The following is a 55,791-nucleotide window of genomic DNA, read 5'->3' as shown; positions in this document are numbered from 1 at the left end:
TGCGCTTTTTCCTACCAAGCGTGAGGCGCGGCCGGAGGGCGGCAGCGTATCGACTATGCGCCGGCCGGCTCAGACCGGGCGTTTCAGCGCCACGGGGCAGCCCGCGGCCACCAGGGTGGCCGCGTCGCAGGCCTGGGCGACCCACTGGTTGAGGCGGCCCTGCTCGTCGGTGAACAGCCGGGTGGAGGCACCCATCGGCACGATGCCCCAGCCCACTTCGTTGGATACCAGCAGGATGCGCCCGGGCAGGGTCGGCAGCGCCGCCAGCAGGGCGTCCATCTGGCCGCGGAAGAGGGGGCAGTCCACCGCCTCGCCGGCCTCGGCCTGGGCGGCGGCCCGGCCGGTGAACAACAGGTTGGTCAGCCACAGGGTGAGGCAATCGACCACCAGGCAGACGTCCGGGGCGGCGTGGCGGGCCAGGGCCCCGGCCAGCTCCAGGGGTTCCTCCACCACCTGCCAGTCCGCCGGGCGGACGGCCCGGTGGCGGGCGATGCGCGCCCGCATCTCGTCGTCCCGGGCCTCGGCGGTGGCCACCACCACCACCCGGCGGCCGGGAGCCTGGCCCTGCCAGGCCAGCGCCTGGCCTTCGGCGTAGGCGCTCTTGCCGGAGCGGGCGCCGCCCACCACCAGCTCGTGCAGGCCGGCGGTCGCGGAAACGGGAGGGGCCGGGGGGGGAAAGGGGGGAGAAGGGGGGGCGGAAAGGCTCATGGGGCGTCAGGGTAGCATGGGGGTGGGGGAGTAGAATCCCGCCCTTTGCCGCATCCACCATTCCTCCGTTTCGAGTTCCCCATGCTGCCCACCGTCCACGCCCCCGACCGCATTCTGGTTCCCGCCCTGCGCGCCAAGATCGACCGCAAGACCAAGCCCCTCGGCGCCCTCGGCCAGCTGGAGGAGCTGGCCTTGCAGATCGGCCTGATCCAGCAGACCCTGACCCCCTCCCTGGGCGCGCCCCACGTGGCGGTGTTCGCCGGCGACCATGGCGCGGCCAAGGCCGGCGTGTCGGCCTATCCCCAGGACGTGACCTGGCAGATGGTGGAGAATTTCCTCGCCGGCGGTGCCGCCATCAATGTCTTCGCCAAGGCCAACGGCCTGGGGCTGACCGTGGTGGATGCCGGTGTAGCCCACGACTTCGGCGGCGAGCGGGGCGGCAACGGCGTGGCCTTCGTCTCGGCCAAGATCGCCCCGGGCACCGCCAATTACCTGGAAGGCCCGGCCATGACCCCGGCCCAGCGCGACGAGGCCCTGGGCGCCGGTGCCGCCCTGGTGGCCGACCTGGCGGCCAAGGGCTGCAACGTGGTCGGCTTTGGCGAGATGGGCATCGGCAACACCGCCAGCGCCTCCCTGATCACCCACTGCCTGACCGGCGCGCCCCTGGCGGATTGTGTCGGCCGCGGCACCGGCCTGGACGACGCCGGCCTGGCGCGCAAGCAGGCCCTGCTCGCCACCGCCCTGGAGCGCTACCGCCAGTCCGGCGGCGGCGACGATCCCCTGGACGTGCTGGCCGCCTTCGGCGGTTTCGAGGTGGTGCAGATGGCCGGCGCCATGCTGGCCGCCGCCGCCAAGCGCATGGTGGTGCTGGTGGACGGCTTCATCGTCGGCAGCGCCGCCCTGGCGGCGATCCGCCTGCAACCGGCCCTGCGCGACTACTGCGTGTTCTGCCACTGTTCCGCCGAACCGGGCCACGCCGCCCAGCTGGCGGCCCTCAACGCCCGTCCCCTGATCGACCTGGGCCTGCGCCTGGGCGAAGGCACCGGCGCCGCCCTGGCCTGGCCGATGGTGCGGGCCGCCGTGGCCTTCCTCAACGACATGGCGAGCTTCGAGTCCGCCGGCGTCAGCGACAAGGACGGTGCGCCGGACGGCGATACCGAGTAATCGAGCAATGGGGATTGCCCGCCCGCCGGGCGCGTGAAATCCCCCGTCGGCTCGTCACCTAATCGTCACCTATTTCGCACGCCCATCCTTTATGCGCCTGCTGGTCCGCGAACTCGCCTGCTTCTTTGCCGCCGTGCGCTTCTTCACCCGTCTGCCGGTGCCGGCCTGGGTGGGGCATTCGGCGGAGCTGCTCGACGCCGCGCCCCGCTACTTTCCCGCCGTGGGGCTGGTGGTGGGCGGCATCGGCGCCGCCGTGTTCTGGCTGGCCGCCCTGGTGTGGCCCCAGCCGGTGGCGGTGCTGTTGTCGATGGCGGCGACCCTCTACGCCACCGGCGCCTTCCACGAGGACGGCCTGTCGGACATGGCCGATGGCTTCGGCGGCGGCTGGACCCGGGAGCGCATCCTGGAAATCATGAAGGACTCCCGGGTCGGCAGCTACGGCGTCACCGCCCTGATCCTGGCCCTGGCCGGCAAGGCCACCCTGCTGTCGCTGCTGCCCGCCGCCTGGGTGCCGGCGGCCCTGGTGGCCGGCCACGCCGTGTCGCGCTTTTGCAGCGGCGCCCTGATGGCGCTGCTCGACTACGTGCGCGGCGATGGCGCGGCCGGGGGCAATGGCGCGAGCAAGGCCCGCCCCGTGGCCGCCCGCATGTCCCCCGCCGCCCTTGCGTTAGCCGGCCTGTTCGCCGCCGCGGGCCTGGGGCTGTGGTGCCTGCTGGCCCCGCCGCTGCCCCTGCTGCCAGCCCTGGCCTTGGCCCTGCTCGCCACCGCCTGGCTGGTGCGGCTGATGCGGCGCAACCTGGGGGGCTATACCGGCGACTGCCTGGGGGCGGTTCAGCAGGCGAGCGAACTGGCCTTCTACCTGGGGCTGCTGGCCCGTTGGCCGGCCGTCTGACGGAGGCGGCGCGCGCCCGGCGACGGTGCCGCACCGGCCTGGAGCATGATTCATGCATGAAACGCATGTGCTTTTAGCGCCAAAAAGACAAAGGTCCGCGCCGGATTTGGCGATTGACCCGCCGGCCGGCATCATTCATGACGAAATTCGATGAATCGTAGGCAGCACCCATGACCGCAGTTCCGGCCCCTTTGCGCCTCCACCTGATCCGCCACCCGGCGGTGGCTGCTCCGCCGGGCATTTGCTACGGCCAGAGCGACGTGCCCCTGGCCGCCTCGCCGGCCGATGCTGCCGCGCGGCTGCGCCCCCTGCTGCCGGCGGCGGCGTTGCCCGTGCCGGTCTATTCCAGCCCCCTTTCGCGCTGCCTGGCCCTGGCCCGGGCGCTGCATCCGGAGCCGGCGGTGGACCCCCGCCTGATGGAGATGGCCTTCGGCACCTGGGAAGGGCGCACCTGGGAGGACATCGGTGCAGAACCCCTGACCGCCTGGGCCGAGGACATCAGCGATTTCGCCCCGCCCGCCGGGGAATCGGCGCGCATGCTCCAGGGCCGGGTGCTGGAATGGCTCGACGACCTGGCCGCCGAGGCCCGGGACCACGACGCCGCCCAGGGAGCGGCCGCCGACCGGGTGGTGGTCACCCACGGCGGCGTGGTCCGCGCCCTGGTGGGGGCCGTGCTGGGCATCGCCCCCGCCGACTGGTTCCGCCTCCAGGTGGATTTCGCCGCCGTGACCCTGGTGGAATGGCCCCTGGTGGCGGGAGCGCCGCCCCGACTGCTGGCCTTGAACCGCTGACCGCCAGCACCGGCCCGGGGCGGCCCTCGCCGCAACCATGCCGGGGTTGGCGCCGGGGCCTACTTTTATGGCGTTTCCCGCCGTTCTCCGCCCCGTTTCCGGTCTTTTCCCCGGTGTTCCGGGGCGTGGCACGGTAGAATGCGCGGCCATGAGCGCGTCTCCCGTCACCTCCGCCACCCCCTTGTCCTTCACCGCCCGGGTCCCCGACCCGGTGCCTCTGCACGAGGTGCGGCGGGTGCTGGTGATCAAGCTGCGCCACCACGGCGACGTGCTGCTCTCGTCCCCGGTCTTCTCGGTGCTCAAGGCCGCCGCGCCCCGCGCCGAGATCGACGCCCTGGTCTACGCCGACACCCGGGAGATGCTCGCCGGCCACCCGGCCATCGCCCAACTGCACACCATCGACCGCGCCTGGAAGAAGCTCGGCCCCCTGGGCCAGCTGGGCGCCGAATGGGGCCTGCTGCGTACCCTGCGCGGGCGGCGCTACGACCTGGTGCTGCACCTCACCGAACACCGCCGTGGCGCCTGGATCACCCGCCTGTGCGGCGCCCGCTACGGGGTGGCGCCCAAGGTCAAGGGCCGGGGCGGCAGTTGGAAGCGCAGCTTCAGCCATTTCGTCGAGGCGCCGAGCAATGCCCTGCGCCACACCGTCGAGCGCAACCTGGATTTCCTGCGCCGCATCGGCGTCTATCCGGTGCCGGCGGAACGGGGCGTGGTGCTGGTGCCCGGCGCCGCGGCGGACGCCCGGGTGGCCGGGTTGCTGGCCGAAGCCGGCCTGGCGCCGGGGAACTTCGTGCAGATCCACCCGGCGTCGCGCTGGATGTTCAAGGGCTGGACCCTGGACGGCTGGATCGATCTGGCCGCCCGGCTGCTGGCCCGGGGCACCCACGTGGTGTTCACCGGCGCCCCGTCCCCCGCCGAACAGGGGCTGGTCCAGGCCATCCGCGCCGGCTTGCCGGCGGGCCTCGCCGACGCGCCGGGGCGGGTGCTCGACCTGTCGGGCCAGCTTTCCCTCAAGGAGCTGGCCGCCCTGACCGCCCAGGCCCGAGCCTTCGTCGGTGTCGATTCGGCGCCGATGCACATCGCCGCCGCCATGGGCACCCCGGCGGTGGCCCTGTTCGGCCCCTCCGGCGACAAGGAATGGGGCCCCTGGCCGATCAGCGGCGCCGGCCGCGCCGTGCCCCACCGGGTGGTGGCCAGCACCCGCCACCCCTGCCGGCCCTGCGGCATCGACGGCTGCGGCGGCGGCAAGGTGAGCGACTGCCTGGTGTCCCTGACCCCGGAAAACGTCTTCGCCGCCCTGGACGCCCTGCTTGCCGAAGCCGAGGGAAGCTGGCGCTAGCGCCTAAGTCCCGACGTCTACCGCTTACCTCATAACCTGCCGACCACGACCATCCGCCGCTTCTTGCCCATGGCCAATTCCTCCGACTCCAAGCCTTCCTTCAGCGCCAGCCGCGACGTCTATTTCCGCCTGCTGGGCTACGTCCGCCCCTACTGGCGGGCGATCGCCCTGGCCCTGCTGGCGACGGCCATCACCGCGGCCACCGAGCCTCTCTTCCCGGCTCTGCTCAAGCCCATGCTCGACCAGGGCTTTGCCGCAGCGTCCAAGGACAAGGCCGAGGCGTTCACGAACCCCCTGTGGATTCCCGCCGGCATCGTCGGCGTGTTCATCCTGCGCGGCATCTTCAACTATCTGTCGTCCTACGGTTTCGCCTGGGTGTCCCAGAAGGTGGTGACCGACATCCGCCAGGCGATGTACGCCAAGCTGGTACGCCTGCCGGTGGGCTACTTCCAGCAGAACTCGTCCAGCGTGCCGATGACCAAGATCGCCTACGACGTGTCTGGGGTGGCGGCGGCGGCCACCGACGCGGTGGTGACCATCGTCAAGGATTCCATGACCGTCATCGGGCTGCTGATCTGGCTGTTCTGGCTGAACTGGGAGCTGACCCTGGTGTGCTTCATCCTGATCCCCACCGTGGCGGTGGTGGTCAAGGCCTTCTCCGGGCGTCTGCGCCGCGCCGGCCGCGACTCCCAGCGCGGCATGGCGCACATGATCCAGATCCTCCAGGAAAGCGCCCTGTGCAACCGGGTGATCAAGATCTTCGGCGGCGAACCCCAGGAGCTGGAGCGCTTCACCGCCGCCAACCAGGCCCTGCGCCGCTACAACATGCGCGCCAACGTGGCCGCCGCGGCCACCACGCCGATCACCCAGCTGTTCGCCGCCATCGCCGTGTCGGTGGTGGTGTTCGTCGCCCTCAAGCAGTCGGACAGCGGCCACACCACGGTGGGCAGTTTCGTCTCCTTCATCACCGCCATGCTGATGCTGCTGGCGCCGCTCAAGCACCTGGCCGACGTCAATGCTCCCCTGCAGCGCGGCCTGGCTGCCGCCGAAAGCGTCTTCGCCCTGCTCGACGAGGCTGAGGAGCAGGACGAGGGCACGGCGGCGCCGGCCGCGGTGGACGGACGCATCGATTTCCGCCACGTCACCTTCCGCTATCCCGGCGCCGAGCGGGATGCTCTCCAGGACGTGACCCTGGCGGTGGAGCGAGGCCAGACCGTGGCCCTGGTGGGCCAGTCCGGCGGGGGCAAGTCGACCCTGGCCACCCTGCTGCCGCGCTTCTTTGCCCCGACCTCGGGCCAGATCCTGCTCGACGGCCTGGACCTGCAGAACTATTCGCTGACCGGGCTGCGCCGGCACATCGCCTACGTCAGCCAGGAAGTGCTGCTGTTCAACGACACCATCGCCGCCAACATCGCCTACGGCACCCTGCGTGGCGCCTCGCCGGAGGACATCCGCGCCGCCGCCCGGGCCGCCCATGCCCTGGAATTCATCGAGGCCCTGCCCGACGGTTTCGATACCCTGATCGGCGAGAACGGCGTGCGCCTATCCGGCGGCCAGCGCCAGCGCCTGGCGATCGCCCGGGCCCTGCTCAAGAACGCCCCGATCCTGATCCTGGACGAGGCCACCTCGGCCCTCGACAACGAATCCGAGCGCGCCGTCCAGGCCGCCCTGGATACCCTGATGGAAGGCCGCACCACCCTGGTGATCGCCCACCGCCTGTCCACCATCGAACGGGCCGACCAGATCGTGGTGCTCAACCGGGGCCGCATCGTCGAGCAGGGCAGCCATGCCGAGTTGCTGGCCAAGAACGGAGCCTACGCTGCGCTTTACCGCAACCAGTTGGTCATTGATGAAAGCGGTGCCGACGTCTTGCCGCTCTAAGCCGCGACGCGACTGCTCCTGATCTCTACCCACGCCGAGACAAAATTTTCGTGCATACCTTCCCCGATCAATCCCGCTCTGCCGTCAACGGCACCACCGTGATCTTCCGCGGCTGTTGGAACATGGCGCCCCTGGTCCAGGCCTTCGAAAAATTCGGCTACACGGTCCTGGAGGATCCGAGCGCGGAGCGGCTGGGGCAACTGGCGAAGGGCAGCGTGGTCGCGTGCATCACCAACGCCCACATTGACATCAAGCGCCCCCTGCGGGCGCTGGCGATCAAGAAGGCGATCAACCGGCTCGGTGCGCCGGTGATCTTCTGGGACCGGGATGGTCCCTCCCACATGGGGGACAAGGCCTGGCGTATCTGGCTGCTGAAGCATGTCTCTTTCATGGATGCCTACGCCACCCATACCTTGCAGGATGCGGGCAAGTTTGCCGAGGAAGTGCTGTACCTGCCGAATGCGGCCTGGGTGGAGCGCTATAACCTGGGCGAGGCGACTCTGGAGGGTCTGCGCGACCGGTCGCGCTACGACTACGACGTCTCCTTCTTCGGCCGTATCGATCCCAAGCGTTATCCGGAGACGAAGTTCCGTGCCGAGTTCGTCGAGCGCCTCAAGCCGGCGCTTGATGCGTTGAATCTGCGCTATTTCTTTGGCGACCAGGACACCCCAGTTGCCGCTCAGCGCGAACTTATCCAGAAATCAATCATCAACCTGAGCTTTTTTGCCGGCTGCGACGTCCGCTACCAGGGCGGGTACAACGGCCAGCCCTTCAGTTGGGGCTTGCCGGAGCGCTGCTACGGCATTCCGGCCTGCGGCGGCTTCCTGCTGAGCGACGAGCGGGCTCACGCCCTGGATGACTTCGTCGACGGCGAAGAGTGGGCCTGGTTTGCCAATCTCAGCGACTGCATCGAGAAGATCAAATTCCACGTCGCCAACTTCGATCAGACGCGGCAAGTTGCCGAAGCCGCCTATGCACGGGTGATGAAGCAGCACTGCTATACGCACCGGGCCGAGAAAATACTGCGCTTTACCCTGTACTGGAAGAGCAAGCAGGGCTTCATCGGCAACCCCAGCCTGGCGGCTCTGGCGGAAACGCCCCTCTAGCCCTTTAGCCTAGGCGGGCAGTGCGGCTCGTTCGTCTTCGCTGGCCAGTGTGCCGACGAGCAGCGCCAGGAACATGAACTGTTCGAGCATGTGGTCGCGGATGTTGCTGTCCACCACGCCACGGGCGCAATAGCCGGTCACAAGGAAAAGCAACAGCAGTCCCGCTGGATTCTGGTTCCTGAAAAAGGCCCGCCATCCCTTGGCCGCCAAGGCGCCGATGAACGCGAGCCAGAGGATCAGGCCGGGAAAGCCGACGCCGACGGTGAAGTCGAGAATGCCGCTGTGGGAATGTACGGTGGAGGTGTAATCCGGATGTTCCTGCTGCATTGCCTGGCCGAAGGCGCTCCGGCCGAATCCGACCCCCAGGGGGTTGTGTACGATGGCTTTGACGGCCTCCTTGCCCCAGGCCAGGCGCAAGTAGGCCGATTCTTCCGCCGTGGAGCCGTCGGGCAATTGGGGGAACGGCAGGTCCGGGTTTTTCCACGCATCCTGATGCTCGGTATCCAGGGCGATCGGGATGGTGGCGAGGAAGTTGTTCCAGCGGGCGTCGGACTTGAAGGTGATCCAGCCGAACCAGGAGATCGCACTGCCGGCCAGCAGCGCGATGCACGCGAGGCGAACCCAGTGGATTTCCCTACGCTTGCCGATCAGCAGCACGATGGCGCTGGAGATCAGCAAGCCGAGCACGCCGAGGGTTCCATTGCGGGTGCCCAGGGCATAGGTGGCGAAAAAGCAGGCCAGGAACAGCGCAGCCAGCCAGGGGCTGCGAATGGGCAGGTAGCGGTGGCGGTACAGTAGCCGCGCCATGGTTTCCGCGCACAGGAAGCCCAGCAACAGGTTGGTCACGAAGCTGAGGAAGCTGCGGTTGTGAACCAGCCGCGTTTGCTGGAAGGGGAATTGCCCCTCATGCCACCAGCGCCAGAGGGTGTCCGCATCGTGGATGAGCACCTGGGACGCGAGAACCAGGGCCATGGTCAGTGCCAGGATCGGGCCGCCGAGGTGAGGGCGGTTGCGCAGGATGTGCACGGCGAGAAGAAAGCCCGCCAGGCCGGTGAGTCCACTTCGGATCCATTGCCCCCAGATTTCCTTGAGCGCGATGTCGCGGTGTAAAGCGAACAGCAGGGCTTGGACGATGATCCAGCCGGTCAGCAGCAGATATAACCCCCACACCGTGCCGTTGGCCTGGAACGCACGGCGGATGTCCGGCCAGGCGGGGCCGCGGCTTTTCCACAGTCCCAGGCTGAGCAGCAGGACGGCCAGGCCGATGCGCAAGGCGATCATGTCCGGCAGCGACCAGACGAACATCAGCAGGCCGGCCAGCACGAGCATGGTGTAGTCCGAACGGTTGAAGCGGAGAGCGTTCATGGGGGCAAAGGTCAGGATTGCAGAACGTCCCGACAGGCCGTCTGCACCATGTCCACGGTCAGGGCCAGCATGCAGCGCGGCGAGGCGCATTGGGACGGGGGGCGGGCGCAGTGGCGCACCCAGGGGACGAAGGTGCGCTCGAACAGCATCTTGCCGTCGCGGCAGGGGAAGGGGTCGATGGTCACTGCCCGGTAGGGATGGCCGGCCCAGAACTGGCCGGGGCCGTAGATCAGGGCCGAGCCGGGGCCGAACAGGGTGACGCAGGGGGCGCCGGCGGCCTTGCCCAGGTGGGCAACGCCGGTGTCGGGGGAGACCAGCAGGGCGGCATGGGCCAGCAGGTGCCACAGTTGGGCCAAGTCGAGCTGGCCGGCGTAGGACGGGTAGCGGCCCTCCGGGTCGCACTGGCGCACCAGTTCCTCCTCGCCCTTGCCGCCGCTCCAGGCCACCTGGTAGCCCTGGCCGTGCAGCCAGTCGGCCACGGCCAGCCAGTTGGCCGGTGTCCAGTGGCGCAGGGGCGAACTGGCCCCGACGTGCAGGACGCAGTAGGGGGCCTGGGGCAGGTCGAAGGGGCGGCACGGCGGGGCCGGCCAGTCGGCGGCGCGGAACGGCGGCGGGGGCGGGCCGTCGACCAGGGAGGCGGCCATGTCCGGCCAGGCGGTGGGCTCGGCCGGGTAGGGGCGAAGGTCGTCCACCAGCCAGTTCTTCCAGGCCGGGCTGTCGCCTTCGAAGGCCACCACCCAGCGGGCCCCCAGGGCCCGGGCCAGGAGGGAATAACGATTCTCAGCAGGGATTACCACTAGGTCCGGGCGTGGCAGACGGATCAACGCCCACAGGGTGGCCACGGCCCGCGGGTTGAAGGGGTGGGCGTGCACGCCATAGGGGCGGCCGGTGAACAGGGGCACGGTGGCGGCCGGGGTGGCCAGGTCGATGACCGCGTCCGGGTAACGCTGGCGCAGCTTGGCCAGCAGGCCCGCCAGCATCACGGTGTCGCCGAGCAGCAGATGGTGTAGCACCAGTACCCGGCGGACCGTGGCGGGGCGACGGCGCGGCCACAGCAGGGCGGGGAGGCGCCACAGCAGCAACAGGGCGACGAGCAGGCGGCCGGGGACCCGGGAATTGCGGGAGTTGATGAGGGCCATCAGGCGGCCTTCCGCAGGGCGTCGAGCTGGCCCAGGCTCTCGTCCAGGATGTACAGCTGCAACAGCTGCTCGGCGAGGTGGCGGGCGCCACCGTAGTAGGCCAGGGCCAGGGACTGGACTGCGTCGGCGCGCAACTGCCCGTCGGTGCGGGCGGCCAGGCGCTCGCCCAGGCCGTCGAGGCGGGCGCGCAGGTCGTCCCGCAACCAGTCGGTCAGGGGCGGGTTGAAGCCTCGCTTCTTGCGCTCGAACAGGCGCAGCGGCGCCAGGGGTTCCATCACCCGGGCGAGCAAGCTCTTGGCCGGCCGGGTGAAGTGCTCGGCGGCGGCGACGCCGGCCAGCTTTTCCAGCCAGCGGTGGTCGAGCAGGGGCGCCCGCATTTCCAGGCCGTGGGCCATGGTGCACAGGTCGGCCTTGCGCAGGATGTACTCGGGCAGTGTGTTGGCGAAGTCGAGGGCGAGCAGCTGTTCGAGCGGTGCGGCGGGGGCGCTGTCGGCGGGTCGCCACCACACCTCCCGGGCCGGCGCGCGGGTTTCGAGATGGCGCCGCTGGGCCGGGGTGAAGCCGGAAAAGCGCAGGGTGTAGGCCGTGGCCCAGGGGAGCCGGGCCTCGTCGCTCAACTTGCCCCAGCTTTTGCCGGTGAGGGATGCGGCCGGAGGCAGCGGCAGGCGCAGGCCGGCGCGCCAATGGGTGCGCATGTGCTTGGCGTGGCGCTTGTAGCCGGCGAAGATTTCGTCGCCCCCGTCACCGCCCAGGACCACGGTGACGTGCTTGACCGTCTCCCGGGCGAGGAACCAGGTGGGGAAGCTGGAGGGGTCGGCGAAGGGTTCGTCCAGGTCGGCGACGATGCGGGCGAAGTGGTCGTCCAGCCGGGTGGGCACCGGGATGGCCAGGTTCTTCAGCCCCAGGGCGGCGGCGATCTCACCGGCGTCGCGGCTTTCGTCGAAGGACGAGCCGGGGAAGGCGGCGGTGTAGGTGCCCAGGTCGGCGTGGCCGCCGGTGGCGAGGATGCTGGCGATGGCGCTGGAGTCGATGCCGCCCGAGAGGAACACGCCCAGGGGGCGGTCGGCCACGGTGCGCAGGTCCACCGCCTGGCGCAGCTCGTCCAGGGCCTCGTCGGCGGCCACCGGGGCGGCGCCGGGCTGGGCGGAGGGCAGGGACCAGTAGCGCACCTTGTCGGCCCGGCCGGTGGCCAGGTCGTAGCTCAGGTAGTGGCCGTTTTCCAGGCGCTGCAGGTTGGCGAAGATGGTGTGGGGCGCCGGCACGTAGCGGTGGGCCAGGTAGGCGTCGATGGCCTCGGGGCTGAACTCCCGGGCCTCCGGGGGTAGCCAGGGCAGCACCGCCCGCACCGTGGAGCCGAAGGCCAGTCCGTCCGGGCGCAGGCCGTAGACCAGGGGCTTGAGGCCCATCCGGTCCCGGGCCAGGTAGAGGTGGCCGAGGCGACCGGCACGGCGGTCGTAGATGGCCAGGGCGAACATGCCACGCAGGTGGTCGAGCAGGGCGGGAAAGCCGAAGGCCCGGTAGGCGTGCAGGATGAACTCGGTGTCCGAGGTGGTGCGGAACACGGCGCCCTGGGCCTTGAGTTCCGCTGCTTCCGACTCCCAGCCGTAGACCTCGCCGTTGTAGCAGAGCCAGACGTCACCGTCGTCGCTGACCATGGGCTGGTCGGCCACCGGGCGCGGGTCGCGGATCGCCAGGCGGGCGTGGAGCAGGGCGGCGTCGGCGGGCTGCTCCGGGCTCACCGGCGCGCCGTCGCGCCATGCCGCTTCATGGGCGGCATCCGGCCCCCGGGTGGCCAGGGCGGCCAGCATGGCGCGCCGGGCGGCGGGGGCGATCGGCCGGGTGCCGACGAAGCCGGCGATGCCGCACATCAGCGGCCTCCTTGGCCCGGCGGCAGGGCCGGGGCGCGGGTAACGCGGTGGGAGGGGTTAGGCATGGGGGGCGGGCTCAGCGGCCCCGGGAATACCAGGCGGCCAGGCGCGGCTTGCGGTACAGCCACAGCCGGCTGTTCAGCCAGGCGGCGGGCTTGTCCTTGATCACCACCCGGTGGATGTGGCCCGGGTCGTCGCCGGGGCGGTTGGGGCCGGGGCGCACGGTGTACAGGTGGCGGAATCCGGCGGCATTGGCTACTGCCAGGTAGTCGTCGTCGAAATAGCCCTGGGGCCAGCACAGGTGGTCGCTGACGGCGCCCAATCGCTCGGCCAGGGTGGTCCGGGCGCGGGCCAGGTCGTCGGCCAAGCCGGCGCGCTTGGCGGCGGCGTCGGGGCTAGCTTTGTCCCAGCGGGTGTGGGTATGGGTGTGGCTGTGGAATTCGAAGGTGCCGGCGGCGCGCATGGCCTCGATTTCGCTCCAGCGCACGATCACCTCGTCGGCGCGGCCGGCGGCGATGGCCGCCTTGCAGGCGTTGTGCTCGGGGGTGGCGGGCAGGGCGTCGCCAGCGGCCGCGCCGGCGTGGGAACGCACCGGACCGTCCTTGATCCAGTCGGTGACGACGAACATCACCGCCTTCTGCCCCAGTTCCTCGAGCACCGGATGGGCGTAGACCCAGTTGTCCAGGTAGCCGTCGTCGAAGGTCAGCAGCACCGACTTGTCCGGCACCGGGGCGCCGGCCAGGTAGGCGGAGAACTCGGCGGCGGACAGGGTCCGGTAGCCGGCGGCGGCCAGGCCGCGCATTTGGTCGGCGAAGTGCTCCGGCGTGATGGTCACCAGCCCCGGCGAGGGGGAAACGTGGTGGTACATCAGCACAGGGACCGAGCGGGCGGGTTTCATCGGCCGTGCCTTTCCGCCAGGCTGCGCAGGTAGAAGGCTTCCATCTCGGCGGCCATGGTGGCCACGCTGAAGCGGGTGCGGGTGATTTCCAGGCCGGCGGCGCCGAAGCGGCGACGCAGTTCCGGGTCGTCCGCCAGGGTGTACAGGGCGCGGGTCAGGGCGGCCTCGTCCTTGGCCGGCACGAGCAGGCCGTTGACGCCGTCCTGGATCACTTCGGGCACCCCGTCCACCGCCGTGCCGATCACCGCCCGTCCGGCGGCCATGGCCTCGATATAGGAGGTGCCCAGGGCTTCCTGCCAGGTGGCCAGGGCGAAGAAGTCGATGCCGGCCAGGACGTTGGGGATGTCGCGGCGCAGGCCGAGCAGGTGCACCCGGTCGCTCAGCCCTTTTTCGCCGATGTAGGCCACCAGCCGGTCGTAGATCGGGCCGTCGCCGGCGAACACCAGGTGCACCTTGGGCCGTTCGGCGAGCAGGGGGATGGCGGCGTCGATCAGTTCCTTGTGGCCCTTCTCGAAGCGCAGGATGGCCACGGTGCCGATCAGGATGTCGTCCTCGGTCAGGCCCAGCTCGTCGCGCAGGGTGGAGCGCTCCACCGGGGGCGGCGGGACGATGCCGGTGTAGACCGTCACTGCGTCCTGTTCCGGCACCCCCACCGACACCAGGTAGCGGCGCACCCAGTCGCTCACCGCCACCACCTTGTGGGGCAGCCACTTGTAGGTGGCCAGGGAGGTCACCGCCAGGGCCAGGTGGCGGGTGCGCACGATCAGCGGCGTACCCGCCAGCCGGCCGGCCAGGCCGGCCACCAGGCTATCGTGGCCGCTGTGGGTGTTGACCACGTCGAAGCGGCCGCGGCGCAGCAGGCGGTGCAGCTTCCACACTGCCTTCAGGTCGGCGCCGCCGCGAATGCCGATGCGGTGCACCGTAAAGCCCGCCTCCTCGGCCCGGTCGCCCAGGCGGGCACCGGGTCGGCAGGCCACTTCCAGGGCGTGGCCGCGTTCGCGCAGGGACACCAGCTCCTTGAAGGTACGGTGTTCCTGGCCGCCCCAGCCGGTGGAGGATTCGGTGTGCAGGATCTTGAGGGTCATGTCGTCGGGCAAGGCGCCGCCGGCGGGCCGGGCGGCAGGGGAAAACGCGCCATTATAAAGGCTTTGCGTCCCCCGCCCCGGCCGGCAGCAGCGACCGGTACAGGTCGAGCAACCGGCCGGTCATGGCTTCGGCGCTCAGGGTCTTGGCCGCCGCCCGGGCCCGTTCGGCGCAGGTCCGGCGCACCTCCGGATCGAGCAGGCGGACCATGTTGGCGGCCAGGGCCGGCACGTCCCGGGCGTCGCAGAGGAAGCCGGCCTGGTGGGCCCGGACGATCTCCCCGGCGCCGCACTTGGTGCTGGTCAGCACCGGCAGGCCACAGGCCAGGGCCTCCAGCACGGCGTTGGACAGGGGGTCGTAGAGGGTGGGCAGGACGAAGGCGTCGGCGGCGCCGTAGAAGGGGCGCACGTCCACCTGGGGGCCGGCGAAGTGGATGCGCCGGCCGGCGGCGCCGAGGGCCCGGGCCTGCGCCTGGTAGCGGGCGGCGTGCTTGTCCTTGCCCACCACCAGCAGGTGGGCGTTGTCCGGCAGGCGGGCGACGGCCTCGATGGCCGGTCCCACCCCCTTGCGGGCGTAGCCCGAGCCGACCGACAGGTAGAGCATGGCGTCGCCGGGAATGCCGTAGCGGGCGCGGACCTCGTCCCGGTGCTCGGTCAGGGCAGGGGAGAAGCGTTCGGTGTCCACGGCGTTGTAGATGACGTGGAGCTTGTCCGGGGCGATGGAGAAGTGGGCGAGAATCTCCTCGCGCACCATCTCCGAGATGCAGATCACCGCCTTCAGCCGGGGGTTGGCGAACAGGCGCCGCTCCGCGGCGAGGCGGAAGTGGTGGGCCGGGTTGAGGGCGATCGACAGCCGCCCCAGCCAGGACTGGGTGCGCCGCCGCTCGTCGAGCCAGACCCGGTGCACCCCGTCGCCGGCGCGGAAGATGTCGCAGCAGGGGATGCGCTCGTGGGATTGCACCAGGGTGGGCCGGTCCCGTTCCAGGGCGGCGCACACCGCCTTGCCGAAGCTCCAGTCGCGCCACAGGCTGCCCAGGTAGAAGGGATTGCAGATCACCGGGGCGAACAGGCTCTCGCCGCCGGGCCACTGGCGGGTGTACAGGGACAGGGCGATGCCCTGGCCGGCCAGGGCGTCCAGGGCCTGGCTGACGAAGCGCTCGGCCCCGCCGTAGGGGGTGTAGCGCTGGCGAACGATGGCGAGCTTCATGGCGTATGAGAGAGCTGGGGAGCGGGCGCGGTAGTGCGCTGGACTGCGGCGATGAAAGTGGCGGCGATTTCCGCTGGGGGAATGTCGGCCATGGCGCCGGGGGTGTAGAGGGGGGTGAGCTGGTTGCCGGGCAGCAGGCGCCATTCCGGGCGTATCTCGGCGAACAGGGCGACGCCCGGTTTGTCCAGGGCCGCGGCGATGTGCATGAGGCCGCCGTCGGCACCGATGAACAGAGTGCAGCGTTGGATTTCCCGGGCCGCTTCGGCCAAGTCGGGCAGGTCGAGGCGCACCGTGCAATGGCGTTCCACGAACCCGGCGGAGATGGCGGCCAGATCGTCCCAGGCGCTGGGGCCGTTGCCGATCAGCACGAAGCGGGGTTCCGGGGAGGTCGGCGGCCAGTCCCGGACCAGGGCGTCCAGCAAGCCGGGCCAGTCCCGCCAGCGGCGCCGGCCGTCCCGGCCGCCCAGGGCGACGGCGATGTGTCCGGCCTGGGGGGCGATGCCGTCCGTCACCGCCGGGGAAATGCGCGGCGGCAGGGGGGGGTGGCGGGGGTGGCCCAGCAGGCGTTCCAGGCGCAGGGCGGCGAAGTCGATGCGGGCGTAGCGTTCGCCCTGCTGGTGGTCGAGCAGGGTGGCGAAGGGCTGGCGCGGGTAGTGGCGCAGCTTGAGCTTGATCGAGGTGGTGCTGATGCAGTGGAGCAGGATGAAGTCGTAGTCCCGTGGGCAGTCCTCGATGCGCCGGTAGATGTGGCGGAAGCGGCTGTCTCCGTCGAACAGTTCGGCCGGCCCCTTGGTGATGCACAGGTCTATGGCGATCTCGTCGGGGAAGGCGAAGCGCTGGGACAGGTCCATGATGCTGTCGCCCAAGGTGGTCCAGTCATACACCCACAGGATGCGCCGGGTGCCGGCGGGCAGGCGCTTCGTCTGGCGCCATTTTTGCCCGGTCAGGCGGAGCAGCAACTCCCGCTCGACGACGCGCTTGAGTTGCCTGGCCCTCTGTCCCGGCGAGAGGGCCCGGTATTCGCCCTCCAGGTCGTTCAGGTAGGCACCGACGCCCAGGGCGTCGTAGATGGGGTGGTGGGTCCAGAAAAGCATGGCGGCGTGGGGCGGCTCAGTGCGCACTTTCAGTGCGCTTCTTCCCAGTTCGCCCCCGCCCCCACTTCCACCACCAGGGGCACGCGCAGGTCGGCGACCTTGGCCATCAGGCCGGGGAGTTCGGCGCGGATGCGCGGTAGTTCGGCATCGGGCACTTCCAGCACCAGTTCGTCGTGGACCTGTAGCAGCAGGCGGCTCTGCAGGCCCTCGGCTGCGAGCCAGCGGTGCACGGCGACCATCGCCAGTTTGATCAGGTCGGCGGCGGTGCCCTGCATCGGCGCGTTGATCGCTGCCCGTTCGGCGCCCTGGCGGCGGCCGGCCTGGCTGGCGCGGATGTCGGGCAGTTGCAGGCGGCGGCCGAACACGGTCTCCACGTAGCCCTGGTCCCGGGCCCGGGCCCGGGTCTCCTCCATGTAGCGGGCCACGCCGGGATAGCGTGCGAAGTAGCGGTCGATGAAGGTCTGGGCGGCGCTGCGCTCGATGTCCAGGGAGCGGGCCAGGCCGTGGGCGCTCATGCCGTAGATCAGGCCGAAGTTGATGGTCTTGGCGTAGCGGCGCTGTTCGCTGGTCACTTCCAGAGGCGTGATGCCGAAGATCTCGGCGGCGGTGGCGCGGTGCACGTCCTCCCCGGCGGCGAAGGCCGCCAGCAGGCCGGCATCCTCCGACAGGTGGGCCATGATGCGCAGTTCGATCTGGGAATAGTCGGCGGATACCAGCACATGGCCGGCCGGGGCGACGAAGGCCTCGCGGATGCGTCGCCCTTCCGGGGTGCGCACCGGGATGTTCTGCAGGTTGGGGTCCGACGACGACAGCCGCCCGGTCACCGCGGTGGCCTGGGAGAAGTGGGTGTGGATGCGCCCGGTGACCGGGTTCACCATCTTCGGCAACTTGTCGGTGTAGGTGCCCTTGAGCTTGGCCAGGCTGCGGTATTCGAGCAGCAGCTTGGGCAGGGGGTAGTCCAGGGCCAGTTCCGAGAGCACTTCCTCGTCGGTGGAGGGGGTGCCGCCCGGGGTCTTCTTCTTCACCGGCAGTTCGAGCTTGACGAACAGAATCTCGGCCAGCTGCTTGGGCGAATTGAGGTTGAAGGGCTGGCCGGCCAGTACCTGGGCTTCCTGCTCCAGTTCCAGCAGGCGCTTGCCCAGGGCGTGGCTCTGGGCGTCGAGCCGGGCGCTGTCGATGAGGACGCCGGTGCGCTCCATGGCGAACAGCACCTCCCGGGAGGGCAGCTCGATATCCTGATAGATGCGCATCAGCCCCGCGTCGGCGGCGATGGCCGGATAGAGCCGTTCATGCACCCGCAGGGTGAAGTCGGTGTCCTCGGCGGCGTAAGCCGAGGCCTGGTCCACCGCCACCTGGTCGAAGCCGATCTGCTTGGCGCCCTTGCCGCACAGGTCGGTGTAGGCGATACCCACCAGACCCAGGTGGCGCTTGGCCAACTGCTCCAGGTCGTGGCCCTTGTCGGCCTCCACCACGTAGGACTCGAGCATGGTGTCGTGGGCTACCCCAGCCAGGGCGATGCCGTGGTTGGCAAAGACGTGCTGGTCGTACTTGGCGTTTTGCAGCACCTTGGTGCGGCCGGCCGATTCCAACCAGGGTTTGAGCCGGGCCAGGGCGGCGTCCCGGTCGAGCTGGGCGGGGGCGCCCGGGCCGCAATGGGCCAGGGGCAGGTAGGCGGCTTCGCCCGCGGCCAGGGCGAAGGACATGCCGACGATGCGTGCCGCGAACGGGTCCAGGCTGGTGGTTTCGGTGTCCAGGGCGACCAGCTCGGCGGCGTCGATGCGCGCCAGCCAGCGGTCGAATGCGGCCTCGTCGAGGATCGTCTCGTAGCTGTCGCGGTGGCGGCCGTCGGCCACCAGGGCGGTGGGGTCCTGGGCGGCCACTGCTTCGGCGGCGGCACGGGCCGTGCCGCCGGCGTCGCCCGCCTCGCTGCCGGTGGCTTCCTTCAGCCAGGTCTTGAAGCCGTAGTGGGCGTACAGCCCGGCCAGGGCGGCCATGTCGGGGGCCTGGGGGGCGAGGCTGTCCACCGCCGGCAGGCCGTCCACGTCGCATTTCACCGTCACCAGGCGGCGCCCCAGGGGGAGAAAGCCCAGGTGGTCGCGCAGGTTCTGCCCGGCCACCCCGCCGATCTCGCCGGCGTGGGCGATCACTCCGTCCAGATTGCCGTACTGGGTCAGCCACTTCACCGCGGTCTTGGGGCCCACCTTGGTCACGCCCGGCACGTTGTCCACCGTGTCGCCGATCAGGGCCAGGTAATCGACGATCAATCCCGGCGGTACGCCGAACTTGGCTTCCACGCCGGCCACGTCCAGGATCTCGTTGCTCATGGTGTTGACCAGGGTGACCCGGGGGCTGACCAGTTGGGCCAGGTCCTTGTCGCCGGTGGACACCACCACGTCGATGCCGGCGGCCTCGGCCCGGCGGGCCAGGGTGCCGATCACGTCGTCGGCCTCGACCCCGTCGATGGTCAGGATCGGCCAGCCGGCGGCGGCGATGGCTTCGTGGATGGCGGGAATCTGGGCGGCCAGATCCTCGGGCATGGGGGGGCGGTGGGCCTTGTAATCCGGGTACCAGTCGTCGCGGAAGGTCTTGCCCTTGGCATCGAAAATGCAGGCCCGGAAGTCGGCTGCCTCGCCGCTGCTCGCCTTGTGGTCGGCTTCCAGCCGACGTAGCATGGACAGCACCCCGTACAGCGCGCCCGTCGGCTCCCCGGCTGCATTGCGCAGGTCGGGGAGGGCATGGAAGGCCCGGTAGAGATACGACGAGCCGTCGACGAGCAGCAAGGAAGCCATAAGAGAACCTGAAGAATGAGCGAAAGAAGCAAACTGCCTGACCTCGCCGAACGCGAAGCCGCCCTGCAAAACCTGTCTGCGCGGGAATCCTGGCGGATTTTCGGCATTATGTCAGAGTTCGTCGAAGCCACTGACCGGCTGGCGCCGATCCGCCCCGCCGTGTCGATCTTCGGCAGCGCCCGGGTACCGCCGGGCTCCCCCTATTACGCCCTCACCGAAAGCATCGCCCGCAAATTGTCGGATGCCGGCTTCTCGGTCATCTCCGGTGGCGGGCCGGGCATCATGGAGGCCGCCAACAAGGGCGCCTTCGCCGGCAGGAGCCCCTCGGTGGGCCTCAACATCCAGCTGCCCCACGAACAAAAGTCCAACGCCTACCAGGACATTTCCCAGACCTTCCGCCACTTCTTCGCCCGCAAGTACATGTTCGTGCGCTTCGCCAACGCCTACGTGGTGATGCCCGGCGGTTTCGGCACCCTGGACGAAGTGATGGAGGCCCTGACCCTGATCCAGACCGGCAAGGGGCGCAAGATTCCCCTGGTGCTGGTCGGTACCGGCTTCTGGGGCGGGCTGGTGGACTGGTTCCGCGACCGGCTGGTGGGCGAGGGCATGATCTCCCCCGAGGACATGAACCTGATCCAGGTGATCGACGATCCGGACCAGGTGGTCAACGCCATCTTCAAGCACTACGAGACCCGGGGCTTCGAGCCCCTGCCCGAAGAGCGGGAGATGCTGCTCAACCTGTGACCACAGGCCAACGCGCAAGCCTCGGCCTTCAGGCCGAGGTCAAGCGAGGCAGCGTCCCTACGGCGCCGAAGGCACCCCCGTATTGTGGTTTCGATGCTCCGGCCCTTGGGCCGGAGTTCTTCACGGCGCCGCCATCGCCCGGCTGTGCCGAGGGGGCGACGGGGCCGGTGGCTTCCGGCCAACGGCCGCCCTGCGCGGGGCGCGGCCCGTCCCGTTCCGCCCCGTTCCACGGCGCCGGGCAGGCCGGTTTAGGGGAACCCGGGCTGGGCTGGTAAAATGACACATGACGCTTCGGCCCCGTGCCTCGTTCGGTCTCGTTGCCGCGATGCAGGCGGAATGGGATGCCGGCCGCCGGCCGCTGCGAACCTCCGCCGCTGCCGGCCGTCTCACCAATAACCAGATAACCACTCGGGGAAGCTCCCCCAGGATGCCCGCCATGAAGCGCACCCTCGCCGCCGCCCTCCTGGGCCTCGTCTTCGCCGCCCCGGCCTTCGCCCAGAACGCTGCCGGCCGCACCCCCCTGCCCAACGTGCCGCCCCCGCCCCCGGAGATGGCGCCCTTCGACGCCGCCATCGAGCCCGAGGTGACCATCAAGAAGCGGGACGAGGACACGGTGGAGGAATACCGCATCCGGGGCCGCCTCTACATGGTCAAGGTGACGCCCAAGGTCGGCCCCCCGTACTACCTGATCGACGACCGGGGCGACGGCAACTTCGCCCGGCGCGACGCCCTCGATTCCGGGGTGCGCCCGCCGATGTGGGTGATCGGCACCTTCTGATCCGGCCCCTCGTCCGCCGGCGCGGCCTGGCCGGTCGCGCCGCGGCCCGTTGACGTGCCACCCGTCCCCTCCTTTTATCGCTTCGCCTTTCGCGTCCCGCGCCTTCCTCTGCGAGTACCGCTGCCATGACGGCCCCCGATTTCCCCCTGTCCGCCCCGCCCTTTGAAGGCGAATCCCGGGTCGTGCCCGCCGGCCGCGCCATCGACTGGCTGCGCGAAGGCTGGGCCCTGTTCATCGCCCAGCCGGGCGTGTGGCTGGCCATGGGCGCCCTGTTCTTCGTCATCGTCGTCGGCGTGATGATCTTCCCCGTGGTCGGCGAACTGGCCGCCCACTGGTTCGTGCCGGTGCTGCTGGCCGGCCTGATGGCGGCGGCGCGGCGCATCGAGCGGGGCGAGGAAGCCCACGTGGCCGACATGTTCTCGGCCTTCTCGCCCAAGCACGCCCCGGTGCTGCGCGTCGGCGTGCTGTTCATGGTCGGCTGGCTGGCGATCATCGCCATCGGCATCCTGATCGGCTGGGCCGCCACCTTTGGCGGCTCGGTCCAGGCCGTCGCCGGCGGCGGCCTGCTCGGCACCGGCATCGCCGTGGCCGGGGTGCTGTTCGCCATCGTGGTGGTCCTGGTCAGCTCGGTGCCCCTGGTCATGGCCGTCTGGTACGCCCCGGCCCTGGCCTACTTCCACGACATGACCGCCCGCAACGCCATGCGCGCCAGTTTCGAGGCGGTGGCCCGCAACGGCGTGGCCTTCCTGGTCTACGGCCTGTTCATCATGCTCATCCTGTTCTTCGGTGCCCTGTCCCTGGGCCTGGGGCTGGTGGTGGCGGCGCCGGTGATCGCCTGCTCGATCTACGTCTCCTACCGGGACGTGTTCCTCGGCACCTGAGATGCTGATCGCCCGCATCGTTCCCGCCGCGCGCGGCTGGCGCTGGGTGAGCGAAGGCTTCGCCCTGTTCCGCCGCAACCCGGGAGTGCTGGCCCTGATGGTGGTCGGCTACTGGTTCATCCTCGGCGCGGTCAACCTGGTGCCGGTGCTCGGCGGCGTGGTCGCCACCCTGCTGGTGCCGGCCCTGTCGGTGGGGGTGCTGACCGCCTGCCGCACGATCGACACCCGCCACACCGCCCTGCCGCACCTGCTGTTCGCCGGGCTGCGCCAGCGGCCGGGGCCCCTGATCGCCCTGGGCGGGCTCAATTTCCTGGCCTCGCTGCTGGTGCTGTCCCTGGTGTCCCTGCTCGACGGCGGCACCCTGATGCGCTGGATGACCACCGGAGTGCGCCCCGACCCGGAAGAACTGGGCGGGCTGGCCGGCGCCGCCCAGGTCGGGCTGGCGATCTACGTGCCGGTGTTCATGGCCTTCTGGTACGCCCCCCAGCTGGTGGCCTGGCACGGCCATTCCCTGGGCAAGGCCCTGTTCTTCAGCTTCTTCGCCTGCCTGCGCAACTGGCGCGCCTTCCTGGTCTATGGCCTGAGCCTGATCCTGGTGGGCGGCGTACTGCCCGGCCTGGTGGTGAGCCTGCTGCCCGACCAGGCCGGACTGGCGGTGCTGTTCTCGGTGCCCTTCCTGATGGCCATGGCGCCGATCTTCTTCGCCAGCTTCTACCTGAGCTACCGGGACGTCTTCGTCGAGGCCGACGACGGGCAGGAAGCCGCGGAAGAACAGCCCCGGCCCGACGCCGAAGCGCCGCGCCAGGAGCCGGAGCCAGGCTCCGGTCAGGACGGCCCGAATGCCGCGCCCTGAGCCGACTTTGGCGATGCCCACGTCGAACGCCGCGCCAGTCGCGCCTTTTCAGCCCCTCGGCATTTTCGGCGGCACCTTCGATCCGGTGCACCTGGGCCACCTGCGCCTGGCCGAGGAGGCCCGGGAGCAGCTCGGCCTGCCCGAGGTGCGCTGGATTCCCGCCGGCCAGCCGCCCCACCGGACCGGCCCCCGGGTGGCCAGCCGCCACCGCCTGGCCATGGTGTGCGCCGCCACCGCCGACAACCCGGCGTTCTCGGTAGACAGCGCCGAGGTGGAATCCGACGCCCCGTCCTACACCGTCACCACCCTGGAGCGCCTGCGCGGCCTGGAAGGCGCCCGCCCCCTGGTGCTACTGCTCGGCGCCGACGCTTTCCTCGGCTTCACCCGCTGGCACCGCTGGCGCGACATCGTCGAACTGGCCCACCTGGCGGTGCTCACCCGCCCCGGCTTCCAGTTCGACCCGGCCAAGGTGGCCGCCGGTGAAGGCATGCCGGCGGACGCGGAACTGGCCGAGCTGATCGAGGGCCGCCGCCTAGCCCCGGGGGACAGCGCGTCCCTGCGCGAGGGCCCGGCCGGCAGCCTGGTCTTTCTGCCCATGGCGCCCCTGGCGATTTCCGCCACCGACATCCGCGCCCGCCTGGGCGAGGCCCGCAGCGTGCGTTATTTGCTGCCGTCGAGCGTGATCGACTATATTGCGGCGAATAGGCTTTATCGCCCCGAATAGCCCGCGGCACCGCCGTTCGCCGCCGTTGGCGGCGCGTTGCCCGATTTTTACAACCTGTTTCCCCCCAATAGAACTGATTTGATGGACGCTTCCCAACTGCAATCCGCCGTGGCCCTGGTGGTCGACGCCCTCGAAGACATCAAGGGCAAGGACATCGAGGTGATCGACACCAGCAAGCTCACCTCCCTGTTCGACCGCATCGTCATCGCCAGCGGCGACTCCAACCGCCAGGTCAACGCCCTGGCCCGCAACGTCGAGGAAAAGGCCAAGGAAGGCGGCCTCGAGGTGATTTCGGTGGAAGGCCAGGGCGGCGGCGAATGGGTGCTGGTAGACCTGGGCGACATCGTCGTCCACGTCATGCAGCCCGCCGTGCGCCAGTACTACGCCCTCGAAGAACTGTGGGCCGCCCGTCCGCCGCGGCGCACCGCCTCCCCCCTGGTCGAGCCGCCCGAGGCCGCCTGAGCCTGGGCGCGGCGATGAAGCTGCACATTCTCGCCGTCGGGCACAAGATGCCCGGCTGGGTCGAAACCGGCTGTCAGGAATACCTCAAGCGCATGCCTCGGGAACTGCCGGCGGCGGTGCTGGAAATCAAGCCCGAGCCCCGGGCCGGCGGCAAGACCCGGGAGCAGCTGATGGCCGCCGAGCGCACCCGCATCGAGGCCGCCCTGCCCAAGGACGCCCGCCTGATCGCCCTGGACGAGCGCGGCGACGACCTGACCACGGCCCGCTTCGCCGAGCGCATCGAACGCTGGATGGACGAAGGCCGCGACCTGGCCTTCGTCATCGGTGGCGCCGACGGGCTGGACCCGGCGATCAAGTCCCGGGCCGACAGCCTGCTGCGCCTGTCCAGCATGACCCTGCCCCACGCCATGGCCCGTCTGATCCTGGCCGAGCAGTTGTACCGCGCCGCCAGCCTGATCAAGGGCCATCCCTACCACCGGGAATGAGCGGGCATATGGCGACTCCGGGGCGAGCCCGGGGCCACGCCGTCCGGCCGCCGTCGCGGTGAGCGGCACCCCGCCCGCATGCTGACTCCGACCCTTATGAATTCCCCAAGCGCCGACGCCATGATCAACGCCCCGCAACGCCTCTACCTCGCCTCCCGCAGCCCGCGGCGGCGCGAGCTTTTGACCCAGATCGGCGTCCATTTCGACACCCTGCTGTTCCGCGCCGGCGCCCGGGCGGACGGCGAGGTGGACGAGACGCCGCACCCTGGCGAAGACCCGGTGGCCTACGTGCAGCGGGTGGCCCGGGCCAAGGCCGAGCACGGCCTGCGCATCCTCGGCTGGCGCAAGTTGCAGCCCCAGCCGGTGCTGTCGGCGGACACCACGGTGGAAATCGATGGCCAGATTCTGGGCAAGCCGTTTGACGGTGACGATGCCGCCCGCACCCTGCGCCTCTTGTCCGGCCGCGCCCACCGGGTGCTCACCGCGGTGGTGGTGGCCACCCCGGCGGGCCAGCGGGTGGAGGCCCTGTCCGAGAGCCGGGTGCGCTTCCGCGAGTTGAGCGACGCCGAAATCCGCCGCTACGTGACCACCGGCGAGCCCCTGGACAAGGCCGGCAGCTACGGCATCCAGGGCCGGGCGGCCCTGTTCGTCGCCCACATGGAAGGCAGCTACACCGGCATCATGGGCCTGCCCCTGTTCGAGACCGGCGAACTGCTGCGTCGCATCGGCTTCGAGGGCGTCTGAAGCATCTTGGGGGGCCGGGCCGCGGTCCGGCCGCTCGTGCCGAGTAGGGGCGATGTATTAATAAAATTCATGTTTCCGGTCGAACGAAAAACAAAGGTCCGCGCCAGTCGCTGAGTTTGGCGATACGCCTGCTGTAAAACATGAAGAAAATTAATATGTCCCAGGCGGTTTCCCGTCGTGCGGAGCCGGAATCGGAGCCGGCTTCATAGCGGCAACAGGCGATACGCCCCGGCGCCCGCCGGGATCATCAGAGGCGCATTGCACGCCTCGCACACTCCCGAATCACCCGCGCGTCAGCATCCCCGCCAGCAGTTCGGCTGCCTGATTGGCCCCCTCCGGGGCCGGCGGCTGCGGGGTCGGCTGGCGCCACAGGGCTTCCAGGTCGGCGATGACGTCGCCGTCGCGCAGTTGCGTCTCATCGATCTCCCGGCAGCGGCCGTGGGCGGCCAGCCAGGGGATCAGGGCGTCCTGTTCCATCCAGCCGGGGCGGCGCACGTAGAGCATGGGGATGCCGTTGCAGCCGGCCTCGGCGAAGGTGCCGTAGCCCGGCTTGCCCACCACCGCGTCCACCGACGCCAGCAGATCGGTGAAATCCCAGCCCAGCGGCTCGTAGGCCACCAGGTCGCATCGCTCGGCCCGCACGCCCTTCGGCAGGGCCGCCAGCCAGGCGGCATGGACCAGCCAGCGCCAGCCGGGGCGGCGGGGCCAGCGTTGCAAGGCAATCTGCCCGGCGGGCTGGGGAATGCCGCCCAGGGCGGCCAGCACCGCCGGCCCCCGGTGGCCGTCCGGCCCGGGGGGGAGCAGGTGCTCCAATTCGTCGCGGCGGCGCCGGCCCAGGCGGGCCACCGGGCCCACCACGACCCGGTTGTCCAGGTCGGCCATGGGCATGGCCGGCGTCAATTGCACGAAGGCCCGGGCACTGCGGTAGGCCGCCGCCATCTGGGCGTGGATGGGGGCGGCCCAGGCGGCATCCTGGGCATCGCAAAAGGTGTGGGCGAACAGGTCGGCCCAGTGGAGCGAACTCATGGCCACCGCTGGAATGCCGGCCCGGGCGGCGGCGGCCAGGGGCAGGTAGGCCACGTTGCTCAGGACCAGGTCCGGGGCGCCGCCGGGTAGCCCGGCTAGCCAGGCGGCCTCGGCCGCCACCCGGGCGTCCCAGTCGGCGTGGAGCGCCCGGTAGGCGGCGGCGCTGGCGGGCGCGTCGATGCGCAGCGGGTCGGCCATGACGAAGCCGAAGTCCAGGGCCCGGGGGATCAGGGTGAAGCCTTCCGGCAGGCGCTGGCGCAGCTTGGCTTCCGGTGCCCCGCTGACCACGGTCAGACGCAGGCCGGGCAGCCGCTCGGCCAGGGCCGCCAGCACCGGGCCGGTCTGGGCGATGTGGCCGAAGCCGTGGCCGGTGATGGCGGCGAGCAGGTGGGCCATGGCCGGTGCGCGCTCCGCCGCTTAAACGAAGCGGGCGAGGAAGGCGCCGGCCAGGTCCTCCGGCAGGGGCAGCCAGACCCGGTGGCCGCTGCCCGGGGCCACCTCGATGGCCTCGCCGGCGGCGTTCTCCAGCCGCTCCACGACGAATTCCCGGTTGCCGGCGGGGTGGATCGCTTCGATCCGGTCGCCGCGGCCGAAGCGGTTCTTCACCACCACCTCGACCAGGCCCCGGGCCGCATCGTAGCCGGCCACGTCGCCGACGTAGAGGCTGCGGTCCGATTCGGAATGGCCGCGCAGGTAGTTCTGGTAGGCCTGGTCCGGGTGGCGTTCGTAGAAACCGCCGGTGTAACCCCGGTTGGCCAGGCCTTCCAGCTCGGACAGCAGGGTGGCGTCGAAGGGCCGGCCGGCCACCGCGTCGTCGATGGCCTGGCGGTAGGTCTGGCACACCCGGGCGACGTAGTAGGGCGACTTGGTGCGGCCCTCGATCTTGAGCGAATCGACGCCGATCTCCACCAGCCGGGCAACGTGCTCGATGGCGCGCAGGTCCTTGGAGTTGAGCACGTAGGTGCCGTGCTCATCCTCTTCCATGGGCATCAGCTCGCCGGGGCGCTGGCTTTCCTCGATCAGCCAGACCTGGCCGGCGGGGGCGGCGGCAGGCGGCGGTGCGGGGGGCGGTTGCAGCCGGGCCACGTCGCCGCTGGGCTGTTCCTCGCCGGGCAGCACTTTGTAGTCCCAGCGGCAGGAGTTGGTGCAGGTGCCCTGGTTGGCGTCCCGGTGGTTGAAGTAGCCCGAGAGCAGGCAGCGGCCCGAGTAGGCGATGCACAGGGCGCCGTGCACGAACACTTCCAGCTCGGTGTCCGGGCATTCCTGGCGGATTTCCGCCACCTCGTCGAGGGACAGCTCCCGGGACAGGATCACCCGTTCGACGCCGACGCTCTTCCAGAACTTCACCGCCGCGTAGTTCACCGTGTTGGCCTGGACCGACAGGTGGATCGGCAGCTCGGGCCAGGCCTCGCGCACCATGGCGATCAGCCCCGGGTCGGCCATGATCAGGGCGTCGGGCTGCAACGCCACCACCTCGGCCAGGTCCGCCAGGTAGGTCTTGACCTTGGCGTTGTGGGGGATGACGTTGCTCACCAGGTAGAAGCGCTTGCCCTGGGCGTGGGCGCCGGCGATGCCCCGGGACAGGGCGTCCAGGGTCGAGAATTCGTTGTTGCGGGTGCGCAGGCTGTAGCGCGGCTGGCCGGCATAGACCGCGTCGGCGCCGAAGGAAAAGGCGGTGCCGGCCATGGCCAAGGAGCCGGCGGGGGCCAGCAGTTCGGGGGCGCGGCGGGTGGTGGGTGGGGCGGCAGAAAGGGCGGCGGAAGGGGAGGGGCGGGGCACTGGGTTAGAATCCGGAAAAGCAAAAGCCGCAGCCGGCGGCATTCCCCGATCCGGGGCGCCGCGCCTGCGGTCCGACCAATTTTACCGCTCCCACCATGGCCGAAGACATCCTCATCAACTTCACCCCCCAGGAAACCCGCGTCGCGGTGATGCAGCAGGGGGTGGTGCAGGAACTGCACATCGAGCGCACCGCCAGCCGCGGCATCGTCGGCAACATCTACCTGGGCAAGGTGGTGCGCATCCTGCCGGGGATGCAGTCGGCCTTCATCGACGTGGGCCTGGAGCGCACCGCCTTCCTGCACGTGGCCGACATCCTGATGCCCCGGGAGCCCGGGGAGAATGGCAGCGGCCACGGGCACGGCGCGGCCAAGCCCATCGAGCGCATCCTGTCCGAGGGCCAGAGCCTCTTGGTGCAGGTGATCAAGGACCCGATCGGTACCAAGGGGGCGCGGCTGTCTACCCAGATCTCGATCGCCGGGCGGATGCTGGTGTACCTGCCTCAGGAAAAGCACATCGGCATCTCCCAGCGCATCGGCGACGAACAGGAACGCCTGGCCCTGAAGGGCCGCCTGACCCGCCTGGTGCCGGAGGACGAGCCCGGCGGCTTCATCGTCCGCACCATGGCCGAGGGCGCCACCGACGACGAGCTGGCCCGGGACATCGAGTACCTGCGCCGCATCTGGCGCGACATCCGCGACGCCGCGCGCAGTTCCGCGCCGCCGGCCCTGCTCTACCAGGAACTGTCCCTGGGCCAGCGGGTGCTGCGCGACTTCGTCAATCCGGAGACGGCGCGCATCGTCATCGACTCCCGGGAGAATTTCCAGAAGCTCACCCAGTTCGCCGAGGTGTATACCCCGACGGTGCTGGAGCTGCTCGAGCACTACACCGGCGAGCGGCCCCTGTTCGACCTGCACGGGGTGGAGGAGGAGATCGAGAAGGCCCTGGCCCGGCGCGTCGAGCTCAAGTCCGGCGGCTATCTGATCATGGACCAGACCGAGGCCATGACCACCATCGACGTGAACACCGGCGGCTTCGTCGGCCACCGCAACTTCGACGACACCATCTTCAAGACCAACCTGGAGGCGGCCCACGTCATCGCCCGCCAGCTGCGCCTGCGCAACCTGGGCGGCATCATCATCATCGACTTCATCGACATGGAGACCCCGGAGCACCGCGACGCGGTGCTGGCCGAGTTCAACAAGGCCCTGGCCCGGGACCACACACGCATGACGGTCAACGGCTTCACCGCCCTGGGCCTGGTGGAGATGACGCGCAAGCGCACCCGGGAATCCCTGGCCCACGTGCTGTGCGAGCCCTGTCCCACCTGCGGTGGCCGGGGCGAGGTGAAGACGGCGCGCACCGTCACCTACGAGATTCTGCGTGAGCTGCTGCGCGAGGCACGCCAGTTCAACGCCCGGGAATACCGGGTGATCGCCGCCCCGGCAGTGATCGACCTGTACCTGGACGAGGAGTCCCAGTCCCTGGCGATGCTCTCCGACTTCATCGGCAAGCCCATCTCGCTCCAGGCCGAGCCGGGCTATTCCCAGGAGCAGTACGACATCGTGCTGCTGTAAGCGCCATCGGGGCAGGGTGCCACGTCCTGCTTCCGCCGCAATGCAAACGCCCCGGAAGGCTCGGCCGTCCGGGGCGTTCGTTTTGGTGCGGCGGGTTGGCGCCGAGCGAGGCAGCCGGTTCAGGCGTGGGTGTGGCCTTCCTCGGCGAGGCGGTCGAGCAGGCCGAGCAGGTCACGGCTGGAGGCTTCCAGCTTGCTCATCTGCTGCACCACCTTGTCGTCGTCGTTGGCGGCCAAGGCGGCCACGGCCTGGCCGGCGTCGTGGTGGATCGCCTGCTGGGGGGCGGCCAGGGCGTTGAAGGCGGCCAGGTGGCCGAAGCGTTCGCGTCCCTCGCCGGTCAGCCAGCGGCCCAGGCGGCAATCTTCGGCCGTGCTCAGGGTCTGGGCGTTTTCGTCGGCCAGGGCGTGGTAGGCCTCCTGCTTGAACACCACCCGGTCCACCTTCATCAGCGAGATGAGGGCCCGGTTTTCCACGCCGGCGACCCGGCCGATCACCTCGGCGGAAGTTTCCGCCACTCGGGCGAAGCGCTGGCGGAAGTCTTCCACCGCGGTACGCACCGTCTCGGCCACCGAGCCGGCGCTGCCGGCCTCGCTGTGCATGGCCTCGATGCGCGCCGACAAGGTGCCGAGCACCTTTTGCACGTCGTCCACCGTGGTCTTGCTGCGGCTGGCCAGTTTGGTCACTTCGTCGGCGACCACGGCAAAGCCGCGGCCGGCCTCGCCGGCCCGGGCCGCTTCGATGGCGGCGTTGAGGGCCAACAGGTTGGTCTGCTCGGCAATGGCGGCGATGCCCGCCAAGGCCCGCTCGATGCCCTGCCATTCGTGGCGCAGGGCGTCGGCGGCGTCGCCGACGGTGGAAACCGTGGTGGCGATGGTGTCCAGATGGCCGCCCAGGTTTTCGCTCATCGTCAGGCTGGTGCGGGCCGAGTCGGCGTTTTCCCGGGCGATGTCGCTCACCGCGCCGACGGCGTCGGTGATGCGTTGCAGGTCGGTCTGGGTGGAGACCAGGTTGGCGCGCAGGTTGTCGGTGTTGAGGGTGTGCAGCTTCGACGACAGGCGGTTCTGGCGCACGTAGCGGTCGTTTTCGCCCATGGCCTGGACGGCCTTGGCCACGTTGTCGAGGGAGGTGGAGAACACCCCCGGCATGCCGCTGGAGATGGGCCGGCGGCTGTAGTCGCCGCCGCTGACACGGCGGAAGCTGGTGTTGATTTCCTTGAAGTAGGTCTCCACCAAGTCGAGGAAGTCGTTCAGCTCCCAGGCCACCAGGCCGATTTCGCCCAGGCCCCGGGTTTCCGTGGCGCGGTGGTGCAGTTCGCCCTGGCGGGCGTGGGCCAGCTGCTCGCGGATCACCATCAGCACCTGGAAGGGGCGGCGGGCGGCGCGGATGGCCACGGCGGTGATGGTCAGGGCCGCCACCGGGATGGCGGCTAGGGCGATCACGCAGTCCGGCAGCAGGTAGGCGGCCACCACGGCGGCGATCACCAGGAGGTTGAGGAAGACCAGCAGCAGCTTGAGCTGGGTGCTGAGGAAGGGGATGTTCTGGCGGTTGGCGCTCATTTGCCGCCCTCCAGGCCGTAGCCGGCGATGTCGAGGACGAAGCGCTCGTAGCTGACGCCCTGCTTGGCCAGCTCACCGGCCAGCCATTCCACCGATTTGTCCGGGCCGGCCTGTTTGCCGGCTTCCTGTTCGATGGCGCGCATGCGGGCGTACACCGGTTCGATGGCGGCGCGGGCCTCCTGGCGCAGGTGGCGGCGCACCGAGAAGTAGCCCTGGAGCTTGCCGCTGGCGTCGTAGTCCGGAGTGATGTTGGCGAACACCCAGTAGAAGCCGCCGCTGGCGGTGCAGTTCTTCACCGCGGCGAAGAATTCGTTGCCGCCGGCCAGGGTCTTCCACATCAGGCGGAAGGCGCCCCGGGGCATGTCCGGGTGGCGGATGATGTTGTGCGGGTGGCCGAGCAGGGCCGATTCCGGGGCGCCGACGATGCGCATGAAGGTGCGGTTGGCGTAGGTGATGCGCCCCTGGGGGTCGGTCTTGGTGATGATGACGTCGTCGGGCCGGACCGGGGTTTCCGGGCCGCCGCTGAAGGGAAAGGACACCATGGCGGGAGAGCGGGGTTCAGGTTAACTTTTTATTACTATGACTTTCAGCATAGCGCCGACGGCCGGGCGCGGCCTGACCTGGATCAAGGGTGGTGTGCGCCGCCCCGCCGCCGGGGCGGCCGCGCCCTTGAATGCAGCGCTTCAGCCGGCCTTGGGCAGGCGGCCCATCAGGTAGAACTCGTCGTTGGGGCGCATGCTGGTCATGTTGGCCAGCCGGTTGCTCATGGCGAAGAAGGCGGCGATGGCGCCGATGTCCCAGATGTCCTCGTCGCCAAAGCCGTGCGCGCGCAGGGCGGCGAGGTCGGCGTCGTCCACCTCCTGGGCGCGCAGGGCCACCTTCAGTGCGTAGTCGAGCATGGCGCGCTGGCGCGGGGTGATGTCGGCCTTGCGGTAGTTGATCGCCACCTGGTCGGCGATCTGCGGGTTCTTGGCGCGGATGCGCAGGATGGCGCCGTGGGCCACCACGCAGTACTGGCACTGGTTGGCGCCGGAGGTGGCGACCACGATCATCTCGCGTTCGGCCTTGGTCAGGCCGCCGTCCTTTTCCATCAGGGCGTCGTGGTAGGCGAAGAAGGCGCGGAACTCGTCGGGCCGGCGGCTCAGGGTGAGGAAGACGTTGGGCACGAAGCCGGCCTTCTCCTGCACGGCCAGGAGCTTGGTGCGGATGTCCTCGGGCAGGTCGGCCAGGTCGGGGACGCTGAAGCGGCTGATGGGGGCGGTCATGGTGGTTTGTCTCCGTATTGGTTGTGCTGATTGTCGTGCGAACTTGCCGAGCCCGCGCAAACGCGACGCCGCCCAGGGGGGCGGCGCCGGATGGTGCGTCCGGCCTTTTCGGGCCGGGGTCAATCGGGGGTCAGCCGCGGCTGCTACACATGGTGGTCGCCTCGCCCTCGATCACGGGCTTGCCGGCCACGGTGCAGACGGTTTGCAGCACGCAGCGCTTCTTGGCCACGTCCACTTCCTTGACGGTGACCGTGGCGGTGACCGTGTCGCCGGGGCGCACCGGAGCCTTGAACTTGAGGGTCTGGCCCAGGTAGATGGTACCGGGTCCGGGCAGCTTGTTGGCGAGCACTGCGGAGATGAAGCCGGCCGAGAGCATGCCGTGGGCGATGCGCCCGCCGAACATGGTGGTCTTGGCGAATTCCTCGTTGAGGTGCACCGGGTTGGTGTCCATGGACACTCCGGAGAACAGGATCAGGTCCGCTTCGGTGACGGTTTTGGCCAGGCTCGCGCTCATGCCGGGTTGCAGGTCTTCGATGTCGTAGCCGTTTTGGGCGTTCATGCGATGGTTTCCCTGAATTGAGCGGTAAAAGGTCAGAATTACGCAGTGACAGCCGACGCTGTCCTGGTCGATCATAACCCCGAACCCCATGACGTTTGTGTTGCACCGCCATATGGGTGGCCTTACTTCCTCTTTCCTCCACGGAGAAACGCACCATGACCCTGCTTGAAGATGAATCCGGCGCCGAGTTCGACAGCCTGTTGCCCCGGGTGGGCTTCACCCGGCGCGACTTCCTGGTCGGCAGCATCGTTGCCGGATTCGCCCTGGCCACCCAGCCGGTGATGGCCCAGACCGCCATCGACACCCCGGCCGACGGCCTGGTCACCGGCATCGAGCCCCTTGTCGGCGCCGACCGCCAGGCGGTGCCGGCCTACTACGCCCGGCCCGAGGGCAAGGGGCCCTTCCCGGTGGTGCTGGTGGCCTCCGAGATCTTCGGCGTGCACCACTACATCCAGGACGTGTGCCGGCGCCTGGCCCGCCAGGGCTACTTCGCCATCGCCCCGGACCTGTTCGTGCGCCAGGGCGACCCCACCAAGATCAGCAACGTGCAGCTGATCCTCGACAGCATCGTCGCCAAGGTGCCGGACGCCCAGGTGCTGGGCGACCTGGACGCAGCGGTGAAGTTCGCCACCACCCATGGCGGCGACGCCAAGCGCCTGTACATGACCGGCTTCTGCTGGGGCGGTCGCGTCACCTGGCTGTACGCCGCCCACAACCCCAAGCTGCGCGCCGCGGTGGCCTGGTACGGCAAGCTGGAAGGGGCGCCCAGCGCCCTCAATCCCAAGCAGCCGGTGGATCTGGCGCCGAACCTCACCGTGCCGGTGCTGGGCCTCTACGGCGGCAAGGACCAGGGCATTCCCCTGGACGACGTGGAAGACATGAAGGGGCTGCTGAAGAAGGGCGGCAGCGGCTCGGAGATCATCGTCTTCCCCGAGGCAGGCCACGCCTTCCACGCCGACTACCGGCCCAGCTACCGCCAGGCCGAAGCCGAGGAGGGCTGGAAGCGCCTGCTCGACTGGTTCGCCCGCCACGGCAGCGGCCGGGGCTGATCCGGCACGGCAAGCCAGGGTCTGCCTTGGGGCGGGCCGGCAATGCAAAACGGGGGCCGCGGCCCCCGTTTTTTCATCCGCGCCGCCCGCGTCGGCGCAGCCCCGTCAGGCGATGCCGGTGCAGACGTACTTCACTTCCAGGTACTCCTCCAGGCCGTAGTGGGCGCCCTCCCGGCCCAGGCCGGACTGCTTGACGCCGCCGAAGGGAGCCACCTCGTTGGAGATGAGGCCGGTGTTCACGCCCACCATGCCGTACTCCAGGGCTTCCGCCACCCGGTGGCAGCGGCCCACGTCGCGGCTGTAGAAGTAGGCGGCCAGGCCGTACTCGGTATCGTTGGCCAGGCGCACCGCCTCGTCCTCGCTAGTGAAGCGGAACAGGGGGGCCACCGGGCCGAAGATTTCTTCCCGGGCCAGGCGCATCGCCGGGGTCACGTCGGCCAGCACCGTGGGTTGGAAGAAATGGCCGTTCCGGGCCCATTCGTCGGCGACCCGACTGCCGCCGGCAACCACCCGGGCGCCTTTGGCCCGGGCGTCGGCCACCAACTCCTCGACCTTGGCCAGGCCGGCGGCGTCGATCAGGGGCCCCTGCTGAACCCCCACCTCGGCGCCGTCGCCCACTTTGAGGGCGCCGGCCTTGGCCGCCAGGGCGGCGGCGAAGCGTTCGTAGATGCCGTCCTGGACCAGCACCCGGTTGGCGCAGACGCAGGTCTGGCCGGCGTTGCGGTACTTGGCCACCATCAGGCCCTCCACCGCCGCATCCACGTCGGCGTCGTCGAAGACGATGAAGGGGGCGTTGCCGCCCAGTTCCAGGGACAGCTTCTTCAGGGTCGGGGCGCTCTGGGCCATGAGCAGGCGGCCCACGGCGGTGGAACCGGTGAACGACAGCTTGCGCACCACCGGGCTGGCGGTCAGCTCGGCGCCGATGGCCGGAGCGTCGGCGCCGTCGCCGGTGACCACGTTGAACACCCCGGCGGGCAGGCCGGCCCGGCCGGCCAGTTCGGCCAGGGCCAGGGCGGTGAGGGGCGTCTGTTCCGCCGGCTTGACCACCACCGGGCAGCCGGCGGCCAGGGCCGGGGCCACTTTGCGGGTGATCATGGCGGCCGGGAAGTTCCACGGCGTGATCGCCGCGCACACCCCCACCGGCTGCTTGATCACCGCCAGGCGCTTGTCCGGGGCGGTGGTGGGGATGGTCTCGCCGTAGGCGCGCTTGCCTTCCTCGGCGAACCATTCGACGAAGGAGGCGGCGTAGGCCACCTCGCCCCGGGCCTCGGCCAGGGGCTTGCCGCCCTCGGCGGTGATCAGCCGGGCCAGATCCTCGGCGTGGGCGTTCATCAGTTCGAACCAGCGGCGCAGCACCTGGCCCCGCTCCTTGGCGGTGCGGGCGCGCCAGGCCGGCCAGGCCACCTCGGCGGCGGCGATGGCGCGGCGGGTTTCGGCCGCGCCGCACCGGGGAATGCGGGCCAGGACCGTGCCGTTGGCCGGGTTGGCCACCGGGTAGGTGGCGGCGCTGTCGGCCCCGATCCACTGGCCGTCCACGTAGGCGAGCTGCTTGAACAGGTGGTTGTCCTGCAGCGTGAGATTTTCGCTCATGACTTGATTTTTCCGTTGGGTAGGCGCGATTATTAACAAATCACTTTAAGAAGACTGCTCCCGACCATGGCTCTCGACCCCGTCTGTCGCGCTTTTCGGGCCGTCTGGCGCCTGTCCGCCCTGCTGGCGGCGCTGGGCCTGGCGGCCTGCGGCACGCCCGGCCCCCGGCCGGTGGAGGCTTCCCGCTCCACTATAGCGCACCCCTCCCGGGAGGTTTCGCCCCTGGCCCAGGAGGTGGTGTTCTACGCCCTGGGCCTGCTCGACACCGGTTATCGTTTCGGCGGCAAGAACCCGGAGGCGGGGCTCGATTGCAGCGGCATGGTCAGCTACATCTACGACCGGGCCGCCGGCCTGCGCCTGATGGGCTCCGCCGCCGACCTGGCCCAGCGGGGCCGTCCGGTGGGCGGTTCCGACCTACGTCCGGGGGATCTGGTGTTCTTCAACACCCTCAACCGGCCCTATTCCCACGTGGGCATCTACATCGGCGACAACCGCTTCGTCCACGCGCCCAACTCCCGTGGCAAAATCCGGGTGGACCGCCTGGACGCGCGCTACTACGCCGAGCGTTTCGAAGCCGCCCGCACCATGTTCGACTGAGCGTGCCCGGGCGGGCGGCCGTCGCCATAAAAAACGGGCAGAGGGATGAAGCGGTGCTCGCACCGTCCACAAACTGCCATCTGGAGACAGCTTCATGACCATCCCCGCCGCCTTCCGCGGACGGATGACGGTGCCCGCCATCGTCGCCCCGATGTTCCTCGTGTCCGGCCCGGACCTGGTGTCCGCCGCCTGCCGCGCCGGCATCGCCGCCTCTTTCCCGAGCCTCAACGCCCGGCCCCTGGCCACCCTGGACGCCTGGTTCGGCCAGCTCAACGAGACCCTGGACGAGACCCACGCCCCTTACGGCGTCAACCTCATCCTGCATCCGTCCAACACCCGCCTGGCCGACGACCTGGCCCTGGTGGTCAAGCACAAGGTGCCCTTCGTCATTACCAGCCTGGGCAACCCGGCGCGGGTGGTGGAGGCGGTGCACGCCTACGGTGGCGTGGTGTTCTCCGACGTGATCCACGCCTACCACGCCAAGAAGGCCATCGAGGCCGGCGTGGACGGCATCATCGCCGTGGGCGCCGGCGCCGGCGGCCATGCCGGCACCCAGAGCCCCTTCGCCCTGATCCGCGAGATCCGCGAATTCTGGAACGGCACCCTGATCCTGGGCGGCGCCATTTCCGACGGTGCCAGCATCCGCGCCGCCGAAGTGCTCGGCGCCGACTTCGCCTACATGGGCACCCGCTTCATCGCCACCCAGGAGTCCATGGCCCAGCCGGCCTACAAGGACATGCTGACCACCGCCGGGCCCCGCGACATCGTCTATACCCCGGTCGTGTCCGGCACCAATGCCAACTTTCTCTGGCCCAGCCTGGAGAAGGCCGGCTACACCCAGGAAAGCCTGGCCGCCGGCGGCAAGCCGGCCAACCACGACTACGCCGACGAGGCCAAGGCCTGGCGCGACGTGTGGAGCGCCGGCCACGGCGTCGCCAACATCCACGACGTGCCCACGGTGGCCGAGTTGGCCGCCCGGCTGGCGGAGGAATACCGGCTGGCCTGCGCCCTGCCGCTGTCGCCGGCTCTGCGCTCCCCGGTCTGAACGGCTTGCCGGGAAACCTCGGCAACGGAACGAGAAAGGCGGGCGCAAGCCCGCCTTTTTCGTCGCCCTTTTCCTTGCTCTTTCCCTAGCACCACTTCGGTGCTAGGGTGGCGGTCTTCCACCTTGCCGCCGGCATGGGCCCGCCCCCGCCGCGATCCACGCAAGCAACCCTGCGTCCAGCCGCCGCCCATGCACGCCATCGACGAAAGCCAGATCGACACGCTCCTGAAGGGCGTCCAGATTCCTCCCTGCCCTGCCGTCCTTACCCAGCTGTCCCGGGAAATGGAGCAGGAGGACCTCAACCTGCAACGCATCGGCCGCCTGATCAGCCAGGACGTGGCCCTGGCCGCCGGGGTGCTGAAGATCGCCAACTCGCCCCTGTTCGGCGGCCGCCAGGTGGGCTCGGTCGGCGAGGCCCTCAACCTGCTCGGCCTGAAGAACGTCTTCAACCTGGTGGTGAGCCAACTGGTGCGGACCAGCCAGGCCGCCGGCCCCCGGGCCCCGACCATGGCCCGCTTCTGGGACAGTGCCGCCTATTCGGCCAGCGTCTGCGCCCTGCTGGCGGCGCAACTGCCCGGCTCGTCCCGGGAAAACGCCTACTCCTTCGGCCTGTTCCACGATTGCGGCATCCCGCTGCTGATGCAGAAGTACCCGGACTACAAGGACGTCCTCAAGCAGGCCAATACTGCCGAGGGGCTGCGCTACACCCAGGTGGAGGATGGGGCCTACGGCACCAACCACGCCGTGGTGGGCTACCTGTTCGCCCGCCAGTGGGGGCTGGCCGACGTGATCTGCCAGGCCATCCTGTCGCACCACGACTTCGTCTCCCTCGACCATGAGGCCGGGCTGTCCGACGAAGCCTGCACCCTGATCGCCATCAACCTGCTGGCCGAGCGCATCGTGAACCTGTTCCTGCGGGTCAACGACGAGGCCGAGTGGGACAAGGGCAAGCAGGCCGTGTGCGCCTTCTTCGGCCTGTCCGAGCAAGATCTGGACGACATCGTGGACGACACCCTGGTGCGCCTGGAGAAGACCCGCGCCGTGAAGGTAGCCTGATCCGGAGTCTGGAACCGGCCGCTTTGGGCGGCCCCCGTGCCGGGCAATGGCGGGGGGCAAAAAATGAAAAGGGCGGCCTAAGGCCGCCCTTGTACTTTTGGGGCTCTACCCGTCAGAGCAGGAACAGGGTGGCCAGGCCGAGAAAGATGAAGAAGCCGCCGGAGTCGGTGACGGCGGTGATCATCACGCTGGAGCCCACCGCCGGATCGCGGCCCAGGCTCGCCAGGGTGACCGGGATGGCCACGCCGACGGTGGCCGCCAGCAGCAGGTTGAGGGTCATGGCCGAGGTCATCACCAGGCCCAGGGCGGGGGAGCCGTAGAGCACCCAGGCCAGCACGCCGAGCAGGCCGCCCCACACCAGGCCGTTGATCAGGGATACCCCCATCTCCTTGCGGTACAGGCGCCGGGCGCGGTCGGTGGACAGCTGGCCCAGGGCCAGGGCGCGCACGATCATGGTGATGGTCTGGTTGCCCGAGTTGCCGCCGATGCCGGCGACGATGGGCATCAGGGTGGCCAGGGCCACCAGCTTCTCGATGGAGCCCTCGAACAGGCCGATCACCCGGGAGGCGACGAAGGCCGTCACCAGGTTGATGGCCAGCCAGGCCCAGCGGTTCTTCACCGAGTTCCACACCGGGGCGAAGATGTCCTCCTCCTCGCGCAGGCCGGCCTGGGCCAGCTGCTCGCTCTCGCTTTCCTCGCGGAAGTAGTCGAGTACGGCAGCCACGGCGAGCCGCCCCACCAGCTTGCCCTCGGCGTCCACCACCGGGGCGGACACCAGATCGTAGCGGTCGAAGGCCTCGGCCGCGTCGTCGGCCGGGTCGTTGGGGGTGAAGCGCAGGGCGTCGCTGCGCATCACCGCCGTGACCTCGGTCTCGGGTTCGGTGACGAGCAGGCGGGAGAGGGACAGCACCCCCTTGAGCAGGTCGTTGCGGTCCACCACGAACAGCTGGTCGGTGTGGTCGGGCAGTTCGTCGAAGCGGCGCAGGTAGCGGAACACCACTTCCAGGGTGACGTCCTCGCGCACCGTCACCATGTCGAAGTCCATCAGCGCCCCCACCGTGCCTTCCGGGTACGAGAGGGCGGCGCGCAGTTGTTCCTGCTCTTCCCGGGGCAGGGTCTGGAACAGGTTCTGCACCACCTCCCGGGGCAGGTCCGGTGCCAGGTCGGCCAGTTCGTCCGCATCCAGGGACTGGGCGGCGGCCTCCAGCTCGGCCGGGGCCATGGAGGCGATCAGGGTTTCCCGTACCGCGTCCGAGACTTCGAGCAGGATTTCGCCGTCCCGCTCCGCCTTGACCAGGTTCCACACCACCAGGCGGTCGTCCAGGGGCAGGGCTTCCAGGATGGTGGCGACGTCCGCCGGGTGCATCTTGTCGAGCTTGCCGCGCAGTTCGGCCAGGTGGCGCTTGTGCACCATGGATTCGACCAGATCGTGGCGGGGCATTTCCTGGCGGTGCACCAGGTCTTCCACCAGGCGGTGCCGGGCAAGCAGGGTCTGCACCTCGGACAGGCGCGTCTGCAGCGCGTCGGCGTCTCCCAGGGGCGTCGGCTCGTGGTCGTTGTTGAAGGGCGGCATGGCGGGCCTGGGCGGAGGGAAGAAAGGGACGGCGGGGTGCCCAGGATTCTAGCACCGGGGCGGCGACAGAATTTTGACACCGGCCAGGGCGAAGAGGCGCGCCGTTGCTGGGGCTGGGGCGAGGTCGCCGCGGGGGCCGCGCCGGTCGCGGCACGGCGGACCAGGGGAGCGGAAAACAAGGCAGGGCGCGGAGTTCCGGCCGGTGGGGCTATCCGCGCCCCCGGGTCAGGGGATTTCCGCCGCCGGCATGCGCGCCTGGATGATGGCCGTCTTGCGCCCCAGCCCGGGGGCGCCCCGGTTGCGGTCGTAGAAGCGGGGGTTGGGCACCATCCCCGCCAGGCGGGCGGCCTGTTCGCTGCCCAACTGGGCGGCGGAGAGTCCGTAGTAGTGGCGGGCGGCGGCCTCGGCGCCGAACACGCCGTTGCCCCACTCGATGACGTTGAGGTAGACCTCGAAGATGCGCCGCTTGTCCCAGACGGCCTCGATCATCAGGGTGATCAGCGCCTCCTCGGCCTTGCGCCAGGGGGTCTTGTCCGGGCTGAGGAACAGGTTCTTGGCCAGCTGCTGGGAGATGGTGGAGCCGCCGGCCACCACTTTCCCGCGCCGCTGGTTCTTCTCCAAGGCCTTCTGGATGCCTTCCCAGTCGAAGCCTTCGTGATCGACGAAGCGGGCGTCCTCGGCAGCGATGATGGCGCGCTTGAGGTTGGGCGAGATGCGGGCGTAATCGACCCACTGCTTCTTCAGTTGGGCCTTGGGGTCCTTCGCGCGCAGCTCGGCGAGGCGGATTTCCATGAAGCGGGTCATGTCTGGATTGACCCAGTTCCACCACAGCACCCAACCGAACAGCCACAGCTGGTAGAGGAGCACCACGGCCACCAGGGCGACGACGCCCCGTCTCAGCCAGCGCAGCAGGAACAGCATGGGGGACTTGGGATCAGGCCGGGCGCAGCAGGCGGCGCACGGCGGCGGTGTCGGGGCGCACCCCGCGCCACAGGGCGAAGGCCTCGGCGGCCTGCTCCACCAGCATCCCCAGCCCGTCGGTGCAGATCGCCGCGCCGAGCTGGCGGGCCTGGGCGAGGAAAGGCGTGTCGGCGCCGTACATCATGTCGTAGGCGACGCCGCCCGGGGCGTACAGCCCGGCGGGCAGGGGCACCGGCTCGCCTTGCAGGCTGGCGCTGGTGGCGTTGATGACCACGTCGAAGCGGCGCCCCGCCAGGTCGGCGAAGGCGCAGGCGCTGACCTGGGCCCGGGGATGGCTGGCGGCCACCAGTTCCACCAGGGTTTGGGCCTTGGCCACGGTGCGGTTGGCGATGGCCAGTTCGGCCGGGCCGGCATCGAGCAGGGGCCCCAGGGCGCCCCGGGCGGCGCCGCCGGCGCCGAGCAGCAGGATGCGCTTGCCGGCCAGGGACACGCCGAGGAAATCGGTCAAATCGCGCACCAGGCCCACTCCGTCGGTGTTGTCGCCGAGCACGGGCACGCCGTCCATGCCGAAGGCCAGGGTGTTCACCGCCCCGGCCAGTTGCGCCCGGGGGGTGAGCCGGTTGCCCGGGGCGCCGGCCAGCCGGTAGGCGTCTTCCTTGAACGGCACGGTGACGTTGGCGCCCCGGCCGCCTTCGGCGACGAAGGCTTGCACCGCCGCGGCAAAGCCGTCGGCTGCGTCGATGGGCGCCAGACGGGCCTCGTAGGTCAGGTCCTGGCCGGTGGCGGCGGCGAAGGCGGCGTGGATGGCGGGGGACTTGGAGTGGCCGATGGGGTTGCCAAAGACGCAGTAGCGGTCGGTCATGGCGGACGTGGGAACGTGGTTATTTGGACTGGAGCTGGTCGCCCTGGGTGAAGGACCAGGTGCGGGTGATGTAGAGCAGGTCGGTGTCGCGGCGGATTTCCGGGGGGAAGGGCGCGTAGGGACCGGCGAGCTGGACGATGCGCCGGGCGGCCTCGTCCAGCACCTTGAAGCCCGAGGGGCGGTTCAGCTCCACGTCGTGGACGGTGCCGTCGGGCTTGATCACCACGGTCATCACCAGGGTGCCGTAGGTGCGGCCCTTGGCGGCATCCGGGTAGTTGAGGGTGCCGACTTTCTCCACCTTCTGCCGCCAGGCTTCCACGTAGCTGGCGAAACGGTATTCGGCGGTGCGGGCGCCGACGAACTGCTTGCGCGGCATCTTGTTGTAGTCGTCCACATGGCGGTCGATCTCGCCCAGGGTGCGGGCCATGGCCAGGGCGCTGCTGGCCAGGTCCTTGCCCGACACAGGGGACGGGGGCGGCGCGTCCGGCGCGGTTTCCCGGGCCTCACGGGCGGTGCTGGCCGGGGACTTGCGGGCCTGGCTCAATAGCGCCCGTTGGGACGCTTCCAGCTCCTGGACGCGGCGCTGCTTGCGCTCCAGCTCGTTGCCGTCCCGGTGTTCCGGCGCCGGGGGCAGGGGCGTCTTGGCGCGGCGCTCCTGTTCGGTGTTGCCGCCGCCGTCCAGGTTGTTCTGGGCCAGGGCCTGGGCGTTGCTGGGCGGTCGCTTTGACTTGGCATTGACCAGCACGATGTCCAGGGCCTTGTCGCGCAGGGCCCGGGAGGCGTCGGGGAACTGGAAGTGCAGCGACAGCAGCACGGCGTGGAGCAGCACCGACGCGCCGATGCCGACCATCAGCGGCCGGGAACTGGCGGCCGGCGGCATGGGGGCAAAGGGCAGGGCGGTGCTGTTCATCTCAGGCGGCTCCGTCGGCTTGGGCGGGTTGGAGGGCGTCGGGCGCTGCCGCTTCCCCCGGTGCGGCGGTGGCAGCGGGCGCCGCTTCCACTTCTTCCCCGGCGTCCCCATCGTCCCCATCCAGGTCGGCCGGCAGGACCTCGGCGGTGGCGCCCAGGGCGGCGACGAAGCGGAAGTCCAGGGTCAGGTCGAGCAGGTCGGTCTTGTCCACCGCCAGGGTCACCCGGGAGCCCGGGGCCAGCTCGGGCAGGGAGGGCACCCGGTGCAGGCCGGGTAGGCGGTCCACCTTCACCAGGTTTTCCTTGCGCACCGTGGCGTCCAGCTGGGCGATACCCTCCTGGGCCAGCCAGCGGATCACCCAGTAGCGCTCCATGCCGCGCTGGAAGTCGGCGTAGGCGGCGTAGGTCAGCTCGAAGTCACGCATGGCGGCGAAGAGCACGTCGGACTTGCCCGAGAAGGTCGGGGGCTTGCCGCTCACGGCGGCCATCAGCTGCCACTGGTTGACCAGGTCCACGTAGCGGCGCAGGGGCGAGGTGCTCCAGGCGTAGCAGTCCACCCCCAGGCCCTCGTGGGGCAGGGGCGAGGTGGTCATGCGCACCTTGCCGCCGACCTGGGCCCGGTACAAGGCGGGAATCTTCTGGTCGGCGAGCAGCCGGCCCCAGGTGGAGTTGGCGACGATCATCAGCTCGGCCACCAGCTTGTCCAGAGGGCTGCCCCGGGGGCGCTCGCTGATATGCACCCGGCAGCCGTCCGGATCGTTCTCCAGGTCGCCCTCGATGTCGAAGTTGTAGTCGTTGACGCCCTGGGTGGCCGAGGGCTTGCCGCGCCGGCCCTCGCAGGCGCAGGCGAAGTGGTAGAGGGTGAGCAGCTCGTCGCGGAAGGGGAACTCGGCCAGACCGCCAGCCAGGGTTTCGGCGTTGAACAGGGGCTCCACATCCTGGTGGCGCAGGTTGGTGGCGATCGGCACCACCTCGCAGCGGGACTCGTGGGAGAGGATCTCCCAGGTGTCGGAGACGGTCAGGTAGAGCGACAGGGCCGGGCAGTCGCGGCCGCCGTAGAGGGTGAAACGGTCCACCACTTCGCTGGGCAGCATGGTGATCTTGTTACCCGGCATGTACACCGTGGACAGGCGCTTGCGCGCCACCCCGTCGAGGGGCGAACCCAGGCCGAACCCCAGGCCCGGCGCGGCGATGTGGATGCCGATGCGCCAGCCGATGCCGGGCAGGGGCGTCACCGACAGGGCGTCGTCGATCTCGGTGGTGGCGGCGTCGTCGATGGAGAAGGCCTGGACCTCGGCCCGGGGTAGGTCGTCCGGGGCGTGGGGAATCTCGATCTCGGGGAAACCGGTGCCCTGGGGGAACTGGTCGAACAGGAAGCGCTTGTAGTGCAGCTCGTAGGCCGAGCGGAAGGCACCGGCGGCGAACAGCAGGGCCTGGGCCGACTTGCCGCTGCGCTCCATGGCGGCCTCCAGGGCCTTCACCTCGGGACGGTTACGGTCCGGCTTGAACAGCAGGGCGTCCACCTGGTTGCGGAACTCGTCGGGCAGGGTGCCGGCGGCGATCTCGCCGGCCATGCGTTCGATGGCTTCGGCTTGCAGGCGCTTCTTCTCGGCGCCGGCCAGGGCGGCCTTGAGGATATCCGGCGGGGCCTTGCGGAAGCGGCCGCGGCCCTTGCGGTGGAAGTAGATCGGGGCGGCTTGCAGGGCCAGTAGCACGGCGGTGGCTTCCACCGCGCCGGGGGCGTGGCCCACGTAGTCCTGGGCGAACTCGGCGAAAGCGAATTCGCCCTCGCCGGCGCATTCCCACAGGAATTCCGGGTCGATGCCGGCGGCCTCGCTCTCGGCCAGGCCGAGCAGGGCCGTGGGCGACGGCTCCTTGAAGCGCAGCAGCACGTTGGCGGCCTTGATCTTGGAACGCTTGCCCGAGGCCGACTCCACCTGCAGTGTGGCGTCGTTGTCGGCAAGCACGGAACCGGCCTTGAAGGCGCCGTCTTCTTCAAACAGGATAAACATCCGCGGATTATACCTTTGCCGCCGGGCCGTTCCCGCCCTCGTGTGACGCGGCAATCCCCGCGAACTCAAGGAGTTGGGGAATCATTTCGGGAAAGCGGGTGAAGCTGTGGTCGCCGCCGTCGAACACCCGCTGCGCGGCCCCGGCGTAGCGGGCCACCGCCTCCCGGTAGTCGAGCACCTCGTCGCCGGTTTCCACCAGCAGCAGGTAGCGGGACGGGGTGATGCGGGGTGCCTGCAAGGCTTCCAGCTCGGCGATGTGGGCGGCGGTGAACACGAATACCTCGCCGGTGTACAGGTTGGTCTGGGGCCCCAGGTAGTCGGCCAGGGAGGTGGGGGCGGCCACCGCCGGGTTGATCAGGATGGCCTTGAGGCCGTGCTTTTCCGCCAGCCAGGTGGCGTAGTAGCCCCCCAGGGAACTGCCGGCCAGCACCACCGGGCGGCCGGCCGCCTGGGCCTGCTGGATCAGCGCTTCGGCCAGGGCGATGGCCTCTGCCGGCCGGTCGGGCAGCGTCGGGCAGACGAACGCATCGGCCAGGCCCCGGGCGGCCATCGCCTCGCCGAGCAGGCGAGCCTTCCAGGACTGGGGTGAGGAGCGGAAACCGTGCAGATACAGGAGCATGGGAGGCATGACGAATCTCGGGGAATGGGGGGGGCTGGGGCGGGCCGGGGCGTCCGGACCGGATTATTTGGCGGCGAAGCGGTGCGGAGCCAGGGCGGGGAGATCGCCGGCCAGGGCCGCCAGGGCATCCCGGACGGCGGGGTCGTTGCCCAGCTGGGCGGCCCAGAAGGCGGTGGACAGGGCGAGCAGCCAGGGCTGGAACGGTGGGGCGCTCCTTGCCGAGCCCGCCGCGACCGCCTCGCCGGCGAAGTCCGGGTGGCGCCCGTCGGCGGCGACGAACAGGTACTTGCCGCCCGCCGGCATGTGCTCGAAGGGCAGGCAGCGGTTGGCGGCGTCGATGTCGCCGCGCAACAGGCCCGCATCCTGGGTGCCGGTCAGGGACATGAAGGGGGCGGCCACTCCGGCAAAACGCGCGGCCAGGGGCAGCGGGTTGGCCCGGGCCGAGGGGGAGAAGGCCAGGGCGGCCCCCAGGTTCGCCACCGGGGCGTGGAAGATGTTGGCGGCGCTGGCGGGTGCGCCCGATGCGGCGGCACTCGGATGAGCCGCCTCGGCCGGGGCCAGGTCGTCGTGGATGCGCCGCTCGCCGGCCAGGGCCTGGACGGTGACGCCGCCGAAGGAGTGGCCGGCAACTCCAATAGGGACGGGCGTTTCCAGAGGGGTGGTCTGGAGATCGGCCACCAGCGCGGCGATCAGGGCATGCATCTCGGCAACCCGCGTCCGTAGTGCCTTTGCGGCCAGGGCCTCGCGCAGGGCCCGGCGCAGTTGTAAGGGCGAGCCGTCGATCGGCCGTTCGTGGCGGTGGGTCAGGGCCACGCCGAGAAAACCGTGGCTGGACCAGTGGGACAGCCAGGCGGCGCCGGAGCGGCGATCCCCGCCCAGGCCGTGGGAGTAGGCGATGACGCCGCGCAGGGGGAGGAGGCCGTCGGGCCGGGGCCGGTAGGCGCGGATCGCCAGGGGGGCGTCCGGGGTGAGCCCGGGAACCTCGCCGTCCTCCACCGCTACTGCCCAGGGGCCGGGGGCGGCCCAGGGCGCGAGGGCGGCGGGCAGTGCCGGCTGAGGCGGGGCCCCGTCCGGCGCCGCGGTGCCGGTCAGCCCGCCGACCAGCTCACCGCTCCCATCTGCCAGGTGGCCAGCACGACGATACCGAAGACGATGCGGTACCAGGCGAACACGGTGAAATCGTGGCTGGCGATGTAGCGCAGCAGCCAGCGCACGCACAGGAAGGCCGAGACGAAGGCGGCGACGAAGCCCACCACCCACATGCCCAGGTCGTCGGCGGAGAGCAGGGCCCTTTCCTTGTACAGCTCGTACAGGGTGGCCATGGTCAGGGTGGGAATGGCGAGGAAGAAGGAGAACTCGGTGGCAGCCTTGCGCGACAGGCCGAAGAACAGGCCGCCGATGATGGTGGCGCCGGAGCGGGAGGTGCCCGGGATGAGGGCCAGGGCCTGGGCGAAGCCGAGCTTGACGGCGTCGACCACGGTCAGGTCTTCCACTTCCTGGACGCGCACCGTGTGGCGGCGCTTTTCCGCCCACAGGATGATCAGGCCGCCGACGATGAAGGCCGTGGCCACCGTCACCGGGTTGAACAGGTGGGCCTTGATCGCCTTGCCCACGGCCAGGCCGATCAGGGCCAGGGGCAGGAAGGCCACCGCCAGGTTGAGCACGAAGCGCTGGGCCCAGGTCTGGCCCAGGCTGCCGAGCACGTGGACGATGCGCGCCCGGTATTCCCAGCACACCGCCAGGATGGCGCCGGACTGGATGACGATCTCGAACAGCTTGCCCCGGTCGTCGTTGAAGTTGAGCAGGTCGCCGGCCAGGATCAGGTGGCCGGTGGAGGAAATGGGCAGGAATTCGGTGAAACCCTCGACCAGGCCGAGGATGAGGGCTTTGAGCAGGAGCAGGAGGTCCATGGGGGGCCGGGGGCGAAGGCCGTAAATGAAAGGCGACGATTATACCGGCAGGCCCGCCCCGGCTCCCGGCCCCGGAGCTGACCCGGTGCGGGACCGGGCTATCAGCCGGGCCGGCCGGTATCGAACAGGTGCGGCGCTTCCGCCGGGGCGCAGCGCCAGTACTGGGGCGGGGCGCTCACCCGGGCGCCCAGGGCCTGGGCGGCGTGCCAGGGCCAGCGCGGGTCGTAGAGAATGCCCCGGGCCAGGGCCACCAGGTCGGCGCTGCCCTCGGCCACCACCCGCTCCGCCTGGTGCGGGTCGGTGATCAGGCCCACGGCGATGGTCGGCAGTCCGGTCTCGGCCTTGATGCGGGCGGCGAAGGGCAGCTGGTAGCCGGGCTCGGCGGGAATCTGCTGCCGGGAATCCAGGCCGCCGCTGGAAACGTGGATGAAGTCGGCGCCCCGGGCCTGCAACGCCCGGGTGAATTCGACGCTCTCGTCCACGCTCCAGCCGCCTTCCACCCAGTCGGTGGCGGAGATGCGCGCCCCCAGGGGCTTGCCCGCCGGCCAGGCGGCGCGCACCGCGTCGAACACCTCCAGGGGAAAGCGCATGCGGTTGGCCAGGGAGCCGCCGTAGGCGTCGTCGCGCTGGTTCGACAGCGGCGAGAGGAATTGGTGCAGCAGGTAGCCGTGGGCGGCGTGCAGCTCCACCAGGTCGAAGCCGAGCCGGTCGGCGCGCCGGGCGGCGGCCACGAAGGCGTCGCGAATGCGCGCCAGCCCGGCGGTGTCCAGGGCCGCCGGCGGTGCTTCGCCGGGCCGGCCGGCCAGGGCCGAGGGCGCCAGGGGCAGCCAGCCGCCCTCGGCCCGGGAAAGCTGGCGGATGCCGGTCCAGGGCGCCGAACTGCTGCCTTTGCGCCCGGCGTGGGACAGCTGGATGCCCAGGGCGATCGGGGAGTGGCGGCGCAGGGCGGCCAGCACCCGAGCGAACGCGGCTTCGTTGCCGTCGCTCCACAGGCCGGCGCAAAAGGGCGAGATGCGTCCCTCCGGCGTTACCCCGGTGGCCTCGACGATGAGCAGCCCGGCGCCGCTCAGGGCCAGGTTGCCCAGGTGCATCAGGTGCCAGTCGCCAACGTTGCCGTCCTCGGCCGAGTACTGGCACATGGGGGCGATGACGATGCGGTTGGCCAGGGTCAGGCGGCCCAGGGCGAGGGGAGTGAACAGGCGGGGAGCGCTCATGGGAATCCTCGACGTGGCGAAGCCGGCGCCGCGCGCGGTGGCGGCGTGGCGGGTGAGGGTGATAGGGAGGTCAGTCGGGCCGGGTCAGGGCTTCCAGCTCGGTCAGCCAGGCCAGGGCCGCTTCCCGGCTGTCGCCGCACATTTCCGTCGACGGTTGCAGTCCGCCGCAGCAGGCTGGCCGCTCGGGGCGGCCGAACAGGGCGCAGCCCAGATCGGCGGTGAGCTGGACGCAGGGCACTCCGGCGGGCTTGCCCCCGGGCATGCCGGGGATCGGTCCGGCGATGGAGGGGGCGATGCAGCAGGCGGCGCAGTGAGGACGACAGGCGGGACGGCAGTTCATGGCGGCCATGATACCCGGCCCGCCGCAACGCCCGCGCGGGCGGGGGGTCAGGCGCCGTTGCCCGGGGCGCGCAGGGGCAGGGTGAGGGTGAAGCAGGTGCCCTGGCCCGGCACGCTGGTCACGGTGAGGCTGCCGCCGAGCAGTTCGGTGGTCAGGTGGTGGGCCAGGTGCAGTCCCAGGCCGGTGCCGCCCTGGCTGCGCCGGGTGGTGACGAAGGGGTCGAAGATCCGTTCGAGCTGGTCCGGGGCGATGCCGGTACCGTTGTCGCGGATCGTCACTTCGATCTGGCCGCCGTCCGGCAGGCGCCGGGCGGCGATGCGCACCTCGCCGCTGCCCTGGTTGGGGAAAGCATGGGTGAGGGCGTTGCCCACCAGGTTTTCCAGGGTCTGGCCGAGGGGGCCGGGGTAGCTTTCCAGGATCAGGTCGGCGGGGATGTCGGTGACCAGGCTGTGGGGGCTGGTCTTGAAGCGGGTGCGCAGGATGTGCAGGGTGTCGTCCACCGCGTCGGCCAGGGTGAAGCTGCGCCGTTCCACCGAGGCCCGGTCCACCGCCAGCTGCTTGAACAGGCGGATCAGGCCGGCGGCCCGCCCCAGGTTGTGGCCGATCATGCGGCTGCCCTCGGCGACCTGGGCCAGGAACTCGGCAAGGGTGGAGCGGCGCAGGCCGGCGGCCAGTTCCTGGTCCAGGGCTTCCCGGGCTTTTTCCAGGGTGGAATTGGCGACCACGGCGGCGCCGATGGGGGTGTTCAGCTCGTGGGCCACCCCGGCCACCAGCAGCCCCAGGGACGAGAGCTTTTCGGCCCGCACCAGCTCGGTCTGCATGGCCTGCTGCCGTTCCAGGGCATCGCTCAGGGAAGCGTTGGCGGTGTTCAGCTCGTCGCTGCGCCGGCGCAGCCGGGCCAGGGCCTGGTTGCGCTCGTGGGTGGCGAGGACGACCCGGGCGGTGAACAGGCTGATCATGCCGAGCAGCAGGATGGCAATCAGCACGCAGCGCAGCAGGATGCCCTGGCGCAGCTCGTCGATGATGTCCTGGGGGGCGTGCACCACCAGCCGCCAGGTTGGGGGCGTGATGCCGCCGGTTTCGAGCAGGGCGGCCGGGTCTCCGTCCACCGGCGAATAGGTGTCGAACAGCCACAGTCCGCCGGCATCGGCGAACTGGCCCGAGGTCCGCAGCTGCATGGTCTGCCACAACGCGGGCTGGCTGCGCGGCAGGGCGTGTTCCGGGTGGCCGAGCATGAAGCCCCAGGCCTGCTGCGGGTCCGGGGAGAGCAGCCAGTAGCCCTCGTGGTCGACCAGGTGCAGTTCCAGGCCGAAGGAACTGGGCATCTGGCCGAGGCGTTCGAGCAGCACCTTGGCGAGGAAGTTGAGGGTGAGGATACCCCGGGCGTTGCCCTTGCTGTCGTAGAGGGGAGTGGCGATCCGCAGGGTGGGCTTGTAGGGCAGCTCGATCTGGTCGTTCTCGCTGTTTAGGTCGAGGCGCGAGTAGTAGACCTGGCCGGGGTGCAGGGTCATGGTCTCGAAGAAGAAGGGGCGGTGGCGCTTGTCCTGCAGCTTGTCGGTACGCACCTGGACGGCGCGGCCGTCCTCGAAATTGACGCGCAGGCGTTCCTGCCCGGTTTCGTCGATCCAGCGGATCTTGTCGTAGATGCCCGAGGTGTCGGCGAAGCTCTGCCAGCGGGCGGCCACTTCGCCCAGATCGCCGTTGGACAGGGCCCGGGCCAGGGCCGGGTCCCGGGCGAGGAACATCAGGTCGCGCTTGAGGAAGCCGCTCCAGCGGCTGAGCACGGTCATGCCCTGCACCGCCAGGTCGTTCTGGGCCAGGCGCAAGGGTTCGAGGCGGACGGCGGAGAGGCGGTCGTAGGTGAGGGCGCAGATCAGCACCGTGGCCGCCGCCCAGGGCAGGAGGTTGAGCAGGAAGGCACGGCGCACCCGCCAGAGGCGGAGGCCGGTGCGCCACAGGCGCCGCAACGGTCTCCGCCGGCGGGTGCGGCCGGCGGCCGGGGATGGCGCGGTGCCGTTCAGGTCCGGGCCGTCTGCCACCGCAGCAGGTCCTCCAGGGGCATGGGGCGGCCGTAGTGGTAGCCCTGGGCGTCCAGGCAGTTCCGGTGGCGCAGCCAGTCGACCTGGTCGGGGGTTTCCACCCCTTCGGCCACCACGCCCATGCCCATGCGTCGGGCCACCTGGATGACCATGTCGGCGATGGCGCAGTCGTCGGGGACCGTGCCGATCTCGGCGACGAAGGCCTGGTCGATCTTGAGCCGGTCGATGGGCAGGCGGCGCAGGTAGGAGAGGGACGAGAAGCCGGTGCCGAAGTCGTCGATGGCAATCTCGAAGCCCTGGGCGCGGAAAGCTTCCAGGCGCAGCTGGATGGACTGGGTGTCCTGCATGGCCAGGGATTCGGTGATCTCGATCTCGATCTGCCGCGGGCTGGCACCCTCTTCGCCGAGGATGCGCAGGAAATCCTGGAGCAGGCTTTCACGGGCAAACTGGATGGTGGAAACGTTGACCGCCACCCGCACTCCGGCCAGCCCGTGCGCTGCCATCTGTACTGCCGCCCGGGCGGCCAGGCGCATCACCCGCTCGCCCAGGGTGACGATCAGCCCGGTGGCCTCGGCCAGGGGAATGAAGAGGCCCGGCGACACCGTTTCGCCGTCGGGCAGGGTCCAGCGCGCCAGGGCTTCGGCCCCGGTCAGGCGGCCGGTGGCCATTTCCACCTGGGGTTGCAGGGCGATGCGGATTTCGTCGCGGCCGAGGGCATCGCGCAGGGCCATGGCCAGGCGGTAGCGCTCGGCGGTGGCGGTTTCCAGGCCGGGGACGTAGTCCTCGTGCTGGGAAAAGCCGCGCCGCTTGGCGGTCTTGAGCAGCAGGGAGGCGACCACGATGGCGTCCGCCGGGGTGCCGCGGAACTGGGTGAGGTCGAGCCGGGCCGAGCCGATGCTGACGAACTGGGGCGGGCCGTCGCCGCCGTGCAGGCCGAGCAGGTGGTTGATGCGCTCCTCCGTCACTTCGGACGCCGGACCGAGGATGGCGAAGATGTCGTCGTGGAGCCGGGAGATCAGCAGGGTGGGGCTGAGGCCGGCGCGCAGCCGGCGGGACACCTCGCGCAGTTGCCGGTTGCCCTGCTCGAAGCCCAGGGTCAGGTTGACCGTGGAGAACTCGTCGATGTCGAGCAGGAACAGCACGTAGCCCGGCGTGTAACAGCTGCCGGGGCAGGAGCCGCTCTTGCAGCGCACGTTGTAGAGGTCTTCCAAGGACCGTTCCAGGGCGTTGCGGTTGGCGATGCCGAGCAGGGGGTCCTGGAAGGCCATCTCATCGAGCCGGCTGACCAGGGCCACGTTGTGCAGGCCGCTGCGAATGTTGACGGTGAACACCCGCAGCAATTCTTCCTCGGTGTCGTCCAGGGGGCGCGGCGTGCTCAGATAGGCGGCGTAATTGGCCGAGGCCAGGGAGCTGGGGAAGAACAGCACCCGGCAGTCGGACAGGGCGATGTGGCCGCGTTCGCTCAGGCAGCGGCGGATGGCCGCTTCGATGGCGGGCTCGCCCAGTTCTTCCAGGTGGTGGTCGATGGCCGGGGAAAAGCGCCCGGCGGCGCTGATGATCTGCACCTGGGGCATCGGGTCGTACTCGCCGCGCTGTTCGACGCAGATCATGCCCTCGGGGGGCACGCCGATCAGCTGGGCGATCTCGCGCAGGATGCGGCTGGAGAATTCGCCCAGGGTGCGGGAGGCCACCAGGGTGTTGCTCGATTCGACGATCATTTGCAGCCCGCGCCTGGCCCGGGAGACGCTGGTGAGGTGCTGGTAGGCACGGATGTTGGCTACCAGCAGGGTGTAGAGCCGGTCCACCGACAGTTCGGACTTGGTCCAGTAGTCGTTGATGTCGTAGCCGGCCATCACGTCCTTCATCGGCGCCACCCCGGGGGCGCCGGTGACCAGGACGATACGCACCTCGGCGTTGCCCATGGTCTCGCGCACGGAACGGACCAGACGCAGGCCGGCGTCGTCGGATTCCATCACCACGTCGAGCAGGAGCACGGCGATGTCCCGCTCCCGGGCCAGGATGGCGGCGGCCTCGGCGGTGTTGTAGGCCTGCAGCAGCTCGATCCCGCCTTCCCGGGAGGCGAAGTGGCGCAGGCTGAAGGCCATGGAACGTTGAAAATCGGGGTCGTCGTCGATGGCCAGGACCTTCCAGCGGGTTTCGCCGGGAATGGCGCTGGCCGGTGCGCCTTCGTCGGCGAACGCAAGGAGTTCGTCGCCGCCTTCGTCGTCGGAGGCGGCTGTCGTGCTGGAGGTGACCATCTTGGCTCCCGTGATCGTTGTCCGCCACAGCGCCGGCCCTTGCCCGGGTCCGGTGCCCGGGCCGCCAGCAGGCGCTGGGGCGGATCGCCCGAACGTCATAAACATGGCAGGAAAATGGTCATTCCACAAGCACATGCACCTGACGTTGCGGCAAACCATTGGAATAGGGGCGGCGGGCGAAGTTCCGGACGCGACGCGGGCCTCCGGCTGCCGGGGCTAGACCCTATAATCGCCGGTGCCCGGCCCCTGTCGCCGGACCTTCCGGAATTCCGTCATGACCATGTTTGCCAAGATCGCCGACCGCTGGCTCGCCTTCGTTGCCCTGGCGTTGCTCATCGTCGGCTGCTTCGCCGTGCTGCGCCCCTTCCTCACCGCCATGGTCTGGGCCGCCATCCTCGTCTATTCGGGCTGGCCCCTGCTCAGCTGGATCGAACGGGGCCTGGGGGGGCGGCGCACCCTGGCCACCCTGGTCTTCACCCTGCTCACCATCGGCGTGCTGCTGGCGCCCTTCGCGGTGGTCAGCGTCACCCTGTCGGACAACGCCGGCGAACTGCGCGACCTGGTGCTCAACCTGCGCGCCAAGGGGCTGCCCCTGCCGCCGACCTGGGTGCGGGACCTGCCCCTGGTGGGCGAGCGGGCCGAGGCCTACTGGCTGCTGGCGATCCACGACGAAGCCTGGCTGGCCATGCAGCTCAAGGAAATCCAGGCCCCCCTGGGCGGCGCCCTGCTCAAGGCCGGCAGCCTGCTCGGCACGGGCCTGCTGGAACTGTCCCTGTCGATCTTCATCGCCTTCTTCATGTTCGTGCACGGCGAACACCTGGCGGTGCGCCTCAATGCCGTATTCGAGCGCATGGCCGGGGAAAAGGGCGTACGCCTGACCCGGGTGGCCGGCGACACGGTCACCGGGGTGGTCTACGGCATCCTCGGCACCGCCCTGGCCCAGGGCGTCCTGGGTGGCATCGGTTTCTGGATCGCCGGGGTGCCGGCGCCGGTGCTGCTCGGCCTGGCCATCTTCTTCCTCTCGGTGGTGCCCGTGGGCCCGCCCCTGGTGTGGGGCCCGGCGGCCTTGTGGCTGTACACCCAGGGCGAAACCGGCTGGGCCATCTTCCTCGCCCTGTGGGGCACCCTGGTGGTGAGCAGCGTGGACAACTTCCTCAAGCCTTTCCTGATCAGCCGGGGCGCCAGTCTGCCCTTCGTGCTGGTGCTGATGGGGGTGATGGGCGGCGTGGTGGCCTTCGGCTTCATCGGCGTCTTCCTCGGCCCGACCCTGCTGGCGGTGGGCTACCGGCTGCTCCAGGAATGGACCGCCGAGGCGATGACGGCGGGAACGTCGGGGGCATCGGAAGTGTCGCCGGAGGCAGGCGAATGACGCCGCGGGCGGCCCTGCGCCGCCTGGCGCTGGTGGGCGCGCTGGCCTTCGGTGTCGGGGCCACTGTCGTGTCGGGCAGTGCCGGGGCGGAGGAGGCGAGCCGCCTCGATGCGGTGCTCGAGCGCGGCGTGCTGCGCGTCGGCACCCCCGGCGACTACGCCCCGTTCGCTCGTTGGCAGGTGGAGCGGGGGACCCTGGTCGGCATGGACGTGGACTTGGCCGAAGCCCTGGGGGCGGCCCTCGGCGTCAAGGTGCAGTGGGTGAAGACCTCCTGGCCCGCCTTGATGGCCGACTTGGCCGCCGGCAAGTTCGACCTGGCGGTGGGCGGCGTCTCGGTGAGCCTGGAGCGGCAGAAGCGGGCCCTGTTCTCCGCCCCCTACCTGCATGACGGCAAGACGCCGATCACCCGCTGCGAGAACGTGCAGCGCTTCCAGACCCTGGCCCAAATCGACCGGCCGGGTGTCCGGGCGGTGGTCAACCCAGGCGGCACCAACGAGCGGTTTGCCCGGGCCTACCTGAAGGCCGCCCAGATCAGCGTCCATCCGGACAACACCACCATCTTCGACGAGATCGTCGCCGGCCGCGCCGACCTGATGATCACCGACGCGGTGGAGGCGCGCCTGCAACAGAAGCTGCGTCCGGCCTTGTGCGCCGTCCATCCCGACGCTCCCTTCGACTACTCGGAAAAAGCCTTCCTGCTGCCCCGGGACTTCGCCCTCAAGGCCTGGGTGGACCAGTGGCTGCACCTGGCCCAGGCCTCCGGCGAGTTCGAGCGCATCCAGGCCCGATGGATACCCCGATGACCACGACCATTCCGTTGTTTTCCTGGCGGCGCGCCGTCCGCGGGGCGGCCCCCTGGCTCGCCTGCCTGGCCCTGTGCGCCCCGCCCGCCCAGGCCGGCGAATCCCTGGACCGGCTGGCCGGGCTGATGGCCGAGCGGCTGGCCCTGATGGACGACGTAGCCGCCTACAAGTGGCTGCACCACGGTGCCATCGAGGACCCGCCCCGGGAGGCGGCCCTGCTCGAATCCCTGGACCGGCGGGCGGCGGCGCGGGGAATGGGCAAGGCCCGGCGGGCCGACGCGCGGGCCTTTTTCGAAGCCCAGATCAGTGCCGCCAAGGTGCGCCAGCGAGCCCATTTCGCCGCCTGGAAGAAAGGCACGGTCCTGCCTCCCGAGTCTGCGCCGGACCTGGCCGAGGAAATCCGCCCCCAGCTCGACCGCATCGGTACCGCCATGCTCGACACCCTGCCCCGGGCCTGGCTCGAACTGCAAGGCTCCACCGGCCGCGCCGAACTGCGCTCGGCCCGGCGCCTGGCGGGCCTGCCCCCGGGGCGCGAGGACCCGGCGGTGGAGGCGGCTTTCGCCCCCTTGTGCAAGCGGGCGGGGCTTACTGCCAACAAGTGCTGAAAAACCTGACTGCCTGAAACGCAAGGACTGGCGCGGACTTCCGCCGTGCCATCGTGGAACGCCGCGCCTGACCTGGTTCTGCGGGCAGGGTGATTGGAAAACGAAGCGGGGCGTGCCTTTCCGGCACGCCCCGCTTTTTCGTCAGCGATTCCGAGGACGATCAGACCTTGCGGTAGATTTCCGCGCCGCTCTTCACGAATTCCACCGCCTTGGTCTCCATCCCCTTCTCCAGGGCTTCGGCCTCGGCGATCCCCTGGGCGGCGGCGA

At 70.1% G+C, this 55,791-nt stretch carries 50 protein-coding genes; 22 read left to right on the top strand and 28 right to left on the bottom strand.

Features of this window, described 5'->3' with window-relative positions; all coding sequences use genetic code 11:
• Positions 1-69: 69 nt before the first annotated feature.
• Positions 70-708 (bottom strand): bifunctional adenosylcobinamide kinase/adenosylcobinamide-phosphate guanylyltransferase, encoded by a 639-nt coding sequence (gene cobU / locus V7Z98_RS03310; protein ID WP_293263084.1) that lies wholly within the window; start codon positions 706-708, stop codon positions 70-72.
• A gap of 81 nt (positions 709-789) precedes the next feature.
• Between cobU and cobT the strand changes: the two genes are divergently transcribed.
• From cobT to V7Z98_RS03280, 6 genes are all read left to right on the top strand, one after another.
• On the top strand, positions 790-1,872 hold the full coding sequence (gene cobT / locus V7Z98_RS03305; protein WP_293263082.1) for a nicotinate-nucleotide--dimethylbenzimidazole phosphoribosyltransferase: 1,083 nt from the start codon (positions 790-792) through the stop codon (positions 1,870-1,872).
• Between the two features lie 91 nt (positions 1,873-1,963).
• A complete protein-coding gene (locus tag V7Z98_RS03300; RefSeq protein WP_334156984.1) occupies positions 1,964-2,764 on the top strand; it encodes an adenosylcobinamide-GDP ribazoletransferase in 801 nt (266 codons plus the stop codon).
• Between the two features lie 170 nt (positions 2,765-2,934).
• The gene (locus tag V7Z98_RS03295; protein WP_334156983.1) at positions 2,935-3,555 is read left to right on the top strand and encodes a histidine phosphatase family protein; all 621 of its coding nucleotides are present in this window, start codon (positions 2,935-2,937) and stop codon (positions 3,553-3,555) included.
• Between the two features lie 148 nt (positions 3,556-3,703).
• Positions 3,704-4,894, top strand: coding sequence for a putative lipopolysaccharide heptosyltransferase III (gene rfaQ / locus V7Z98_RS03290; RefSeq protein WP_334156982.1), 1,191 nt, complete (start codon positions 3,704-3,706; stop codon positions 4,892-4,894).
• Positions 4,895-4,963: 69 nt separating this feature from the next.
• A complete protein-coding gene (msbA, locus tag V7Z98_RS03285; protein ID WP_334156981.1) occupies positions 4,964-6,775 on the top strand; it encodes a lipid A export permease/ATP-binding protein MsbA in 1,812 nt (603 codons plus the stop codon).
• Between the two features lie 50 nt (positions 6,776-6,825).
• Positions 6,826-7,881, top strand: coding sequence for a glycosyltransferase family protein (locus V7Z98_RS03280; protein WP_334156980.1), 1,056 nt, complete (start codon positions 6,826-6,828; stop codon positions 7,879-7,881).
• Positions 7,882-7,890: 9 nt separating this feature from the next.
• Here V7Z98_RS03280 and V7Z98_RS03275 read toward each other — a convergent pair whose 3' ends face one another.
• The 8 genes from V7Z98_RS03275 to polA all read right to left on the bottom strand — a co-directional run bounded on the left by V7Z98_RS03275 (position 7,891) and on the right by polA (position 19,323).
• Positions 7,891-9,246 (bottom strand): O-antigen ligase family protein, encoded by a 1,356-nt coding sequence (locus V7Z98_RS03275; RefSeq protein ID WP_334156979.1) that lies wholly within the window; start codon positions 9,244-9,246, stop codon positions 7,891-7,893.
• Positions 9,247-9,257: 11 nt separating this feature from the next.
• Positions 9,258-10,385 (bottom strand): glycosyltransferase family 9 protein, encoded by a 1,128-nt coding sequence (locus tag V7Z98_RS03270; RefSeq protein WP_334156978.1) that lies wholly within the window; start codon positions 10,383-10,385, stop codon positions 9,258-9,260.
• Complete coding sequence (gene asnB / locus V7Z98_RS03265; protein ID WP_334156977.1) at positions 10,385-12,253, bottom strand: asparagine synthase (glutamine-hydrolyzing); 1,869 nt, start codon at positions 12,251-12,253, stop codon at positions 10,385-10,387. Before asnB ends, V7Z98_RS03270 begins: the two co-directional genes overlap by 1 nt.
• Before the next feature lie 76 nt (positions 12,254-12,329).
• Entirely contained in the window at positions 12,330-13,151 is an 822-nt protein-coding gene (locus V7Z98_RS03260) for a polysaccharide deacetylase family protein (RefSeq protein WP_334156976.1), read from the bottom strand.
• Positions 13,148-14,236, bottom strand: a complete 1,089-nt coding sequence (locus V7Z98_RS03255) for a glycosyltransferase (protein ID WP_334156975.1) — start codon at positions 14,234-14,236, stop codon at positions 13,148-13,150. Before V7Z98_RS03255 ends, V7Z98_RS03260 begins: the two co-directional genes overlap by 4 nt.
• 52 nt (positions 14,237-14,288) lie before the next feature.
• Positions 14,289-15,440, bottom strand: a complete 1,152-nt coding sequence (locus tag V7Z98_RS03250; protein WP_334156974.1) for a glycosyltransferase family 4 protein — start codon at positions 15,438-15,440, stop codon at positions 14,289-14,291.
• Positions 15,437-16,534: a glycosyltransferase family 9 protein gene (locus V7Z98_RS03245; RefSeq protein ID WP_334156973.1), complete on the bottom strand. Its 1,098-nt coding sequence runs from the start codon at positions 16,532-16,534 to the stop codon at positions 15,437-15,439. The genes V7Z98_RS03250 and V7Z98_RS03245 overlap by 4 nt, the downstream gene beginning before the upstream one ends.
• Positions 16,535-16,563: 29 nt before the next feature.
• Positions 16,564-19,323 carry a DNA polymerase I gene (gene polA, locus V7Z98_RS03240; RefSeq protein ID WP_334156972.1) on the bottom strand — a complete coding sequence of 920 codons (2,760 nt, stop codon included), beginning with the start codon at positions 19,321-19,323 and terminating at the stop codon, positions 16,564-16,566.
• A 15-nt stretch (positions 19,324-19,338) separates the two neighbouring features.
• Here polA and V7Z98_RS03235 point away from each other — a divergent pair, with 15 nt between their 5' ends.
• The 8 genes from V7Z98_RS03235 (at position 19,339) to V7Z98_RS03200 (ending at position 24,994) form a co-directional block, all read left to right on the top strand.
• Positions 19,339-20,067: a TIGR00730 family Rossman fold protein gene (locus V7Z98_RS03235; RefSeq protein ID WP_334156971.1), complete on the top strand. Its 729-nt coding sequence runs from the start codon at positions 19,339-19,341 to the stop codon at positions 20,065-20,067.
• 436 nt (positions 20,068-20,503) lie between these two features.
• Positions 20,504-20,845 (top strand): DUF2782 domain-containing protein, encoded by a 342-nt coding sequence (locus V7Z98_RS03230; RefSeq protein ID WP_293263057.1) that lies wholly within the window; start codon positions 20,504-20,506, stop codon positions 20,843-20,845.
• Positions 20,846-20,970: 125 nt separating this feature from the next.
• Positions 20,971-21,726, top strand: coding sequence for a BPSS1780 family membrane protein (locus V7Z98_RS03225; RefSeq protein ID WP_293263056.1), 756 nt, complete (start codon positions 20,971-20,973; stop codon positions 21,724-21,726).
• A gap of 1 nt (position 21,727) precedes the next feature.
• Positions 21,728-22,579, top strand: coding sequence for a BPSS1780 family membrane protein (locus tag V7Z98_RS03220; RefSeq protein ID WP_334156970.1), 852 nt, complete (start codon positions 21,728-21,730; stop codon positions 22,577-22,579).
• A gap of 13 nt (positions 22,580-22,592) precedes the next feature.
• On the top strand, positions 22,593-23,303 hold the full coding sequence (gene nadD / locus V7Z98_RS03215) for a nicotinate-nucleotide adenylyltransferase (protein ID WP_334156969.1): 711 nt from the start codon (positions 22,593-22,595) through the stop codon (positions 23,301-23,303).
• A gap of 81 nt (positions 23,304-23,384) precedes the next feature.
• On the top strand, positions 23,385-23,765 hold the full coding sequence (gene rsfS / locus V7Z98_RS03210; RefSeq protein ID WP_293263052.1) for a ribosome silencing factor: 381 nt from the start codon (positions 23,385-23,387) through the stop codon (positions 23,763-23,765).
• A 14-nt stretch (positions 23,766-23,779) separates the two neighbouring features.
• On the top strand, positions 23,780-24,250 hold the full coding sequence (gene rlmH / locus V7Z98_RS03205) for a 23S rRNA (pseudouridine(1915)-N(3))-methyltransferase RlmH (protein ID WP_293263050.1): 471 nt from the start codon (positions 23,780-23,782) through the stop codon (positions 24,248-24,250).
• Between the two features lie 96 nt (positions 24,251-24,346).
• Positions 24,347-24,994 (top strand): Maf family protein, encoded by a 648-nt coding sequence (locus tag V7Z98_RS03200; RefSeq protein WP_334156968.1) that lies wholly within the window; start codon positions 24,347-24,349, stop codon positions 24,992-24,994.
• A gap of 282 nt (positions 24,995-25,276) precedes the next feature.
• On the opposite strand, the gene V7Z98_RS03195 is transcribed toward V7Z98_RS03200, so the two are convergent.
• Complete coding sequence (locus tag V7Z98_RS03195) at positions 25,277-26,416, bottom strand: hypothetical protein (protein ID WP_293263046.1); 1,140 nt, start codon at positions 26,414-26,416, stop codon at positions 25,277-25,279.
• 21 nt (positions 26,417-26,437) lie between these two features.
• Positions 26,438-27,706, bottom strand: coding sequence for a prephenate-dependent tRNA uridine(34) hydroxylase TrhP (gene trhP, locus V7Z98_RS03190; protein WP_442951809.1), 1,269 nt, complete (start codon positions 27,704-27,706; stop codon positions 26,438-26,440).
• A gap of 188 nt (positions 27,707-27,894) precedes the next feature.
• Between trhP and rng the strand changes: the two genes are divergently transcribed.
• Entirely contained in the window at positions 27,895-29,373 is a 1,479-nt protein-coding gene (rng, locus tag V7Z98_RS03185) for a ribonuclease G (protein WP_293263042.1), read from the top strand.
• A 119-nt stretch (positions 29,374-29,492) separates the two neighbouring features.
• On the opposite strand, the gene V7Z98_RS03180 is transcribed toward rng, so the two are convergent.
• From V7Z98_RS03180 to V7Z98_RS03165, 4 genes are all read right to left on the bottom strand, one after another.
• On the bottom strand, positions 29,493-30,929 hold the full coding sequence (locus tag V7Z98_RS03180) for a methyl-accepting chemotaxis protein (protein WP_334156967.1): 1,437 nt from the start codon (positions 30,927-30,929) through the stop codon (positions 29,493-29,495).
• Positions 30,926-31,471 carry a PAS domain-containing protein gene (locus V7Z98_RS03175; RefSeq protein ID WP_334156966.1) on the bottom strand — a complete coding sequence of 182 codons (546 nt, stop codon included), beginning with the start codon at positions 31,469-31,471 and terminating at the stop codon, positions 30,926-30,928. Before V7Z98_RS03175 ends, V7Z98_RS03180 begins: the two co-directional genes overlap by 4 nt.
• A 141-nt stretch (positions 31,472-31,612) precedes the next feature.
• The gene (locus V7Z98_RS03170) at positions 31,613-32,194 is read right to left on the bottom strand and encodes a peroxidase-related enzyme (RefSeq protein ID WP_334156965.1); all 582 of its coding nucleotides are present in this window, start codon (positions 32,192-32,194) and stop codon (positions 31,613-31,615) included.
• A gap of 130 nt (positions 32,195-32,324) precedes the next feature.
• Complete coding sequence (locus V7Z98_RS03165; RefSeq protein ID WP_293263016.1) at positions 32,325-32,753, bottom strand: MaoC family dehydratase; 429 nt, start codon at positions 32,751-32,753, stop codon at positions 32,325-32,327.
• Between the two features lie 155 nt (positions 32,754-32,908).
• On the opposite strand from V7Z98_RS03165, the gene V7Z98_RS03160 reads away from it, so the two are divergent.
• A complete protein-coding gene (locus V7Z98_RS03160; RefSeq protein WP_334156964.1) occupies positions 32,909-33,802 on the top strand; it encodes a dienelactone hydrolase family protein in 894 nt (297 codons plus the stop codon).
• Between the two features lie 105 nt (positions 33,803-33,907).
• On the opposite strand, the gene V7Z98_RS03155 is transcribed toward V7Z98_RS03160, so the two are convergent.
• Positions 33,908-35,392, bottom strand: a complete 1,485-nt coding sequence (locus V7Z98_RS03155) for an NAD-dependent succinate-semialdehyde dehydrogenase (RefSeq protein ID WP_334156963.1) — start codon at positions 35,390-35,392, stop codon at positions 33,908-33,910.
• 66 nt (positions 35,393-35,458) lie between these two features.
• On the opposite strand from V7Z98_RS03155, the gene V7Z98_RS03150 reads away from it, so the two are divergent.
• The 3 genes from V7Z98_RS03150 (at position 35,459) to V7Z98_RS03140 (ending at position 38,090) form a co-directional block, all read left to right on the top strand.
• Entirely contained in the window at positions 35,459-35,989 is a 531-nt protein-coding gene (locus V7Z98_RS03150) for a C40 family peptidase (RefSeq protein WP_293263010.1), read from the top strand.
• Positions 35,990-36,083: 94 nt separating this feature from the next.
• A complete protein-coding gene (locus V7Z98_RS03145) occupies positions 36,084-37,034 on the top strand; it encodes an NAD(P)H-dependent flavin oxidoreductase (RefSeq protein WP_293263008.1) in 951 nt (316 codons plus the stop codon).
• 189 nt (positions 37,035-37,223) lie between these two features.
• A complete protein-coding gene (locus V7Z98_RS03140; RefSeq protein WP_293263006.1) occupies positions 37,224-38,090 on the top strand; it encodes an HDOD domain-containing protein in 867 nt (288 codons plus the stop codon).
• A gap of 112 nt (positions 38,091-38,202) precedes the next feature.
• On the opposite strand, the gene mgtE is transcribed toward V7Z98_RS03140, so the two are convergent.
• The 12 genes from mgtE to V7Z98_RS03080 form a co-directional block, all read right to left on the bottom strand.
• Complete coding sequence (mgtE, locus tag V7Z98_RS03135) at positions 38,203-39,663, bottom strand: magnesium transporter (protein WP_293263004.1); 1,461 nt, start codon at positions 39,661-39,663, stop codon at positions 38,203-38,205.
• A 225-nt stretch (positions 39,664-39,888) separates the two neighbouring features.
• Complete coding sequence (mtgA, locus tag V7Z98_RS03130; protein WP_334156962.1) at positions 39,889-40,584, bottom strand: monofunctional biosynthetic peptidoglycan transglycosylase; 696 nt, start codon at positions 40,582-40,584, stop codon at positions 39,889-39,891.
• 13 nt (positions 40,585-40,597) lie between these two features.
• A complete protein-coding gene (gene aroE, locus V7Z98_RS03125; RefSeq protein WP_334156961.1) occupies positions 40,598-41,446 on the bottom strand; it encodes a shikimate dehydrogenase in 849 nt (282 codons plus the stop codon).
• A 19-nt stretch (positions 41,447-41,465) separates the two neighbouring features.
• Positions 41,466-42,356, bottom strand: coding sequence for an energy transducer TonB (locus tag V7Z98_RS03120; RefSeq protein ID WP_334156960.1), 891 nt, complete (start codon positions 42,354-42,356; stop codon positions 41,466-41,468).
• A 1-nt stretch (position 42,357) separates the two neighbouring features.
• A complete protein-coding gene (locus tag V7Z98_RS03115) occupies positions 42,358-44,367 on the bottom strand; it encodes a ribonuclease catalytic domain-containing protein (RefSeq protein ID WP_334156959.1) in 2,010 nt (669 codons plus the stop codon).
• A 7-nt stretch (positions 44,368-44,374) separates the two neighbouring features.
• On the bottom strand, positions 44,375-44,986 hold the full coding sequence (locus V7Z98_RS03110) for a YqiA/YcfP family alpha/beta fold hydrolase (RefSeq protein WP_442951808.1): 612 nt from the start codon (positions 44,984-44,986) through the stop codon (positions 44,375-44,377).
• 63 nt (positions 44,987-45,049) lie between these two features.
• On the bottom strand, positions 45,050-45,982 hold the full coding sequence (locus tag V7Z98_RS03105; RefSeq protein WP_334156957.1) for an alpha/beta hydrolase family protein: 933 nt from the start codon (positions 45,980-45,982) through the stop codon (positions 45,050-45,052).
• A 92-nt stretch (positions 45,983-46,074) separates the two neighbouring features.
• Entirely contained in the window at positions 46,075-46,896 is an 822-nt protein-coding gene (locus V7Z98_RS03100; RefSeq protein WP_334156956.1) for an undecaprenyl-diphosphate phosphatase, read from the bottom strand.
• Positions 46,897-46,997: 101 nt separating this feature from the next.
• Positions 46,998-48,110: an NADH:flavin oxidoreductase/NADH oxidase gene (locus tag V7Z98_RS03095; RefSeq protein WP_334156955.1), complete on the bottom strand. Its 1,113-nt coding sequence runs from the start codon at positions 48,108-48,110 to the stop codon at positions 46,998-47,000.
• Between the two features lie 70 nt (positions 48,111-48,180).
• Positions 48,181-48,459 (bottom strand): YkgJ family cysteine cluster protein, encoded by a 279-nt coding sequence (locus tag V7Z98_RS03090; RefSeq protein WP_293262988.1) that lies wholly within the window; start codon positions 48,457-48,459, stop codon positions 48,181-48,183.
• A gap of 38 nt (positions 48,460-48,497) precedes the next feature.
• A complete protein-coding gene (locus V7Z98_RS03085) occupies positions 48,498-50,489 on the bottom strand; it encodes a sensor histidine kinase (protein ID WP_334156954.1) in 1,992 nt (663 codons plus the stop codon).
• Positions 50,468-52,747: a putative bifunctional diguanylate cyclase/phosphodiesterase gene (locus tag V7Z98_RS03080; protein ID WP_334156953.1), complete on the bottom strand. Its 2,280-nt coding sequence runs from the start codon at positions 52,745-52,747 to the stop codon at positions 50,468-50,470. Before V7Z98_RS03080 ends, V7Z98_RS03085 begins: the two co-directional genes overlap by 22 nt.
• Before the next feature lie 274 nt (positions 52,748-53,021).
• Between V7Z98_RS03080 and V7Z98_RS03075 the strand changes: the two genes are divergently transcribed.
• The 3 genes from V7Z98_RS03075 to aroQ are packed head-to-tail and all read left to right on the top strand — an operon-like array spanning position 53,022 to position 55,524.
• Positions 53,022-54,116 (top strand): AI-2E family transporter, encoded by a 1,095-nt coding sequence (locus tag V7Z98_RS03075; RefSeq protein ID WP_334156952.1) that lies wholly within the window; start codon positions 53,022-53,024, stop codon positions 54,114-54,116.
• Positions 54,113-54,919, top strand: coding sequence for a transporter substrate-binding domain-containing protein (locus V7Z98_RS03070; RefSeq protein WP_334156951.1), 807 nt, complete (start codon positions 54,113-54,115; stop codon positions 54,917-54,919). The genes V7Z98_RS03075 and V7Z98_RS03070 overlap by 4 nt, the downstream gene beginning before the upstream one ends.
• Positions 54,916-55,524 carry a gamma subclass chorismate mutase AroQ gene (gene aroQ / locus V7Z98_RS03065; RefSeq protein ID WP_293262978.1) on the top strand — a complete coding sequence of 203 codons (609 nt, stop codon included), beginning with the start codon at positions 54,916-54,918 and terminating at the stop codon, positions 55,522-55,524. The genes V7Z98_RS03070 and aroQ overlap by 4 nt, the downstream gene beginning before the upstream one ends.
• Positions 55,525-55,791: the final 267 nt, after the last annotated feature.

Source organism: Oryzomicrobium sp. (assembly GCF_036820405.1).
Taxonomy (GTDB): Bacteria; Pseudomonadota; Gammaproteobacteria; order Burkholderiales; family Rhodocyclaceae; genus Oryzomicrobium.
This window is presented reverse-complemented; position numbering and strand designations above follow the sequence as displayed.

Bases quoted from the DNA above. Each gene is read 5' to 3' on its own strand.
- V7Z98_RS03295 (WP_334156983.1), top strand. From the start codon at position 2,935: ATGACCGCAGTTCCGGCCCCTTTGCGCCTCCACCTGATCCGCCACCCG.
- V7Z98_RS03110 (WP_442951808.1), bottom strand. From the start codon at position 44,986: ATGCTCCTGTATCTGCACGGTTTCCGCTCCTCACCCCAGTCCTGGAAG.
- V7Z98_RS03225 (WP_293263056.1), top strand. From the start codon at position 20,971: ATGACGGCCCCCGATTTCCCCCTGTCCGCCCCGCCCTTTGAAGGCGAA.
- V7Z98_RS03160 (WP_334156964.1), top strand. From the start codon at position 32,909: ATGACCCTGCTTGAAGATGAATCCGGCGCCGAGTTCGACAGCCTGTTG.
- V7Z98_RS03195 (WP_293263046.1), bottom strand. From the start codon at position 26,416: ATGGCCCACCTGCTCGCCGCCATCACCGGCCACGGCTTCGGCCACATC.
- V7Z98_RS03175 (WP_334156966.1), bottom strand. From the start codon at position 31,471: ATGGTGTCCTTTCCCTTCAGCGGCGGCCCGGAAACCCCGGTCCGGCCC.
- V7Z98_RS03165 (WP_293263016.1), bottom strand. From the start codon at position 32,753: ATGAACGCCCAAAACGGCTACGACATCGAAGACCTGCAACCCGGCATG.
- V7Z98_RS03170 (WP_334156965.1), bottom strand. From the start codon at position 32,194: ATGACCGCCCCCATCAGCCGCTTCAGCGTCCCCGACCTGGCCGACCTG.
- V7Z98_RS03270 (WP_334156978.1), bottom strand. From the start codon at position 10,385: ATGGCCCTCATCAACTCCCGCAATTCCCGGGTCCCCGGCCGCCTGCTC.
- V7Z98_RS03100 (WP_334156956.1), bottom strand. From the start codon at position 46,896: ATGGACCTCCTGCTCCTGCTCAAAGCCCTCATCCTCGGCCTGGTCGAG.
- V7Z98_RS03250 (WP_334156974.1), bottom strand. From the start codon at position 15,440: ATGAAGCTCGCCATCGTTCGCCAGCGCTACACCCCCTACGGCGGGGCC.
- V7Z98_RS03235 (WP_334156971.1), top strand. From the start codon at position 19,339: ATGAGCGAAAGAAGCAAACTGCCTGACCTCGCCGAACGCGAAGCCGCC.
- V7Z98_RS03145 (WP_293263008.1), top strand. From the start codon at position 36,084: ATGACCATCCCCGCCGCCTTCCGCGGACGGATGACGGTGCCCGCCATC.
- rlmH (WP_293263050.1), top strand. From the start codon at position 23,780: ATGAAGCTGCACATTCTCGCCGTCGGGCACAAGATGCCCGGCTGGGTC.
- V7Z98_RS03070 (WP_334156951.1), top strand. From the start codon at position 54,113: ATGACGCCGCGGGCGGCCCTGCGCCGCCTGGCGCTGGTGGGCGCGCTG.
- V7Z98_RS03180 (WP_334156967.1), bottom strand. From the start codon at position 30,929: ATGAGCGCCAACCGCCAGAACATCCCCTTCCTCAGCACCCAGCTCAAG.
- V7Z98_RS03260 (WP_334156976.1), bottom strand. From the start codon at position 13,151: ATGAAACCCGCCCGCTCGGTCCCTGTGCTGATGTACCACCACGTTTCC.
- rsfS (WP_293263052.1), top strand. From the start codon at position 23,385: ATGGACGCTTCCCAACTGCAATCCGCCGTGGCCCTGGTGGTCGACGCC.
- aroQ (WP_293262978.1), top strand. From the start codon at position 54,916: ATGACCACGACCATTCCGTTGTTTTCCTGGCGGCGCGCCGTCCGCGGG.
- cobT (WP_293263082.1), top strand. From the start codon at position 790: ATGCTGCCCACCGTCCACGCCCCCGACCGCATTCTGGTTCCCGCCCTG.
- V7Z98_RS03200 (WP_334156968.1), top strand. From the start codon at position 24,347: ATGAATTCCCCAAGCGCCGACGCCATGATCAACGCCCCGCAACGCCTC.
- mtgA (WP_334156962.1), bottom strand. From the start codon at position 40,584: ATGCTGTTCCTGCTGCGCTGGCTGAGACGGGGCGTCGTCGCCCTGGTG.
- V7Z98_RS03075 (WP_334156952.1), top strand. From the start codon at position 53,022: ATGACCATGTTTGCCAAGATCGCCGACCGCTGGCTCGCCTTCGTTGCC.
- V7Z98_RS03080 (WP_334156953.1), bottom strand. From the start codon at position 52,747: ATGGTCACCTCCAGCACGACAGCCGCCTCCGACGACGAAGGCGGCGAC.
- V7Z98_RS03245 (WP_334156973.1), bottom strand. From the start codon at position 16,534: ATGCTTTTCTGGACCCACCACCCCATCTACGACGCCCTGGGCGTCGGT.
- nadD (WP_334156969.1), top strand. From the start codon at position 22,593: ATGCCCACGTCGAACGCCGCGCCAGTCGCGCCTTTTCAGCCCCTCGGC.
- mgtE (WP_293263004.1), bottom strand. From the start codon at position 39,663: ATGCCGCCCTTCAACAACGACCACGAGCCGACGCCCCTGGGAGACGCC.
- V7Z98_RS03155 (WP_334156963.1), bottom strand. From the start codon at position 35,392: ATGAGCGAAAATCTCACGCTGCAGGACAACCACCTGTTCAAGCAGCTC.
- V7Z98_RS03095 (WP_334156955.1), bottom strand. From the start codon at position 48,110: ATGAGCGCTCCCCGCCTGTTCACTCCCCTCGCCCTGGGCCGCCTGACC.
- cobU (WP_293263084.1), bottom strand. From the start codon at position 708: ATGAGCCTTTCCGCCCCCCCTTCTCCCCCCTTTCCCCCCCCGGCCCCT.
- msbA (WP_334156981.1), top strand. From the start codon at position 4,964: ATGGCCAATTCCTCCGACTCCAAGCCTTCCTTCAGCGCCAGCCGCGAC.
- V7Z98_RS03120 (WP_334156960.1), bottom strand. From the start codon at position 42,356: ATGAACAGCACCGCCCTGCCCTTTGCCCCCATGCCGCCGGCCGCCAGT.
- polA (WP_334156972.1), bottom strand. From the start codon at position 19,323: ATGGCTTCCTTGCTGCTCGTCGACGGCTCGTCGTATCTCTACCGGGCC.
- asnB (WP_334156977.1), bottom strand. From the start codon at position 12,253: ATGTGCGGCATCGCCGGCTTCGTCGGCACCCGGCCGATCGCCCCCGCC.
- trhP (WP_442951809.1), bottom strand. From the start codon at position 27,706: ATGGCCGGCACCGCCTTTTCCTTCGGCGCCGACGCGGTCTATGCCGGC.
- V7Z98_RS03275 (WP_334156979.1), bottom strand. From the start codon at position 9,246: ATGAACGCTCTCCGCTTCAACCGTTCGGACTACACCATGCTCGTGCTG.
- V7Z98_RS03090 (WP_293262988.1), bottom strand. From the start codon at position 48,459: ATGGCCGCCATGAACTGCCGTCCCGCCTGTCGTCCTCACTGCGCCGCC.
- rng (WP_293263042.1), top strand. From the start codon at position 27,895: ATGGCCGAAGACATCCTCATCAACTTCACCCCCCAGGAAACCCGCGTC.
- aroE (WP_334156961.1), bottom strand. From the start codon at position 41,446: ATGACCGACCGCTACTGCGTCTTTGGCAACCCCATCGGCCACTCCAAG.
- V7Z98_RS03220 (WP_334156970.1), top strand. From the start codon at position 21,728: ATGCTGATCGCCCGCATCGTTCCCGCCGCGCGCGGCTGGCGCTGGGTG.
- V7Z98_RS03230 (WP_293263057.1), top strand. From the start codon at position 20,504: ATGAAGCGCACCCTCGCCGCCGCCCTCCTGGGCCTCGTCTTCGCCGCC.
- V7Z98_RS03150 (WP_293263010.1), top strand. From the start codon at position 35,459: ATGGCTCTCGACCCCGTCTGTCGCGCTTTTCGGGCCGTCTGGCGCCTG.
- V7Z98_RS03255 (WP_334156975.1), bottom strand. From the start codon at position 14,236: ATGACCCTCAAGATCCTGCACACCGAATCCTCCACCGGCTGGGGCGGC.
- V7Z98_RS03115 (WP_334156959.1), bottom strand. From the start codon at position 44,367: ATGTTTATCCTGTTTGAAGAAGACGGCGCCTTCAAGGCCGGTTCCGTG.
- rfaQ (WP_334156982.1), top strand. From the start codon at position 3,704: ATGAGCGCGTCTCCCGTCACCTCCGCCACCCCCTTGTCCTTCACCGCC.
- V7Z98_RS03300 (WP_334156984.1), top strand. From the start codon at position 1,964: ATGCGCCTGCTGGTCCGCGAACTCGCCTGCTTCTTTGCCGCCGTGCGC.
- V7Z98_RS03140 (WP_293263006.1), top strand. From the start codon at position 37,224: ATGCACGCCATCGACGAAAGCCAGATCGACACGCTCCTGAAGGGCGTC.